Annotated in this window: 47 protein-coding genes and 1 tRNA gene (1 of these 48 only partly in view); 26 read left to right on the top strand and 22 right to left on the bottom strand. The window is 45.3% G+C overall.

Going from position 1 to position 48,255, the window contains the following annotated elements:
• On the top strand, window positions 1–751 hold a 751-nt coding region (locus AC1DLM_RS08570), incomplete at its 5' end, for an AI-2E family transporter (protein WP_477569730.1).
• A gap of 55 nt (window positions 752–806) precedes the next feature.
• Here the strand turns inward: AC1DLM_RS08570 and AC1DLM_RS08565 are convergent.
• Window positions 807–1,586 (bottom strand): helix-turn-helix domain-containing protein, encoded by a 780-nt coding sequence (locus tag AC1DLM_RS08565; RefSeq protein ID WP_477569729.1) that lies wholly within the window; start codon window positions 1,584–1,586, stop codon window positions 807–809.
• A 121-nt stretch (window positions 1,587–1,707) separates the two neighbouring features.
• Between AC1DLM_RS08565 and AC1DLM_RS08560 the strand changes: the two genes are divergently transcribed.
• Both AC1DLM_RS08560 and AC1DLM_RS08555 read left to right on the top strand, forming a co-directional pair.
• On the top strand, window positions 1,708–3,954 hold the full coding sequence (locus AC1DLM_RS08560; protein WP_477569728.1) for an FAD-dependent oxidoreductase: 2,247 nt from the start codon (window positions 1,708–1,710) through the stop codon (window positions 3,952–3,954).
• A gap of 260 nt (window positions 3,955–4,214) precedes the next feature.
• Window positions 4,215–4,382 carry a hypothetical protein gene (locus AC1DLM_RS08555; protein ID WP_162261632.1) on the top strand — a complete coding sequence of 56 codons (168 nt, stop codon included), beginning with the start codon at window positions 4,215–4,217 and terminating at the stop codon, window positions 4,380–4,382.
• Window positions 4,383–4,899: 517 nt separating this feature from the next.
• Here AC1DLM_RS08555 and AC1DLM_RS08550 read toward each other — a convergent pair.
• From AC1DLM_RS08550 to AC1DLM_RS08530, 5 genes are all read right to left on the bottom strand, one after another.
• The gene (locus AC1DLM_RS08550; protein ID WP_171633989.1) at window positions 4,900–5,112 is read right to left on the bottom strand and encodes a hypothetical protein; all 213 of its coding nucleotides are present in this window, start codon (window positions 5,110–5,112) and stop codon (window positions 4,900–4,902) included.
• Between the two features lie 99 nt (window positions 5,113–5,211).
• Window positions 5,212–6,087, bottom strand: a complete 876-nt coding sequence (locus AC1DLM_RS08545) for a M14 family metallopeptidase (RefSeq protein ID WP_477569727.1) — start codon at window positions 6,085–6,087, stop codon at window positions 5,212–5,214.
• 123 nt (window positions 6,088–6,210) lie between these two features.
• Window positions 6,211–7,020, bottom strand: a complete 810-nt coding sequence (gene racE, locus AC1DLM_RS08540; protein WP_477569726.1) for a glutamate racemase — start codon at window positions 7,018–7,020, stop codon at window positions 6,211–6,213.
• 113 nt (window positions 7,021–7,133) lie between these two features.
• Window positions 7,134–8,126, bottom strand: a complete 993-nt coding sequence (locus AC1DLM_RS08535) for a polysaccharide deacetylase family protein (protein WP_477569725.1) — start codon at window positions 8,124–8,126, stop codon at window positions 7,134–7,136.
• Window positions 8,127–8,215: 89 nt separating this feature from the next.
• Window positions 8,216–8,638 (bottom strand): disulfide oxidoreductase, encoded by a 423-nt coding sequence (locus AC1DLM_RS08530; RefSeq protein WP_477569736.1) that lies wholly within the window; start codon window positions 8,636–8,638, stop codon window positions 8,216–8,218.
• A gap of 205 nt (window positions 8,639–8,843) precedes the next feature.
• Between AC1DLM_RS08530 and AC1DLM_RS08525 the strand changes: the two genes are divergently transcribed.
• Window positions 8,844–9,506 (top strand): helix-turn-helix domain-containing protein, encoded by a 663-nt coding sequence (locus AC1DLM_RS08525; RefSeq protein ID WP_441988032.1) that lies wholly within the window; start codon window positions 8,844–8,846, stop codon window positions 9,504–9,506.
• 118 nt (window positions 9,507–9,624) lie between these two features.
• Window positions 9,625–10,749 carry a phosphodiester glycosidase family protein gene (locus AC1DLM_RS08520; protein ID WP_477569724.1) on the top strand — a complete coding sequence of 375 codons (1,125 nt, stop codon included), beginning with the start codon at window positions 9,625–9,627 and terminating at the stop codon, window positions 10,747–10,749.
• Between the two features lie 53 nt (window positions 10,750–10,802).
• Here AC1DLM_RS08520 and AC1DLM_RS08515 read toward each other — a convergent pair whose 3' ends face one another.
• Both AC1DLM_RS08515 and AC1DLM_RS08510 read right to left on the bottom strand, forming a co-directional pair.
• Entirely contained in the window at window positions 10,803–11,168 is a 366-nt protein-coding gene (locus AC1DLM_RS08515; protein WP_477569723.1) for a YtxH domain-containing protein, read from the bottom strand.
• Between the two features lie 14 nt (window positions 11,169–11,182).
• Window positions 11,183–11,629, bottom strand: a complete 447-nt coding sequence (locus tag AC1DLM_RS08510) for a DUF948 domain-containing protein (RefSeq protein ID WP_477569722.1) — start codon at window positions 11,627–11,629, stop codon at window positions 11,183–11,185.
• 180 nt (window positions 11,630–11,809) lie between these two features.
• Here AC1DLM_RS08510 and AC1DLM_RS08505 point away from each other — a divergent pair, with 180 nt between their 5' ends.
• The gene (locus AC1DLM_RS08505; protein WP_477569721.1) at window positions 11,810–12,445 is read left to right on the top strand and encodes a bifunctional 4-hydroxy-2-oxoglutarate aldolase/2-dehydro-3-deoxy-phosphogluconate aldolase; all 636 of its coding nucleotides are present in this window, start codon (window positions 11,810–11,812) and stop codon (window positions 12,443–12,445) included.
• 224 nt (window positions 12,446–12,669) lie between these two features.
• Window positions 12,670–14,301, top strand: a complete 1,632-nt coding sequence (locus tag AC1DLM_RS08500) for an S-layer homology domain-containing protein (RefSeq protein ID WP_477569720.1) — start codon at window positions 12,670–12,672, stop codon at window positions 14,299–14,301.
• Window positions 14,302–14,384: 83 nt separating this feature from the next.
• Here the strand turns inward: AC1DLM_RS08500 and AC1DLM_RS08495 are convergent, their stop codons facing one another.
• The 3 genes from AC1DLM_RS08495 to AC1DLM_RS08485 all read right to left on the bottom strand — a co-directional run bounded on the left by AC1DLM_RS08495 (window position 14,385) and on the right by AC1DLM_RS08485 (window position 17,115).
• The gene (locus AC1DLM_RS08495; protein WP_477569719.1) at window positions 14,385–15,638 is read right to left on the bottom strand and encodes a S1C family serine protease; all 1,254 of its coding nucleotides are present in this window, start codon (window positions 15,636–15,638) and stop codon (window positions 14,385–14,387) included.
• A gap of 329 nt (window positions 15,639–15,967) precedes the next feature.
• Entirely contained in the window at window positions 15,968–16,636 is a 669-nt protein-coding gene (locus AC1DLM_RS08490; RefSeq protein ID WP_477569718.1) for a helix-turn-helix transcriptional regulator, read from the bottom strand.
• 47 nt (window positions 16,637–16,683) lie between these two features.
• Complete coding sequence (locus AC1DLM_RS08485; protein ID WP_477569717.1) at window positions 16,684–17,115, bottom strand: DUF86 domain-containing protein; 432 nt, start codon at window positions 17,113–17,115, stop codon at window positions 16,684–16,686.
• Between the two features lie 266 nt (window positions 17,116–17,381).
• Here AC1DLM_RS08485 and AC1DLM_RS08480 point away from each other — a divergent pair, with 266 nt between their 5' ends.
• A complete protein-coding gene (locus AC1DLM_RS08480) occupies window positions 17,382–18,452 on the top strand; it encodes an acyltransferase (RefSeq protein WP_477569716.1) in 1,071 nt (356 codons plus the stop codon).
• 11 nt (window positions 18,453–18,463) lie between these two features.
• On the opposite strand, the gene AC1DLM_RS08475 is transcribed toward AC1DLM_RS08480, so the two are convergent.
• Window positions 18,464–19,129, bottom strand: a complete 666-nt coding sequence (locus AC1DLM_RS08475; RefSeq protein ID WP_477569715.1) for a tetratricopeptide repeat protein — start codon at window positions 19,127–19,129, stop codon at window positions 18,464–18,466.
• Window positions 19,130–19,286: 157 nt separating this feature from the next.
• Between AC1DLM_RS08475 and AC1DLM_RS08470 the strand changes: the two genes are divergently transcribed.
• Window positions 19,287–19,550: a hypothetical protein gene (locus AC1DLM_RS08470; RefSeq protein WP_477569714.1), complete on the top strand. Its 264-nt coding sequence runs from the start codon at window positions 19,287–19,289 to the stop codon at window positions 19,548–19,550.
• A 17-nt stretch (window positions 19,551–19,567) separates the two neighbouring features.
• Here the strand turns inward: AC1DLM_RS08470 and AC1DLM_RS08465 are convergent, their stop codons facing one another.
• From AC1DLM_RS08465 to AC1DLM_RS08455, 3 genes are all read right to left on the bottom strand, one after another.
• Window positions 19,568–21,385 (bottom strand): ABC transporter substrate-binding protein, encoded by a 1,818-nt coding sequence (locus AC1DLM_RS08465; RefSeq protein ID WP_477569713.1) that lies wholly within the window; start codon window positions 21,383–21,385, stop codon window positions 19,568–19,570.
• Between the two features lie 240 nt (window positions 21,386–21,625).
• Entirely contained in the window at window positions 21,626–22,144 is a 519-nt protein-coding gene (locus AC1DLM_RS08460; RefSeq protein ID WP_441988019.1) for a VanZ family protein, read from the bottom strand.
• Window positions 22,145–22,163: 19 nt separating this feature from the next.
• Complete coding sequence (locus tag AC1DLM_RS08455) at window positions 22,164–22,451, bottom strand: hypothetical protein (protein WP_477569712.1); 288 nt, start codon at window positions 22,449–22,451, stop codon at window positions 22,164–22,166.
• A 209-nt stretch (window positions 22,452–22,660) separates the two neighbouring features.
• On the opposite strand from AC1DLM_RS08455, the gene AC1DLM_RS08450 reads away from it, so the two are divergent.
• Window positions 22,661–22,733, top strand: a tRNA-Ala gene (locus AC1DLM_RS08450).
• A gap of 608 nt (window positions 22,734–23,341) precedes the next feature.
• On the opposite strand, the gene AC1DLM_RS08445 is transcribed toward AC1DLM_RS08450, so the two are convergent.
• Window positions 23,342–24,103, bottom strand: a complete 762-nt coding sequence (locus tag AC1DLM_RS08445) for a metallophosphoesterase (protein ID WP_477569711.1) — start codon at window positions 24,101–24,103, stop codon at window positions 23,342–23,344.
• A 182-nt stretch (window positions 24,104–24,285) separates the two neighbouring features.
• On the opposite strand from AC1DLM_RS08445, the gene AC1DLM_RS08440 reads away from it, so the two are divergent.
• Both AC1DLM_RS08440 and AC1DLM_RS08435 read left to right on the top strand, forming a co-directional pair.
• Window positions 24,286–24,771, top strand: a complete 486-nt coding sequence (locus tag AC1DLM_RS08440; RefSeq protein WP_477569710.1) for a CBO0543 family protein — start codon at window positions 24,286–24,288, stop codon at window positions 24,769–24,771.
• Between the two features lie 26 nt (window positions 24,772–24,797).
• The gene (locus tag AC1DLM_RS08435; protein ID WP_477569709.1) at window positions 24,798–25,952 is read left to right on the top strand and encodes a PQQ-dependent sugar dehydrogenase; all 1,155 of its coding nucleotides are present in this window, start codon (window positions 24,798–24,800) and stop codon (window positions 25,950–25,952) included.
• Between the two features lie 153 nt (window positions 25,953–26,105).
• Here the strand turns inward: AC1DLM_RS08435 and AC1DLM_RS08430 are convergent, their stop codons facing one another.
• Both AC1DLM_RS08430 and AC1DLM_RS08425 read right to left on the bottom strand, forming a co-directional pair.
• Window positions 26,106–27,005, bottom strand: coding sequence for an SDR family oxidoreductase (locus tag AC1DLM_RS08430; protein WP_441988009.1), 900 nt, complete (start codon window positions 27,003–27,005; stop codon window positions 26,106–26,108).
• Between the two features lie 307 nt (window positions 27,006–27,312).
• A complete protein-coding gene (locus AC1DLM_RS08425) occupies window positions 27,313–27,840 on the bottom strand; it encodes an early set domain-containing protein (protein ID WP_477569708.1) in 528 nt (175 codons plus the stop codon).
• Window positions 27,841–28,047: 207 nt separating this feature from the next.
• Here AC1DLM_RS08425 and AC1DLM_RS08420 point away from each other — a divergent pair, with 207 nt between their 5' ends.
• Window positions 28,048–28,206, top strand: a complete 159-nt coding sequence (locus AC1DLM_RS08420) for an asparagine synthase (RefSeq protein WP_441988007.1) — start codon at window positions 28,048–28,050, stop codon at window positions 28,204–28,206.
• Window positions 28,207–28,289: 83 nt separating this feature from the next.
• Here the strand turns inward: AC1DLM_RS08420 and AC1DLM_RS08415 are convergent, their stop codons facing one another.
• Window positions 28,290–28,871, bottom strand: a complete 582-nt coding sequence (locus tag AC1DLM_RS08415) for an NAD(P)H-dependent oxidoreductase (protein WP_477569707.1) — start codon at window positions 28,869–28,871, stop codon at window positions 28,290–28,292.
• Between the two features lie 112 nt (window positions 28,872–28,983).
• On the opposite strand from AC1DLM_RS08415, the gene AC1DLM_RS08410 reads away from it, so the two are divergent.
• From AC1DLM_RS08410 to AC1DLM_RS08370, 9 genes are all read left to right on the top strand, one after another.
• Window positions 28,984–30,018, top strand: coding sequence for an AraC family transcriptional regulator (locus AC1DLM_RS08410; RefSeq protein WP_477569706.1), 1,035 nt, complete (start codon window positions 28,984–28,986; stop codon window positions 30,016–30,018).
• Between the two features lie 192 nt (window positions 30,019–30,210).
• Window positions 30,211–30,807, top strand: coding sequence for a TetR/AcrR family transcriptional regulator (locus AC1DLM_RS08405; protein WP_477569705.1), 597 nt, complete (start codon window positions 30,211–30,213; stop codon window positions 30,805–30,807).
• A gap of 133 nt (window positions 30,808–30,940) precedes the next feature.
• Window positions 30,941–31,171: a DoxX family protein gene (locus AC1DLM_RS08400; RefSeq protein WP_477569704.1), complete on the top strand. Its 231-nt coding sequence runs from the start codon at window positions 30,941–30,943 to the stop codon at window positions 31,169–31,171.
• Between the two features lie 184 nt (window positions 31,172–31,355).
• The gene (locus AC1DLM_RS08395; RefSeq protein ID WP_477569703.1) at window positions 31,356–31,811 is read left to right on the top strand and encodes a VOC family protein; all 456 of its coding nucleotides are present in this window, start codon (window positions 31,356–31,358) and stop codon (window positions 31,809–31,811) included.
• A 768-nt stretch (window positions 31,812–32,579) separates the two neighbouring features.
• On the top strand, window positions 32,580–34,382 hold the full coding sequence (locus AC1DLM_RS08390; RefSeq protein WP_441988002.1) for a sensor histidine kinase: 1,803 nt from the start codon (window positions 32,580–32,582) through the stop codon (window positions 34,380–34,382).
• The gene (locus AC1DLM_RS08385; protein WP_477569702.1) at window positions 34,360–35,961 is read left to right on the top strand and encodes a response regulator; all 1,602 of its coding nucleotides are present in this window, start codon (window positions 34,360–34,362) and stop codon (window positions 35,959–35,961) included. The genes AC1DLM_RS08390 and AC1DLM_RS08385 overlap by 23 nt, the downstream gene beginning before the upstream one ends.
• An 89-nt stretch (window positions 35,962–36,050) precedes the next feature.
• Entirely contained in the window at window positions 36,051–37,409 is a 1,359-nt protein-coding gene (locus tag AC1DLM_RS08380) for an ABC transporter substrate-binding protein (RefSeq protein WP_441988000.1), read from the top strand.
• A gap of 157 nt (window positions 37,410–37,566) precedes the next feature.
• Complete coding sequence (locus tag AC1DLM_RS08375; RefSeq protein WP_477569701.1) at window positions 37,567–38,472, top strand: carbohydrate ABC transporter permease; 906 nt, start codon at window positions 37,567–37,569, stop codon at window positions 38,470–38,472.
• Window positions 38,473–38,491: 19 nt separating this feature from the next.
• The gene (locus AC1DLM_RS08370; RefSeq protein ID WP_477569700.1) at window positions 38,492–39,373 is read left to right on the top strand and encodes a carbohydrate ABC transporter permease; all 882 of its coding nucleotides are present in this window, start codon (window positions 38,492–38,494) and stop codon (window positions 39,371–39,373) included.
• Window positions 39,374–39,460: 87 nt separating this feature from the next.
• Here AC1DLM_RS08370 and AC1DLM_RS08365 read toward each other — a convergent pair whose 3' ends face one another.
• Both AC1DLM_RS08365 and AC1DLM_RS08360 read right to left on the bottom strand, forming a co-directional pair.
• Window positions 39,461–40,651 carry an oxalate decarboxylase family bicupin gene (locus AC1DLM_RS08365; RefSeq protein WP_477569699.1) on the bottom strand — a complete coding sequence of 397 codons (1,191 nt, stop codon included), beginning with the start codon at window positions 40,649–40,651 and terminating at the stop codon, window positions 39,461–39,463.
• A gap of 150 nt (window positions 40,652–40,801) precedes the next feature.
• Complete coding sequence (locus AC1DLM_RS08360) at window positions 40,802–43,054, bottom strand: FAD-dependent oxidoreductase (RefSeq protein ID WP_477569698.1); 2,253 nt, start codon at window positions 43,052–43,054, stop codon at window positions 40,802–40,804.
• Window positions 43,055–43,248: 194 nt separating this feature from the next.
• Here AC1DLM_RS08360 and AC1DLM_RS08355 point away from each other — a divergent pair, with 194 nt between their 5' ends.
• Together AC1DLM_RS08355 and AC1DLM_RS08350 are read left to right on the top strand one after the other, a co-directional pair.
• Window positions 43,249–44,079: a helix-turn-helix domain-containing protein gene (locus AC1DLM_RS08355; RefSeq protein ID WP_477569697.1), complete on the top strand. Its 831-nt coding sequence runs from the start codon at window positions 43,249–43,251 to the stop codon at window positions 44,077–44,079.
• 211 nt (window positions 44,080–44,290) lie between these two features.
• Entirely contained in the window at window positions 44,291–44,959 is a 669-nt protein-coding gene (locus AC1DLM_RS08350) for an NAD-dependent epimerase/dehydratase family protein (protein WP_441987994.1), read from the top strand.
• A 481-nt stretch (window positions 44,960–45,440) separates the two neighbouring features.
• Here the strand turns inward: AC1DLM_RS08350 and AC1DLM_RS08345 are convergent, their stop codons facing one another.
• Window positions 45,441–45,686 (bottom strand): PIG-L family deacetylase, encoded by a 246-nt coding sequence (locus AC1DLM_RS08345; RefSeq protein ID WP_441988148.1) that lies wholly within the window; start codon window positions 45,684–45,686, stop codon window positions 45,441–45,443.
• Between the two features lie 108 nt (window positions 45,687–45,794).
• Here AC1DLM_RS08345 and AC1DLM_RS08340 point away from each other — a divergent pair, with 108 nt between their 5' ends.
• Window positions 45,795–46,466, top strand: a complete 672-nt coding sequence (locus AC1DLM_RS08340; RefSeq protein ID WP_477569696.1) for a DUF559 domain-containing protein — start codon at window positions 45,795–45,797, stop codon at window positions 46,464–46,466.
• A gap of 935 nt (window positions 46,467–47,401) precedes the next feature.
• A protein-coding gene (htpG, locus tag AC1DLM_RS08335) for a molecular chaperone HtpG (RefSeq protein ID WP_236285892.1) crosses the window boundary here: on the top strand, window positions 47,402–48,255 show its 5' portion. The gene runs 1,027 nt beyond the window's last position; 854 of the gene's 1,881 nt are visible here — the first part of the coding sequence; its start codon is at window positions 47,402–47,404; its stop codon lies beyond the right edge, outside the window.

Here is a 48,255-nt window from a genome sequence, read left to right as displayed (position 1 = left end):
ATTCCAAGCCCTGCCCGACGATGTGACTGGCAAAGCCAAAGATTATGCTGGCCAATTTGCTGGCAAAGCGTCTACGTTCCTAGTTGCCTTTTTATCAGGATTGGTCGCTTCCCTGACCTCCTTCTCCACGTTCATGTTCAATTTCATCGTCGGCATCATTCTCGCATACTTCTTAAGCATCGAAATTGAATCTTGGAAACGTATTGCAAGTGAGCAAACACCGAACACATTCAAATCTGCCTTCTTTTTTCTAAAAGAAAATGTTGTGAAGGGGATCGTATCTTACGTAAAAGCACAAGCCAAGCTCATCACATTAACGTTCATCGTTGTTTTTATCGCCTTGCTCGTACTGAATGTGAATAATGCATTTTCTATCGCCCTATTGTCAGCGATTTTCGATGTCCTTCCATTGCTCGGTGTTTCCACTTTATTCATCCCGTGGATTATTTACTTGTTCATCGTTGGTAATACAACGCTGGCGATCTGGCTAAGTTCACTGCTCCTCGTCGTGATTCTCGTCAGACAAATTATGGAACCCAAAATCACAGGTGAATCCTTAGGGGTATCGGCATTTACAACTCTTGCGTTTATGATTATCTCCCTATCCCTCTTTGGGGTAGCCGGGGTGATTCTCTCGCCAGTGCTGATCATTCTGATCAAAGCCTTACATACGCAAGGATATTTGCAGCGTTGGATCCGCAAGCCTGAGAACGAATATACCGAAGGAAAACTGCCGTATACGGGCAATTGAAAGAAGAGCTAAGCGGGTTAAATCGCTTAGCTCTTTTGCTTTTGGCTGACACCCGCTATACGCGATGCATGCTGCGATAAATAGAGGGGGCCATGCCGATTTTACTCGTAAACACGCGGCTCAAATAAAAGCCATTCTCATACCCGCATTGGGACGCGATCACGTCCAAGGTGAATGACGTACTTTCTAATAGATGCCTCGCTCTTGTTAACCGTAAATCATTAATAAATTCCGTTGGTGTTTGGGCAAAGGCTTTCCGAAACCTACGGGTAAACTGAACAGGCGTCAGCGCCAGTTTTTGAGCCAAATTCAACATCGAAAGATTGCCGTAAGCATGTTCGGCAAGAAAACTCCGTGCTTGGTCCATTTGTTCATCCATGATGGTCTCAGCGGGACTCTCCTGGATCATCCTCTCCATTTGTACCATTCGCAAGAGATCATTCACAAGGTGCAGCTTATGCTGTGTGCTCTCTTCATCCCACCCTTGCAAAGTTCGCAAATAGCGATAACTGGATGTTAAACGTGGCAGGTCTAGTAACGACAGTTTTCCTTGCCACTTCGGATCATGCTCTATTTGGGCTTCCCCTATAAACTGTATAAAGTGAAAGCTCAGCGGCTCTACCGTTTTTCTACGAAAAACCGTACGAGGGGGGCAAAGCACAAAATCTCCAAATCTAGCCTCGCCTTGCTCCTCGCCAATTTCATAGAAAAAGCTCCCCTCCTCCACGGCAAATATCGTCCAACATGGATAGGTATCACGCTCGAACATGAATTCGTTTTTCTGATGCCAAAACACATGTGATAKAAGCTTCAAGGCAAGATCCCGATTTGTCATGTCACACGCTCCGTTGAATGAAATAAAGTATATGCTTATTGTAACTCACTGTATGTTAAAAGGGTATTATCTATTCTAAAATGCAAGGTATAGCTAGTTAATCATAGTGAGGTGCTCCTATATGAAACATGAAATCGTTACATCTGATATTACCGTCATTGGCGGAGGCTTGGCTGGTGTTTGCGCCGMAGTTGCTGCAGCACGTTTAGGTCAAACTGTTTCTTTAGTTCAAAATCGGCCTGTTCTTGGCGGAAATGCAAGCAGTGAAATACGTGTGTGGGTATGTGGTGCCACCTCTCATGGTGTCCATCGCAACGCCCGGGAAACCGGCATTATGGGCGAACTTTTCGTAGAGAATCAATATCGAAATATCGATGGTAACCCTTATATCTGGGATTTGATTGTGCTTGAGAAAGTGAAAGCTGAGCCCAATATTACGTTGTTCCTCAACACAGATGTCCACGAGGTTGATGCTTCAGGTGATGAAGATCATCGCACCATTCAAGCCGTCACAGGTTGGATGATGGGCTCGGAGCGAAGAATCCGATTCATAAGTCGTGTTTTCCTCGATTGTACGGGGGATGGTCTAGTTGGCTTCCTTGCTGGTGCTAAATTCCGTATTGGCCGTGAAGCTCAACATGAATTAAACGAGGAATGGGCGCCACTCGTGCCGGATGATATCACACTAGGAAGCACGCTGCTCTTTTACACTAAGGATGCTGGTCGCCCAGTGAAATATATCGCTCCGAGTTTTGCCAAAGATATCACACAAACTTCAATTCCTATGAAACGTGTCATTCGCAGTGGCGATAATGGATGCGCTTACTGGTGGATTGAATGGGGCGGCGAGCATGACACCGTCCATGATAATGAGCGAATTCGAGATGAACTCTCMTCCGTTATCTATGGGATTTGGGATTATATCAAAAACTCCGGCAAATTTGACAGCGACAATCTAACTTTGGAATGGATCGGGTCAATTCCAGGGAAACGGGAATATCGTCGCTTCGTAGGGGACTACGTCCTGAATCAAAATGACGTGATTGCCCAAGAGTTCTTCGAGGACCGCGTTGCCTTCGGCGGCTGGTCGATTGATTTGCATCCACCGCAAGGCATGTATTCGACGGAAAGCGGCTCTAAGCATATGCATATGGATGGTTCCTATCATATCCCGTTCCGTTCCCTCTATTCGACCAATGTGTCGAATATGCTCATGGCTGGACGCAATATCAGCGCGTCCCACGTTGCTTTCGGCACAACACGTGTCATGGCGACATGTGCGGTTATTGGCGAAGCTGCGGGTACAGGCGCCGCCCTGTGCGCAGCCAAAGGGATCTCGCCGCGCGAGCTGCACAGCGAGCACTTGAATGAGCTGCAGCAGACGCTGCTGCGGCAGGATGCGTCGATTCTCGGCGTGGTGAATAACGACGAGGGAGATCTTGTTCGCAGCGCGACGCTGAAGGCCTCCAGCGCGCTGACAGAGCTGGCTTTGGAGCAGTCGGCTGGTGTTTATCCTTTGGAGACGCCTGCAGCGCTTCTAGTGCCCGTAGATCCTTTTCTTAATGGCATAGAGCTATTAGTCGATGCGACTGCTGATACAGAGTTTACTGTCGAACTGTGGGACACAGGCAAGCCGCAGAATTACGTCCCTCATACGCTCATAGCGTCGGTTGTCGTGCCTGTAGCTGAGGGAATGAAGCAGTGGGTTACAGCTGCGCTGAACTGGGAGCCTGCACATGCTCAGAACGCATTCATCGTGCTCAAAAGCAACCCTGCTCTAGCTGTACATCTATCCGATCGCCCGCAATCTGGCGTACTGTCCTTTAAGAACAATACGGTAACGACAAGTACCGCTGACTTCGGGGAAATGCATCCTAATCAACCTGTGATCGACTGGAGTCCCTATAGCTTTAAACGGAAGCCATTCTGTTTCCGACTCCTCTCACCTACTTCCGCCTTCGCAGCTGAGAAAGCAGCTGATGGATATAAGCGGCCTTACGGCAGCCCGCATCTATGGTCTTCCGCTGGAGGAACTGGCAACGAGGAATGGCTTGAGGCGAGCTGGACCGAGGCTCAAAGTATTGGGAACGTGCACATTACATTCAATGATGACGTCAACGAGGATCTTATTAACTTGCATCACCATCGTACCGAATTCGAAATCATCCCTGAACTCGTTAAGGATTATCAAGTGCAAGCATGGGTTGGAGAGTCGTGGACAACAGTTGTTGAGGCGACCAACAATCATACTCGGCACCATGTTCATGTGTTAGACAGCGCCGTATCAACGAACCGTCTGCGTGTTGTTGTTGCTTCAACGAATGGATCAGCGCATGCAGAAATCGTGGAATTACGTTGTTATCGTTAAAATAGTGAATAGGAAAGAACCGATATCGCCATGTGCTTCATGGTTGAGATCGGTTCTTTTTTGCGCTGACTTGAAGAAAGAACATGGATGGTCTTCCCACTTTGATTGCTCGTATCGGTATAAATACACTCGGACAAGCCCCCTTAATTATTTGAAAAATAGGCCAGCTTTGCCCTTGTTTAACCTTACATGATGTGTTATATTAAAAGTGCATAGAATCAAGGTTTTCGCTTTTAAAAGCTGACATAGGAGTGATGAAAATGTTACAAATTCCGCATGGCGAAGAAATTATTCGTGTTGAAATGACAGTTAAGGAAGCGCTTGCACTAACTGGAACGAAATTTGCCCAAAGCAACAAACTTGAGACAGACGCAATGAAGAAGCTCAAACAATCTTTAGCAGATAAATTACTCACACCAAACCATTAATTCATACACATATGGAGCTCCACGAGATTACCTCGTGGAGCTTTTTATTTTTGTTCTGGAGGCATCTATGGGGATCTACAGTGCAAACTTCCGGTTCCTAAGTCGGCGCTTGTCGTCGGAAATGAATTAACTGGAAATTGTACAGCTATTATTTGGAAATTCGCCCGAAAATTCAATTTAGATGGAAAATAGGTAGTTAATTTCACCTCATTCGATCCTATCTGCAAAAACGCAGGTAATTAACTGTACATTATCCATCTAAACGTGATTTCAGCCTAAATTCGAATGAATTAGCTACTTAAAATCCATCTATTCGTGTCAATCGGCGGCATACTAGGGGGGCGAGGGGTTGTGGGGGTTGTGGGAGTTGTCGGAGTTATGGGAGTTGCCGGAGTTGAGGAGTTGCGGGAGTTGCGGGAGTTGCGTGTGTTGCGGGAGTGACGGGAGTTTGTCTTATTCAACTTGTTGTGAGTTGTAAATAGACAAAAAATCCACCCCTCCAAGGGGCGGATCCTGGTTAGTTGATTTTTCTACGTGTCAAAATACACGGAACACCTCTGCCGACAGCCCCAGGCTGTGACATCATATCCAGATAGCGCATGCCCCTTGCGCAAGGTGTTTTGCACACCGAACAAGTGGCAGACTCAACCATCCTCATCGTGTATTGAGCACGAGATGAAAGTTCCTTTTTCTTCTTAACAACTTTGCCTTTACCTTTAGGTGGTGCCATGTTCACGCCTCCCCAACAGCTTCCTTTCCTCAGTATATGAAGTCTGGGCAAAGTCGGTTCGTGGCGAAGGCAAGCAAGTTGAAGAAACTTGTCTTGAGATTATAATTCCAAGGCCGTCAATAAGATAGGAACGACTTCCTCATAAAGTAACGCAAACGTTTCAACTGGCAGAGGATTGACGCCGAACCCCACCTCAACTGTAAAGCCTGGTCGCCGAAACTGTTGAATGAACCAATCTTTATACCCTGCATCACTGCCTGTAAGCTTCACAGCCTCGTAATTACTGGCTAAGGCCAACCTCTCTGCAAGTGCTTCAGCTTCAGCTGGTTCATAATCACGGTAATTCCAATAAATTTCTCTCCCCTGTGTATGTAAGGAAACGACAAGCTCGAAGTCATGACACTCGGTGAACCCCGCTAATGCCGCGGCTTCCGGTTCAGATAGCGGAGCTTCACCGCCATAATCACGCTCGCCTGGTCCTTCCTGTTCTCTTCGCAGCTTCTCTTCTTCCCAATGGGCAGGGAATTGGTCATTGAGGTCTACGCCGCGGATATTCGCCTTCCAATTTATAAACGATAAGGAGCCTTTATTCCATGCCAACAATGTCTCACGATATGGATGTTCTTCGGGCAGTCCATGCAGTACCAGCTCAACCCCGTCTGGATTGACCATAGGCACGACCCATAAGGCATACTCTGACAAAATACGTCTAACATTACGCCCCTGCCATGCCGTCCCTCTTGCATAAGCACATGCCAGATCTTCAACAAATTGCATCAGCAAGGGGGCTGTTATCCATTCATTCGCATGCATAGCTGCATTGAAATGGATTTCCTTCGTACCGTGCCCTATACGCAGCGCATGAATGTCCCTCCCCATCGCACTTTGGCCAATACACGCCATTTGCAAAAATGGATATATTTTGCCTAAACGATTCAGCTCCTGTACCAATGTCTGATAGCCATATCCTAACACACAACCACCTGCCTTTTACTTCTTTCGTATGGCTAATCTTATGATTAGATTGCTTGACCCATGCGGTATCTCAGTTCCACGAGATGAAATAAAAATAGACCCGAAAGGGTCTATTTGCATCACTTAAATAATACTCGGCACTTGCCACACGACAGGCATGAAGGCAATATAATCCTTGAGCCAATTCTCAGCAATCTGCCGAAACACAGTTGGCGTACCACTGCAGAAAAACTGATGAATCGGTATTTCATTGGATTTCGTTTGCATGCCTCTCTGAGAAAGGATTGTACTTATGTCTCTGGCTGTCTCTTCGGCCGAAGAAATTAATGTCACTTCAGGCCCCATAACTTGTGAAATGGATTCCATCAGAAACGGGTAATGGGTACATCCCAGAATTAAGCAATCAATCGGCTTATCTTTCAAGGGACTCAGGGATTGCTCCACGATGGAATGCGTACGATCACTACTAAAAAGTCCTCTCTCAACAAATGGAGCTAGTAACGGACATGCCTCACTATATACATGAATATCTGGCGAAATCTGCCTCAGCGCGGTTTCATACGCTTGGCTGCGAATCGTTCCATCCGTGCCAATGACACCGATCCTACCGCTTCGAGTCATTTTGATTGCTGCTCTAGCTCCTGGTGAAATCACGCCTACGACAGGAATCGAGACGCGCGCGCGTATGTCTTCAATCGCGACAGCAGTCGCCGTATTACAGGCAATCACAATCATTTTGGGATTAAACTGAAGTAAGTAGTCTACAATTTGACGAGTAAAGTGACGAACTTCACTAGCAGGTCGGGGGMCGTAGGGGCTCCTGGCTGTATCTCCAAAATAGATGACCTTTTCATGCGGCAGCTGTTTCATAACTTCTTTTACAACAGTTAACCCTCCGACTCCGGAGTCCAGTACGGCTATCGCTTGCTGCACACATATCCGCTTCCTTTGCCGGTTGATGAATTGATATAAACCACATGGTTAGGATATGTGCGGCCAAGCTTAAAGGTACCAAGAGTACTACACAGATTTAGACCTAATCTTCTTTACTTTTTCGGCTGAAGCTCAGTTACAAGTCCGAATTCATACCCTCTCTTTTTGATTTCTTTACAAATACGATCCAGCGCCTGCATGTTCTCAACGGACCCTTGATGCATCAGAATCACATTGCCGTCATGCAAATTATTCATAATATCGTTGTACGGATCCTCAGCTCCATTCGCTCTAGGCTCCCAATCACGCATGGCTGTAGACCAGAACACAGACGTATAGCCCATTTCAGAAACAAGACTTAAATTATGAGCATTATAGTGCCCGTAAKGGAAACGGAAATAGTTCCCGACCTCTTTACCAGTGATTTGCTTATACACGACTTCAAAATCCTTAATTTCCTTGCGGATCTGATCATCCGTCAAATCATTAAAATCAGTATGTGTCATCGTATGGTTCGCAACATAATGACCGTCTGCCACAATTCTTTTCAAATAATCCGGGTTCTTCTTGATGTTGTTTCCTGTGATAAAAAAGTTCGCTTTCACATTGTTCTCTTTGAGTGATTTCAGCATGAGATCAACCTCAATGAGCGGTCCTCCTGCATCAATCGTTAAATAGACTTTTTTCCCGGTCCCAACCCAGACTGCTTTCTGGTCACTGGTAAAGGATTTGGTTTCATGCGGAAAATCAGGAACTTGCCCTGTTTTTTTCTTCATATAGTACCAAGAATACGGAGTCCGATCTGCGGGTAAAGGTTTCGTTTTAGCAGGTTCAGGTGTGGCTTTAGGTGTCGCACTAGGCGTCGGTGTAGCTGGTGATGCACTTGGTACTGTCGTTGTCTGAGGTATTGGTGTTGGTGCCGTTGTCGGCGATGGTTTAACCGTTTGCGTAGGAGATGGTGTTGGCGAAAATCTAGGGGAAATAACTGGACTGGCTTTGGCAGCCGCTTCCGTGCCGACAGGGGCAGTTAGGCTTATATCTGCACAACCGACCAACGAAACACTCAGTATGATCAGCAGTGCAGCTTTATGGGTATGTTTAATCATGAGATACACCTCGAGATAGGAATGGATTCTTCATCCATCTTATTCGACAGTGAATGACAATTTACCTGCCTAACGATTGATTTTGGGAGTTATTTTGTAGCGCGGTAAGTCAAGTATTGTAGAACAGTAAGTAGGATAAACGCTGTTCCAGCCAGCATCGGAATTGTAATAAATCCAAGCCAGTTTAAATAATCGGAATCACAAGCAATGGGACCGCAACCTGTACCCGTTTCTTTGAAAACACCCATTTGTAATAAAACATGATAGATGGAGATGCAAGCTCCCCAAATCGTTAACGGCAACACGTAGATGGTTATTTTGTAATCTCTACGAACGGCTGCAATGCCTAGAATGACGACCAATGGATACATAAGAATTCGCTGATACCAGCAAAGTTTACAGGGTGCAAAATGCAAAATTTCCGAGAAATATAAGCTTCCTAGCGTCGCAATTAAGGCAACTAGCCATGAGATATGCATGCCGTTGTCTCTCAGCCATTTTTTTAACATGATGAAATCGTCCCCTTTCTACTCCCCTATTATAAAAAAATAGAAGTAAGAAGTCACGGGATTGATTCTCGCGACCTACCAAATTCGCAATTTACTTACGAATCATATAAGATGTTCACATTCTACTCAGGTAATTAGTACCAATAAGTGCTATAAACGTTTCTATTTTGAGCCAATTCAATTACAATTAACATATGGAGGGATTCCTATGATGAAGCAATTTGAAGGATTCGGTAAATTTTTGGAGAGCTTACGTGGAAAGATGTCCTTACGTGAAGCAGCGAACAAGAGTGGCCTGTCCCATGCCTATATTAGAGATTTAGAATTAGAGCGTAACCGTTCGACGAATGAAAAGATTAAACCATCCCCTGTCACGTTAAAAAAACTGTCGGATGCCTATAAGTTTTCGTATACAGATCTCATGGAAAAAGCTGGATATCTCGAAAAAGTTAACCAAGATAGTCAATCGACACCGTTAACTCTGCCCCTAGAAGACATCCTTTTTATAGAAATTGGATCTACCGAAATGACGTATCATACTCGGATCGGTAATCGCACGATACCCATGCAATCACTCTTAGATTTCAGTCTTTTCTTAGACCAACTAGAAGATCAAGGGTTTAAGAAAATGGATACGGATCTATTCGTCAATTTGTCTCACGTTAAGAAATATGATGCACAAGCAGGTAAACTTTATTTCGATCCATTAGGTGTGAGCCTGAGCGTAACGATTGCTGCCCTGCGCCAGAAGAAATACCATGATCTTATTCTACGCAGTGTCGCCTATCATGCAGGGAACGATCTGGAATATCAATTTGATAAAAGTACGATAAATGACTCTCTACTCGCCTCACTTCAACGACAAAATTAAGTATTTTACAAAAAAAGGAGAAAATTTCAGGGAAATCTGAAACTTATTCTCCTTTCTTTTCGTCTTATTAGTTGACAGTGTGGACTTGATTAGCGTTAGAGAGGATAGATGCCTAAGCATGGCTGTTCAACAAACAACCGCCCAGACTACCTTGCAAGCCCGCGTAAAGCGCAAACGTTCTAAAGGAATACGCTTTTTGTCGTATACAGTCCTTACGATCACCATTCTAGCAATCTTAGGATTAAGTTGGTTTTTCCTGACTGCTTCGGGGTCGAGCTTGCGTTTCATGATGGCGGATACCATCATCACCACTCAGCATCGGGATTGGGCCAAATATTTAATTGGCACATCCGAGTTGCAGAAACGTGTAGCCGCGTATACGAAAAGCTTTGATGAAATGGGTACCGAGAAGGATTTAGGACTTGTCGAACTCGCACCTGTGCCGTCCTACACACCTACCGAAGTCGTAGCTCCAGTAAAAAAAGATTTAGTAACTATCGAGAATATTTCGGGTCCCAATTTCAAAGGTAAGCTTGTAACCATTTCAGACCCTACCAAGCTTCGCATAGCAGTGCCAGAGAAAGCAGGTAAAGGGGAAAAAGTGTCCTCCATGGTCAAACGTACCGGGGCGATCCTCGGTGTGAATGGCGGTGGATTTATTGATCCGAACTGGGAAGGCAATGGCTTTCAACCCGAAGGCGTTGTCATCTCTGGAGGCAAAATCTTCTACAATGACAAAGGTATGAACGGTACCGTACAGATCGTTGGGATCGATAAGCAAGGCCGAATGATTTCAGGAAAATATAAAGTATCTGAGCTGCTCGAAATGGGTGTTCAAGAAGCCGTTTCCTTCAGCCCTCGTTTTATCGTGAACGGTGTTGGCCAAGTCAAAAGTCAAGCAGATGGCTGGGGCATCGCACCGCGAACGTGCATGGCTCAAACGAAGGACGGAGCGATTCTATTCGCCATCATTGATGGCAGACAAACGCACAGTATTGGTGCAACGCTCTATGATGTGCAGGAAATTTTCTTAGCGCATGGTGCAATTACCGCGGCGAACCTGGATGGTGGCGCATCAACCGTGCTGGTCCACAATAATGCTATTATTAATAAACCTTCAAGTGAATACGGTGAACGCTATCTCCCTACCGCATGGTTGCTTTTCGATCATCCTGAGACCGCTGATATTAAGAATGTTTGGGAAGGACTCGATATTAGTAAAATTGATCCTTCCAAATGGTAAACAAAGAAGCAGAGTACTCCTCGAAGGAGCGCTCTGCTTCTTTGTTTATCATTCTATCGGCCTACGATGACCAAATCTTCTGCGGCTTCCGATGCTGCGATCTCGTCTTGAATATCATCCTCAGATTGCGAATCTTTCCAAGAGCGAACGGTCTCGACAACACTTGCTGCTGTATCCTTGGCTTTACCAACGAGATCCGTAGTTGTCGTACTCACTGTTTTGGCAGCTGCTTGCGTTTTTTGACTAACTGTAGTGGCCAGTTGCACGGTTTTGTCGCTTACCACAGTAGCTCCTTCTGCAATATCACTTCGTAGCTCACGACCTGATTTCGGTGCGAACAGCAGCGCTGCTGCAGCCCCAACTAAACCGCCTACGACTGCACCGATGAGAAGATCTTTACCTTTTTTTCCATTGGACATGTGATATCCACTCCTTAATGATCTGATTTCGCACTCCGCTGCGCCTGCCATCTCTGCCATAGCTCATACCCTGTCGTTGCCCATTCCATGATGTCGTGAATACGCTTCTGGTGCGTATGTACGACCTTTTCCGCACCTAGTAAGGAATCATTCATCATGTGTGAGGCTTTGCGCAGCGTGGAAGCGACTTCCCCGACTGCCTTCCCTGCCTTTTCAACCGATTGAATACTTGGCTCTAAAGCAAGGACTTGCAAATGTACCTCTTCCGTAAGCTGCCCTAATTGCTTCATTAGATTCTCCGCATGCTCTGTCGTATGGACAATTTGCTGCTTAACTTCAATAACCGTATCCCCTAACAAGCGAAGCGTTCGCGTAGCCGTAATAAACATGCGAACGGTAAAGACAATGAGCACTAAACAAGCAACTGCCAAGCTGACGATACTGATCTCACTCCATGTCATGTAGGTCACCTCCTATGAGCTGAGAGCTGTGAGGGCTGATGAGGCTTCTAGACGAATGCCTATGAATTACTACAGTATAGGTAGGTAGGGCTTGTTTTGACACAAGCGGATTGGAAAAATTTCAGGAACCTGTCATAATGAATAACAAAAATGTGGTATTTGAGTTGGGAGAATCGACAAATGAACCGAGAACAAGGCTTACAAGAAATTGAACGCACACGTATCGTGGCAATCGTCCGGGGCGTTCAAGAGGCACACATACTATCTGTTGCTGAAGCACTTCATCAAGGTKGGATCACCGTTATGGAAGTAACGCTAAACACACCTGGTGCGCTCACTATGATCTCTAACCTTCAAAAGCAATGGGGAGATCACATGTTCATTGGAGCAGGCACTGTGCTGGATCTGGAGGACGCCAAACAAGCTGTTGCTGCCGGGGCTGCTTTTCTGGTCACTCCGAATTTGGATGAGGAGGTCATCCGCTGGTCGAAGCAAGAGGGCATCCCGATCTTCCCTGGTGCGATGACGCCGACCGAAGTTGTGAAAGCATGGAAAGCCGGTGCGACCGCCGTTAAAATATTCCCAAGTGCAAGCTTAGGCTTGCCCTACATTAAGGAATTGATGGGGCCATTGGATCACATCCCAATGATGGCTGTCGGTGGCGTAACCGAAGGCAATATCAAGCAATTTTTGAGCATCGGCTGCTATGGACTAGGCATTGGTGGCTCCCTCATCAACCTGAAGGAAATCGAAGCCGGCAATTTCGGCTGGATCACGGAAAAGGCGGTTCAATTGCTCGCGGCGTCGCGTGCATGAGAAGGAGAAAACGGAGTTCGCGAGTGATCGCGGCTCCGTTTTTTTTGCAGCTGCGTGGACTAATTAGCTCTGATAGGCGACATTATTGGGACAAATTTCCAAGTGACGGACTCAAATAGAACCTAAACTCTCGAAGTCTATCAACATAGGAGGTGAATCCATCGTTTATGAGAGACGATCAGTTCGGTGAAAATCAAATAGAGAGAAAAAGGAGTGCATTCCGTGTGAAATCAATAACTGGAAAAGTTTCTCGAGTTTTAGCTCTATTCATGTTCGTTTCTATTCTAGTACCTGTGATTGCGTATGGTGCAACGCTAGGCATCAAGTCGTACACATACGACAAGACGACAGGGAATGTTACAGCAACCGTTTATAGTGACGTTTATGACAATGTATCTGGAGCTGTCTATCTAAATATGTATGCTCCTAATAGTAGTCTGATAAAGAAGACCTACATGTCTGATTACACCAATATAACGACCGTAGGTGGAGTTACTTACTACAATTTCACGTTCAATACAGGTATAACAGCTAACGTATATGACGCCGTTTATTTAGAAGGTGAATATAATTCTACGGTTTCTAGCCGTGTATATGCGACAGATGCCAATCCTGATGTACCGGGATGCATGATTAACTGTGGCGGCGGTTATGGTGGGGGTGGAGGTTGGATACCACCAGTAACTGGGACTAGCATTAGTGTACCTAGTAACGGTGAAGTTAACGAGGATAGTCTGAAGACTGCGCTAGCTTCAAGTGCGAACGTTGAACTCAAACTATTCGGAGACATCGCCCTTATTCCAGCAGCTGCTTTAGTTGATGCTGTTGGCAAATCGGGCTCTATGATTACTGTAATGTCAGATAACGGAACTTATATGCTTCCTCTTTCGATCCTAGATTTGAATGCTTTGGCCAAATCGCTTGGTATTGCAGTGAAGGATTTGAAGATCAAAGTAGGTATTACAAAGCTTACCGGTGATTCCGCTACTGCGGTAACTACTGCAGCCGCTGCAATCGGTGCTAAAGCTATCACAGATGCCGTAGATTTTAATGTCATTGCTGTAGGTCCAGATGGCAAAACAACGTCTATTGATTTTGGCAAAACGTATGTCTCTCGCTCCCTTAACATTTCAAATGCTGTAGATTCCAAGATGGTTACTGGCGTTCTCTTCAACGAGACAACGAATAAGATAAGCTTTGTTCCTGCAATCTTCGATGTTAAAGATGGCAAAACAGTTGCCATACTGAAGCGTAACGACAATAGCATCTACACAGTAGTCGAAATGAATAAAAACTTTACAGATATTGAATCCCACTGGTCTAAGGATGATGTAAGTCTCCTTGCCAATAAACTCGTGATTGATGGGATGACRGATACAACATTCGCTCCTGACCTCAATATTACTCGTGCTGAATTTGCAGCTCTGGCTATTCGTTCCTTAGGTTTAAACCTGGAAACTTCAACATCGACATTCAGCGATATCCAAGCTTCCGATTGGTACGCTACGACCGTTGCAACTGCAGCTAAAGCAGGCATCATTGATGGATATGAAGACGGGTCATTTAAGCCAGATGCTCAGATCACTCGTGAAGAGCTTACCGCTATGATTGTACGTACAATGAACTATGCAGGACTGAAATCAGCGATTTCTGACTCGCAGCAACTCGCGTTGTTAAACAAATTCAGCGATTCTGACCACATCATTTGGGCACAGAAAGAAATGGCTACGGCTATCGACGTTGGGATTATCAATGGCTTGACGGAGACAACACTCGGCCCTAGCAACCAAGCGACTCGCGCAGAGGCCGCTGCTATGCTGAAACGATTCCTAAGTAAAGCTGGTTTCATTAATTAATCTTTACGTACGCCCATGTATGAGAAAACGGAGCTCGCGAGTAATCGCGGCTCCTTTTTTATTAAGGCATTTTCGTGGGCTGTTTAACTTTGATAGGCGGCAACTGCATTTTTATCTCCAACTTCGACGGATACGTCCTTCGTTTGACCATCGCGCGAAATTTTCACCTTCAAAGCATCCCCAACAGCAGCGGCTTGGACCGCTTTCGTTAGTTCCTCCGTATTCGCAATTCCTTTACCGTTCACTTCCGTAATGACATCAAACTGGCGAATTCCTGCTTTGAACGCTGGCGAACCTTGCTGTACTTCAGCAACGACCACTCCATTGGTGCTATTAATTTGCAAATCCTGCAGCATGTCATCCGTAATATTTTGCAACGCTACGCCAATGTAGGGTGCTGGATCTTTCGGAATAGTTTCATTGTTTTTCAATTTATCTACGACTGAGCTGATGGTGCTTGCCGGGATCGCAAAGCCCATTCCCTGCGCTTCGGCATTAACAGCCGTATTAATCCCAATGACTTCACCATTCAAATTCAACAGCGGCCCACCAGAGTTACCAGGGTTAATGGCCGTATCCGTTTGTAACAAATGCTTGTAATTACGTGTCCCCTGCTCATCATCAATGCTGATTTCACGTTCTTTAGCGCTTAATACGCCTGTTGTAACGGAATAATCGAAGTCATATGGATTCCCAATCGCAACAACCCACTCTCCTACTTCAGCTGCATTTGAATCCCCGATTTTCAGTGCTGGAAAAGCTTTGTCTCCTTGAATTTTGAGTACAGCCAAATCTAAATCATAGCTGCTGCCAAGTAGCGTTGCCTTAAATGGGGTATCATAACCTTGTACGTAAACATCGATTTCGTCTGCTCCGTCAATGACATGCTCATTCGTTAAGATATAGCCGCTATCTTCAAAAATGAAACCAGAACCGATCCCATTCTCAATCGTATCTCCACTTTGCGTTCCTTGCTGCTGCGAATTTCTTCGCGAGCCTGATGTGCTTGTTTGCTTGACTTTCGTTTCAATTTTGACGATGGCTGGACTCGACGCTTTCGTAATTTGGGAAATACTATTGGTTCCCAAATTGTTCAACGAAGCCGTTTGAACACCAGCTGCAGCTGAGTTCGCTGCTGAAGCCGCGGTGGCGCTGGACTGCACAGTTTGCGTATCATAGCCAAAGAGGTTCAATTTGTCCGAAGTAAACATCAATCCACCAACGACAACCGCACCCGCCATAAAAGCTGCAAAAATTGGCTTTACTCTCGAGTTGCTTGGTTTACGCTCCACTTTTATTTCATTCAAGTTCACGTTATTGTTCATATCTTCATTCATACGATTACCGCCTCTCGATTGCTATCATTTTGTTGTCTTGCTGATAGATCAAGTATAGAACGCTAACCTGAAGTGATACTTAAACAGGGCTGATAGCTGTATGAATGCTAGCTGAAAGTATGCTGAAGAGTGTTGCACAGCTCCAGGTGACTATGGTGAGGGCTGTAAGTCGATTTTTTCGACTTACGGTGCTCCAATTGACTATGGAGAGGCGTACAAGTCGATTTCTGACGTTACAGCATGGAATCGAGCTGTAGAGGTGGCACTAGCGCCCAGCTCGCACAAAAAAGAAGTTAAGCAGACCTGTCTGCTTAACTTCTTTTTCGAAGCTATTTATTTTGACGTATGATATACACACATTTATTAGCACCTTTGGCGAGACACTCTGTACGTTCTACTTCGGCATCGAGCAAATTACGGAACAGCGCTAACTCACACTGGCATGCCTGCTGAAAGGTGTTGGCCACCTTTGCAATGGGGCAGTTATGCTCGTTAAAGATATAAGCATCATCACCTTGCGCGGACCAGTCAACCATGTAGCCATTCTCATTCTGAATGTGCGCTAATTCAGCCACACGATCTTCTAAGCTCTTGGCTTGCATCCTTGACTGATAGCGAGCTTCGAGCTTCCCCTGTCTACCTTCAAAGAGCCGTTCGATTTTATCTTGACCTTCGTCTTCTAATAACTCGTCTAATAAATCCAAAGTTAACTGCGAATATTTCTTGGGAAATAATTCGTCAGCCTGAGGCGCTAAGGTATACACACTTGTAGGACGTCCCATAGCTTGCCTTACGAGCTTAGCCTCGAGCAAATCATCCTTCTCCATCGAATGAATATGTCGTCTAACGGCCATCTCTGTGATCCCAAGTTGTTTAGCCATATCTTGTACACTTAACGGTCCCTGCGTTTTGAGCATAGAAAGAATCACTTTACGCGTCGATGTTTCTAGTATTTGATTCACGCTCTCACCTGCCCTCGGAACTCGTTTAGGTCTCATTTTACAGCATCACAGGCAATAAGTAAATTATGAAACACTTATGTATGTTATGCCAATTCACTTTTGATAAATGCGCGAACGGATGCCGCGAATTCCTCAAAAGCCGCTGGGAGTTTCGGTATTAATGGATGCAAGTCTTGGCGAGGCCATTCTACAAAGTCCTGTACTAGCGGCTTGCGCAGCTTCACTAATTGCAGCAACGTCTCCGTCAAAGACTCTGAATAAGCCCCTTCTCCATGTACGATTTCTACGATGTCTTCATAGCTGCTTGCATCTCTTAATATAAAAGCATCAATGAGCAAGCTCCCAATATCCGTCACCGTTTCGATCGCCAAATGAAGTACTCGTTCTTGCGAAAGCTGCCAAGTCAGATTCTGCTTACCTTGTGTCCATTGCGCCTCTAATTGCTGACTCGTCTCAGCGAGTACCGACAGAAACTGAATGCGCCCATCAATTTGTTCATGATTAATAAAATACATGGTCTATCTCCGTCCTCTTTTTMGCCATTTCGTCCATACCAACATCGCAAAAAAAGTGATAATAACCAAAAATATGAGTAAAACCGCCTGCATCAAATATTCATAACTCACGTACATTCACCCTCTTGATTGATCTCTTTACATGCTATCAACAGTTTATCTCGGGTAGGTGAGAGCGTCAAGCTACTCGGGCTTTCATTCCTATAACCATTGTCCTCCTATGGGGATCATGTTACAGTGAAACGAGAGAAAAAAGGAGAATTTGCATGATGTTATCTAAGCCCAAGCTGTCAGAAATCGACATCGTACGCGCGCTTGCCATCTTTGCTGTCGTACTTATTCATGGTACCTCTAGCGCCACTCAACTTCCTGTTGGGACAGGCTCCCAGGCTTTCTTTTTCATCCTGAACAAAGCTAGTTTGTTTACGGTTCCTTTGTTTATCTGGATTAGCGGTCTCGTCTTGTTTTATTCGTATTATGACCGTTGGGAGCCCAAGATGGCACGTGTTTTTTGGACAAAAAGACTGCACAAGATATTAATTCCTTATATCATTTGGTCCATATTCTATTATTTGTATAACCAAATCATGTTTCATGGCACGATAGATGTTGATGCGTTTCATCTATTTAAATTGCTCCTCTCGGGCAATGCGAGCTATCATCTCTATTACATCGTCATTATCGTTCAGTTCTATGCGCTGTTCCCMTTGATGATTGCTGCGATCAAACGTTACGCGTGGCTGCGTCGCGGCCTGATTCCTCTAGGTATCGGCATTCAAGCGGCATCCTATACCTTTCATCATTGGGTAATCCCGCTGCCTGAGTATGCGACGTTATGCTTAAGCTATACGGCTTCTTTCTGCTTCGGTGCCTTCATGGGCATCTATTATCCAACGTTAGTGACTTGGGCGATTCGTTACAAAAGGTGGATAGGGATCGCCGTCTATGTAGCTGGTGGCGCTTATGTCGGCATGCTCCTGCTTCAGCAATATGGTCTCGCTATGATCGAAAATACGTGGTTCGAGCTAGCTCTGCTCGCTTATTGCCTGACCATCCCACTCGTCTGTGTGCCGTGGGCGCGCAACCAGATAGGGCGCGGCTCACGCTTCAGCGCCTTCTTATCTGCCTTAGGCGCAGCCTCCTTCGGCATCTATCTCGTGCATCCCGCGATTCTCACCCTGTGGGATCGCGTTACGCCAGAGCCAGAGCCAGCGCCTGGGCGCCTTTGGCTCTATGATGTGCACACCGCAGCAGCCGTACTTATCGGGCTGCTGGGTGCTTTACTGCTCACGCGCGGCTACGCTCGCGCAGTACAAAAAGGTTCCGCTCGCAGATGAGCGGAACCTTTCTATTTCATGCGCGCTAGCCAGGCMCAGCGCCGCTGCTGTCTGCGGCTGTAGCGAGGCAAGCCGCGGTAAATGTCCAGCGCCTCGCGATACGCGCGCTTGGCGTCTTCCTGGCGGCCGAGCTGCTGGTACAGCTGGCCGAGTCGGTAGTAAGCCTCGACCGAGGAAGAGTGCAGGTCGCGGAATTGTTCAATAAACTGCGCCGCACGCTCCGGAGCAAGGGGAGCTAGCGCCTCGCCGAGGCGCAGGTGGGCCTCGCCATATTTTACACGAGGATTGAGTTCGATCGCTTTCAGCATAAAGGTTTCACCCTCAGCTATTCGGCCAAGTTTCAGAAGACACAGTCCAATTTCATAATGAACGTCGGCAGATTCCTGCATGATTGGTAGTGTTTGTTCCAAATAAGGCAGCGCTTCTTGATATTTTTTGCGTTCAATCAGAATGCGCGCCAAGTCCAGCTTCGCTGACGTATTGTGCGGGTTCGCATGAAGATCAATTCGTAGACGTGATGCTCTTCGATTCAACTGAAACGGTCTCCAAATATTCGGCAGGATACCAACGTATCTTCTGTCCAACACATACAGAATGACAAGTAAAATAAGTAACGCTAGAAACGGATTACCAACGATCCGCCAGAGCAATCCAAATAATAGTATTTTGATAAGCATGGTGTACTCCCCCTTTTCAACTTCCTTATACTACCATATTATGCTGATTATGTTTACCCCTTCCGTAAGAAAAAAAGGTCGTAAAGGGAAGGAGTTTCTACCATTCGAGATTTTTCGCCAGCAGTGCTATACTAGAAAGAAAAAAGGGAGCTTTGACATGAAAGATTCGCATAAGGCTATATGGCTGAAGAGAAAGAAACTAGGCCGCTCTAGATATTTAATTATGTTCGGGATTGTACCTTGGGGTATCGGCGCTGCAATCCTCACGACCTTACTTGAATATATTAGCTTTCAATCCATTAATTCCGCTTGGATTCCTATTCGATTAATCGTATTCGCATTCATAGGCTTTTTCGTTGCAAATGGACGCTGGGTTGCGATGGAACACCGCTTTGAGCCACCTGCTCCTAGACGACCGTAAGGTCGTTTTTTTGTTTATCAAACACTTGGTGTAAACCAAATTTCACGGAAATCAATCCAGCCTAAATCGTTGATTGTTACCCCTTTAATCGAGTCATGATACGTCGTTTGTTGGGAGCGATGAAGGACGAAAAGAAACGATTTCTCCTCCTGAAGCTCGGCAATCAATTGATGTAAGCCACAAATACGCTCATCTAGGCTCGGATTACTCAGAATCCCCTCCATATTCGAATCCACCCACGCCAGCCGTTCTTCATTCAAATGTGCGCGCACATAGCTATTGCTTTGTTTCAATGTTTGGATGATATGAAGGTCATAATTGCTTTCCATGCAAATGTGATAAAAAATAAGATCAGCTTCGTCAATGGTGTCCATCTTTGTCATGTCGGACTCACTCCGAATCGTGATCTCGATGGGAATCCCAATCTGCGCACACTGCCGGCAAATCCACATGGCATCCTCATTGTTATTCCGATAGACATACATATGTAACGTTTCGCCGTTGTAGCCCATTTCATTTAGCAAACGCTTGGCTTCTTCAAAATCCGTCCTAGACCTCACTAGCGGCTCCATTGTCGGAATAAAACTGCTTGCGGGTGCTTCTCGAAAACCACCCAGCTCGCCAATCATTCGCTCACGATCTATAACCAAATCAACCGCTTTTCTAAAATTAGGATGGTACTGCGGCCCTTTTTTATTGCGATTAAACGTTAATAAGCTGCATCCCATAATGGTTTGTTCAATTTGATGCCATTCTGAATCTTTATCAATCGCGCCTACCGGCTTACTCGAATTCGATTGGCCACGATACACTTGGATCTTATCATAGCTTGGTGTTGATTCCTGCAGATCCGAAGGCAGCAGCCAGAATTCGATGAGATCCATATGCGGCCTCACACCGAAATAACTATCAAACGCTCGCAGCTTGCAAATGTAATCATCGTTTCTCTCCAGCCTGAACGGCCCCGTCCCAATGGGCATTCGCCCAAAAATTGATTCATTATCCCGGCATATTTCCTCGGGAACAATCGCCATCGAGGTATGAGCCAGCTGTTGAAGAAACAGCACATTCGGCTGGCTTAATTCAATAGCAATCGAACTTCGATTCAGTACTGTAATCGTCTCAATGCTTTCGGTCATCCAACCTTGCGTGGCAGCCTGACCAAGCTTCTTTAATCGCGACAAAGAGTAACTTACATCATACGCTGTCATCTCTCTGCCATGATGGAACAGCACGCCTTTTCGCAAATAAAACGTATAATACAAGCCATTCTCACTAATTTCCCAATAATGAGCCAAGTGCGGCTCGATCACCCTTGTCTGTGGATTATAACGTATGAGGGTATCGAAAATTTGACTCACTAGATGAAAATCAAACGCAAAAAAGGTGTGAGCAGGATCCAGCGTCACCAACCATTTGTAAACAGGCACGCGTAATGTATCCTTAAACCGCTCCTCATGCTCAACCGTACGATAGCCAAAAAAGCTGAACAACCACTCGATAAAGGAGTCCTGAAGTGCCTCTCCCTTGCCTAGTTGATGAATCAGCTCAATCGTGCCTAAATAATCGCCTCGATTGGCAAGCGCCATCGCTTGATTCGAGATCATGTCTTCCGATGAGACCAAAAAAGTAAGCTCTGAGATGTTCCCTCTCCCCCGGCCAGGTTTCCAGGAAATCCAATTCTGATCACTCATCTTTTTCAATAAAATCTTTACATTCCGTGTCGAGCAATATAATCTGTCCGCTAATTCTTCTAATGTAATGGGCTGCGGTTTATGCTCAACACCATGCTCAAAACCCGCACGTAGCTCCAGAAAATGAGTAAGTAGCTGCATCTTCAACGTCCTTTCTAAAAGGGGAAATCATTGAAGTGAATTATACTCTTTTTGTTCCCCTTATTCTAGCGTAAACTAAACGTATCAGGAAAAGAAAGGAAAGTGAACCTCAAATGCAACCAACAGACCTCTATGTTTCAGAGAAATTAATGGAGTGGCAACAGCAAGATTTGGAAAGCCAGTCCCGCGAGCATTGGAAATGGCAATCCGTTAAAAAAAGAARAGTCTACGTCCTTCTAACTAGCTTATTCTTCTGGAATTAATTCGATTACGTATGGAAACCACCACGACAATCAGAATGAGCGCACACAGAATACCAACTCCGTCGACGACTACATCGATGCCGTGCCCCGTTCGGTCCTTCACGAACGATTGRTGCCACTCATCTGTCATTGCGTACAGCAATGAGATTAGGAAGGAGCTGATCAAAGCTATGTTCATTCTGACAGGTTTTGCAAGTAAAGCTATTGACCAAAGCAGGGCAAGCACAGCGTATTCGCTAACGTGCCCTGCTTTTCTTATGAAGAATTCAATCAAATTAATGGGATCTTGCCATGAAATCACTTGATGATCATAGGTAAACTTCACTTTGGGGATATGTTCTTTCAACTTTTCAGTGGAAAATTTCGATTCCAAGTATGGCTTCAAGCTCTGCTGCTGGTATGGCTCGGCAGATTTCATATAGATGAAAGCCATCCATAGAATGGCTGCCACTAGGAACACGTAGAATACCGTCTTCGATCGTGTTAACTTCGGCATAACGGCCCCTTTCTCTCTCTCACGGATTCATTTTTTTGCGAATACTGAATAGGGCAAAAAATTCAATAACCATTAAATTCACTGCGGATACACCATAAAACGCCATCCCAAACATCATCTGAAACTGATCTGTCGTGACAGACTTCCACCACAAAGCTGCAAGACCCGTCAGCACAATATTTAACGCCGTCGTGATCCAAAAGGAGAACCCTAAACGGTTCGTTTTTCGCATCAAAAGAACACCAATCACAAACGGCACTACGAAAGCGATACCCAAGTAAATCMAATACAATACTGCGTTTGACACTCTACGTCACTCCCAAACGTTCAACTAGTTTATATTACTAGGTTAGCATGAAATTACGGACGAAAACAACGTTCGACCCCCGTTTGCAACAGAATCGACATACAGCATCTAAGATGCACATAAGCTAGAAAAATCCTGAATGACAGGTATTGCCTGCCGCGATATATTCATGTATAATACAAAAAGTCGACGTTTGTAAGCGACATCACGGGGCCTTAGCTCAGCTGGGAGAGCGCATCGCTGGCAGCGATGAGGTCAGGGGTTCGATCCCCCTAGGCTCCATACAATAAAAACCACGATCCTTAGGGATCGTGGTTTTTTGTATGGACCATGGGGGTGAGAACCCCTCAGGGTTCGCCCGCGCGGACGGAGCCGAAGGTGGAGGAGCACGGCGTCTGAATCCACCGCTAAAAGTCCTCGTCGAGTTCACTTCGTCAGCTATTTAAGTAAAGATTCGGACATCCCCCTAGGCTCCATACGAACGAAATAAAAAGAACATATCATCAGACATGTTCTTTTTTTCGTTCTTGAAGCCGTATGGGGGTGAGAACCCCTCAGGGTTCGCCCGCGCGGACGGAGCCGAAGGTGGAGGAGCACGGCGTCTGAATCCACCGCTAAAAGTCTTCGTCGAGTTCACTTCGTCAGCTATTTAAGTAAAGATTCGGACATCCCCCTAGGCTCCATACGAACGAAATAAAAAGAACATATCATCAGACATGTTCTTTTTTTCGTTCTTGAAGCCGTATGGGGATGAGAACCCCTGAGGGGTTCGCCCGCGCGGACGGAGCCGAAGGTGGAGGAGCACGGCGTCTGAATCCACCGCTAAAAGTCCTCATCGAGTTCGCTTCGTCAGCCATTTAAATCAGGATTCGGACATCCCTTCTCCCAACCTACAAATAATGCATCGTTACCTCACTTCGAACTAAAAATCTTGCATTAATACCCGTCTGCCCGATTCCCTTAGAAATGTAGTAAACCCCATATTGATTCTTATGTAGACCCTTATATATCCCCATGCGAGGCAATTTACCCGCGTCTTTTATTCTAAATAAAAATGGCAGATTAAATTGTTTGCCATGCAGATGTCCAGCCATTAAATAGTCGTATGACTTATTTAAATCTAGAACGATATTCGGATCGTGCGTAATAATGACTTTCGTTTTAGTTTGATCAACTTTTTGAAAGGATTTTTCTATATTGCTCTTGCCTGAATCAAAATCATCAATGCCAATTAGTTCGATTTGATCTAGATGCACTGTTTCATTTCTTAATACATGTAAGCCATACTTCCTTAATAGTTTGATTACATCCATGACATTTTTTTGCTGATAATCATGATTGCCGAGTACGCAATAAATCGGTATTTGACCAACAGTCATAGCTCTTAGATACTTTTCTAATTTGAAGAGACTTTTACGTTGTTTGGTAAAATCACCCGTAATACAAATAAGGTTTGGTTTTTCTTTATTGATAATCGTAGTTAGTCTTGTAGGACTAATTCTTAATCGTTCTACATGCAAGTCACTAATCTGTAGGATTTTTAAATTTAAATCCAGTGGATAGCTAATCCGTTCAATTTTTAGCCATTGTGTAGGTAAGATGAAAAGAATATAGACCAATAGAATTAGAATCACTATGTATACAAAGATCATTTCACCATTCTCCTCACATACAAGATTCATTTTGATGAAGTAATATGTATTCAAGATAATCTGGAATATCCCTTTTATTATTTCACGAGCATAATCGGCTACTGGTTTCCGGGCATCCGTGATTAACAAGTCCTAGTTATGACTATAATTTAATTTAGTATATAATTAGGAGAGATTGAACTATGGATACGATTATTCTCTATTCCGTGTGGATCGTGACAGCAATTTTCTTAGTTATTTTCATAAGAAGAAAGAATTTATTAAGAGCGCAATTAAGTTTCATGTTCATGCAAGTCCCAACTTGGTTATTCGGTACATTAGTTGTTAAGGGAAGATTAATAGAATACCCTGTTGGTTTTCTTAGCGTTGTCTATAAAGCAAGTTTTACCTTTGAATACTTTGTTTTCCCAGCTATAAGTGCCATTTTCAACGTGCACTTCCCTCGTAATAAATCATGGCTGATTAAAACGATGTATACACTTAGTTTCCCATCCATCATGACAGTAGTCGAGGTTTTACTAGAAAAGAACACCGATTTAATAAAATACTTAAATTGGACATGGTATCTGAGTTTCATCACGATAACGATCACGTTATTATTATCCTATTGGTATTACCTATGGTTTTTTAAGAAAATGAAGAAAATGCACKCCGAAGAAGATCATTAACGTCGTCTTCATGAAGGAGATCGATTATGAATAAGCGTTATAACCTTGCATGTATGAGCTTAATCCTACTACTTGTACTACCTGCATGCTTCTGGTCCACAGATTCCGAACCTTCCTCCACGACATCGAGCAGCATTTCCCTGACTCCTATTTTCGAGCCAAATAACTTTGACCATCCCGTTGGACTTGAGCATCGTGTTAACTCACCGCAACTTCTGTATATCGTAGAACAGCCTGGTAGAATCATCAGCGTGAACAAGGATAAGCCAAAGGAAAAGCCCGCTCTTATGCTAGATATTACGGGTCGCGTCAATGATAGTGGAAACGAACAAGGCTTGCTAGGACTAGCCTTCCATCCGAAGGATCCAACGTTGGCCTATGTGAACTACACGACGGAGACCCATACAATCATCGCTCGCTATAACACGCTTCCTAACAATCCCTCTTTACTGGATCCAACTAGCGAGCAAGTGCTCTTTACTTTTAAGCAGCCCTACCCGAATCACAATGGCGGGCAACTCGCTTTCGGCCCAGATGGTTATTTGTACATAGCGACGGGAGACGGTGGCAGCAGTGGAGATCCTCAGAATAATAGTCAAAACCTTCAGTCCCTGCTAGGCAAAATACTTCGTATCGACGTCGACAAGCCAGCCAATGGGCTTCTTTATGCAATTCCAGCTGACAATCCTTTTATTGGCAAAGGGGCAAAGGAAATCTATGCCTACGGACTGCGGAATCCATGGCGATTCAGTTTCGATACCGTAACAGGAAAGCTTTGGGCAGCCGATGTTGGCCAGAATCGATTCGAAGAAATTAATCTCATTGAAAAAGGTAAAAACTATGGGTGGCATATTCAAGAAGGATTTGAATGCTACGAACCAAAAGAAGGTTGCAATAAGACTGGCTTAGAGCAACCGCTGTTTACCTATGGTCGTGATCAAGGCGTATCCATTACCGGAGGTTATGTGTATAGGGGCACGAAACTCCCCGAGCTTATCGGCTGGTACGTGTACGCAGATTATGGTACGGGGAACATTTGGGCATTATCTCAACAAAGTGACGGAACAATCAAGAACCGAATTTTACTAGCATCCGGTTTGAATATTGCTTCCTTCGGTACGGACGCGGCAGGCGAGCTTTACCTGTCCACACAAGATGGAAAGATCATGAAAATCGTTTAATTATAGCCGATCAAAATTTAAATCTTGAAGTCTCCCAAAGCTTATCGAGAAGAAGGATAGGCACAATGCCCATCCTCCATCCAAATGCTCAACTCAGAAACCCCCATGAGATCATGAGGGTTTTAGTCAACCCTTCGTGTGCATTTTAGGTTGTTAGGTCTCTGTCATAATACCTCCATTTACATGGAGAACTTGACCTGTAACGAAAGAGGAGTCATCCGAAGCTAAATAAATGTAGGTAGGAGCCAATTCGAACGGTTGACCAGCTCGCTTCATTGGCGTTTCTAGTCCAAAGGTTTTCACATATTCAGCTGAATAGCTAGATACGATTAATGGTGTCCAGATGGGACCTGGTGCCACTGCGTTTACCCGAATTCCACGCTCTACTAGTTGAAGGGACAAAGAGCGCGTAAAGGATACCACAGCTCCTTTCGTTGATGAATAATCAACCAGTAATGGTGCTCCAGCATAGGCAGTAACAGAGGCTGTACTAATGATCGCGCTTCCGGGGTGCAGGTAAGGAAGTGCTGCTTTTGTCAAATTAAAGTGAGGGAAAATATTGGTACGATACGTATCTTCCAACTGTTCGTTCGTGATGTCCATAATGCTTTTCTGAGGGAATTGGACACCTTGATTTAATACTAATACGTTGATTTTCCCATAACACTCCAAGGTTTTTTGGACTATTTCCATAGAGAAGTCCGGATGGCGAAGATCGCCTTCGATCAACAAACAACGACCACCGTATTGCTCTACCATCTGCTTGGTCGCGACTGCGTCTTCACGTTCGTACAGATAGACAATAGCTACGTCTGCACCCTCTTTGGCAAATCCAATCGCTACCGCACGTCCAATACCACTGTCCCCACCTGTAATAATGGCAACTTTGCCTGACAATTTCTCACTCCCCTTGTATGCGGGGTTATCCGATATGGGAATAGGGTTCATTATATATTCCAGCCCAGGCTGTTGGTCTTGATGCTGGGGTGGGAACGTAATGGGTACCTGCTTGCATTTCGTTTCTTGGCTGTAGTAAGGGTAGATCGGAATCATTGGTGGACCTCCATTTTCGTATGTTGATCCATGATATTCACCTAGTCGATGAATGGTCCCTTACTCTCTGCATCGCCATTCCATGTTCTTCGCGCATATCGTCTACGCCAATACTCGTATCCTTTTCAACGTCATTACTACTTCTATTAAAGCTCTCTAGCTCCGCACAATTGACGTACTTGAACCAAAATTCATAACGATATGTGTTTCAGATTCAAGATGGCTGAACATATGCGTTCCTAGAATACCGCAGTGCCCTTGGAGCCTCGGTAGTCCTCTGAGCATAAAGAAAAACCCCTCGAAATAGCTATTTTCTAAAAATAACACTCTCGTAACCTTCCAGCCACAGCTCAGAAGAGTCCTCCGCTAACCGGTAGTTGCCCGTCCCTGTTTGATAGATCACATTTTTCCAATCATGGATATCATCCTCATCTACCAGGCTATCGTCTTTCTTAATCCAATCTGGGCTTGGGAGCGCCGTATAATTTTCATACATATAACCCGGCTGTTCCTCTGATATGTCACTTGTTCTAAGCAGAACATCGCCATGTTCCGTCACTGTGATCGCTGAATTATTTTGCCCATCTTCCGATACACTCGGATTCTGGGGATCAAGTATCCAATCATCCCCGTTCACAACGAATTTATAGAGATGCCTCCCCTTCGGAATCGGAAGTTCAAGCTCCCAGACATTCTCCCCCTCCGTTTTATACATAAAGTTCCTATCGCCATTCCAATTGTTAAAAGTCCCTGCAACCGCAACACTTTCTATCTGGTTATCCGTCGTAAACATGAACCGTACACCTTGTGAACCTTTTGTTGGAAAATGAGACATGGATGTGTATCTCCTTTTTGTGTGAAGGTTGTGATCACTTATTCCTCCTCACATGGTAGCTGTTATGGAATAACCTGCCAATGTCTGTTTCTACTCAGTTATGATGCGATTATGTTCCATTAATTCGTCCATCCTGCATATATTAATGACTTTGATACAAACTAAGATGTCTTGCCTAACCCAAACAAACTTGGAGGAGTGATGTTCATGCGCGAGGGATTGATTCCTACTGTTCTTGGAACTGTCGTTTCTGCATCTGGTGCTACTATGCTAAAAAGCAAGTATAAGCTTCTTGGTGTTGGTGTGCTTGGCTTCGGCGTTGCTCATGTGATTCTTGGAGCAATTGATTTGGTGGAACATCGTTAGGTTGGTAAGACTAAGAGGGAGGTCCTTAGGGACCTCCCTCTTTGCTTACTCCGCTTAGAACTCGATTGTTTACGTGCGTTTAATTAGGCTAACTTCGTTCCAAGCTGCTTTACTTTCTCCAACCACTTGACTCGTTTCTCTAGCGAAGATGACTTAACTGGTCCTATCTCGGTAAGACGTACAGGCGTAATCCCGCAGAATTGTAATATATTATTTTTCATAATTCGATAACCCGCATGCTTATAGATCCATCGACTGTACCAAGCTGGGGTATCCGTTGTCACAATGAGATGCGCTGATTTACCTACGAGCAGCTTATCCCAGAGTACAGACTTCTCCCGATATTTGAAAGCGAAGCCAGATAAGAAAATACGATCAACAAATCCTTTCAGCAACGCTGGCATCGCCCCCCACCAGGTTGGATAAACGAAGACTAGATGATCAGCCCAGTGGATGAGATCCTGCGCTTGCAGTAAATCCTCTTCGAGCTCTGTACGCTTACGATAACCAAACTGCAGATTCGGATCAAACGTTAAGGAATGAAGATCAATCCTCTGAATGTCAACCTTATTGTGTGAGACCCCTTCGATATACGCATTCGTTAACGCTGCACAATAGCTTTGCGGGTCCGGATGTCCATTAATGACTAGAATATTCGATTTCAAGATGATTTCCTCCTTATTTGCGACTATAATCAGCATAGAATGAATGCGATTTGATTGGAATGATGAAACACGCAAACCAATTGCTGATTCACGCAAAGGAGGGATTTTCAACTTGAAAAGCCAAGGTGTTGCCATTTCTATGGTGTACCCCATTCTGAAAACGGTGGTACAAAAAGGCTTTGATTCGGAGCAATTTTGTAAGTATGCTTCCTTTGACGGCAGTCTTCTCCAGGATGTAGAGGCACGCATCTCAGGCGAGGAATTGGAGCGATTAACGATAGCCGCGGCCCATTATACGCAGGATAATCATTTCGGCTTACATCAAGGACAGATCATGGAATTCGCCGATATGGGCATCCTTGGCTATGTCATGATGCATTCCCAAACCGTTGGCGATGCGTTAGCAGCTTACCAACGATATAATGTGCTGCTATGCAGCGGATTCAATTTGGATTGGGACGTGGATGGCGAAGATGTACGGATATCCATGTTTCTACAGCATCCCGGACAGGGGCAGATGTCCCGTCATTGTATAGAAGATATGGCCAGCTCCTTATTCCGATTGATAGGGAGACTCAGTAACCGTGTAATCCCACTTCTGGAGGTCGCATTTCGGCACGAAGCAACGGTAGAATTAACTCCTTATCAACCCGTATTTGGACGAATCCCCCGCTTCGCTGCGAATAGCAATTACTTGCGTTTCAGCAAGGATGTGTTGCATTACCCTGTCCTCTATTCCGATGCTAAGTTACTGAGCATATTTGAGAATATCGCACAAGAAACTAGACAGGAGCTGACGCAAGCTAGTCGACTCACTGAGCAAGTTATCCAGTGGATACGCACGTGTATGCCGTCCTATTTCCCATCCTTGCAGCAAACGGCAGATTTCCTCCAAATGAGCTCACGTACACTTCAACATAAATTGAAAGAAGAGAATACGACATATAACGATCTCTCTATTCAAGTACGTAAAGAATTAGCCATGGGCTACCTTCGCAAATGGGAGTTTTCCGTTGGGGACATCGCTTATGTGCTCCATTTTTCCGAACCTAGTGCCTTTCAAAATGCTTTTAAAAAATGGACTGGCTTAACGCCTGGACAATATCGAGCTACGATCCAAAGTGGACAAATGCGCGTGAATGGCTGAGGATATTGCTCAGTCAAATGGTGGGGAACGACGCATGATGTTCATACAATCGTAATTTACAAACAAATGATGGGGAACGACGCTGCTGGGGTTGACTCTTGTGGCGTATTTCTTTTTATCCATTTACAAACCGACGGTCTGTTTATATAATGAGGTTATGGATTTATTTCCAAAAGACGGAGGATTGTGCCTATGAAGAATGAGGAACGTAGAGAAATCACCACACGAAAGCTCCTCGAAGCGACGAAAGCGCTGTTGAAGGAAAAAGGCTGCCACGCTATCACGATGAAAGACATCATGGATCAATCATCGCTTTCCAAAGGAGCAATCTTTCATTATGTGAAGAGTAAGGACGAAATTTATGCGATGGTGCTGCACGAGCGACTTGAAGAAACGAATACGAAATTCATGAAGGAGACGGAACACGCTKCCAAATCCTTTGAGGGACCAATGCAAAGCATCACTCATAATCTCATCGCGCTAGAAGATTCTCATGATATCACGAATAAAATACTCAAATACTTACTTGGCAAGGAAGATGATCCTACCGTTGCGGATGTGTTGCAGCATTTTTATGAGCGATCCGTTTCATTTGCCAAAAATTGGATCACAATTGGTCAACTCCACGGTGTCATTATGGATAACGTTAACCCGGACCAAACAGCTGAAATGTTCGTCCTGCTCTCCCTTGGATTACGTGTCCGTTCATCTTTTGCCTCGACAACCACGCAGATCTCCACTGAGGTGTCTACATTTATGTCCACCATTTTGAAAAACCAATCCAAATAAGTTCTCTAGGAGGTATTCGCATGGCACCTTTCATTGCCTTGATGTCATCTTTTCTACTTTTTGCGGAATAGGTTCTCTCGGATGGTCTTATTTCGATGATTGGCACACCGCACTGCAAGGAGCAGTCGCTGTCATGTTTCTGCTTACAGCCTCCGCACATTGGGGTAAAAGACGTCTAGATCTGATTCGGATGGTCCCTCCTGCTTTCCCAAGACCCGCCTCGATCGTCACCATTACGGGCTACTTAGAAATCGCAGGTTCTATCGGGATACTGATTCCCGTTGTGTCACTGGCTGCCTCGATTGGTCTATTGTTCTTGCTGCTTGCTATGTTTCCCGCTAATGTACTCGCTGCTCGCAAGTAGTTGACCATTGGCGGCAAACCAGTGCCTCGATTTACAGTTCGGATCGTACTGCAACTCGTTTTTATCGCGGCTGTCGTGTTGGCATCACCTTGGTTTGGGAATTAGCTGGGATGATATATCAGTTAAGATGCGCATGAATTAAACAATATTTGTGATACAATACCTAATAAAAGGAGCTGCTGACATGCAAAAAATCTCTCCATTCTTATGGTTCGACGGCAATGCCGAAGAGGCAATGAACTTCTACACGTCCATTTTCAGCGATTCCAAAATTGAAAGTATCAATCGCTCTGGGCCTGAGGGAAGAGTTATATCAGGAACATTTGTGCTTGGTGGAGTGCGGTATATGGCGTTAAATGGCGGGCCTCATTATAAATTAACTCCTGCTTTTTCGCTATATGTCAACTGCGAGTCACAGGATGAGATCGACACCTTGTGGGAGAAATTGTCTGAAGGCGGCCAGCCTCAACGTTGCGGTTGGGTACAGGATAAATTCGGCCTGTCCTGGCAGATCATCCCGAGCACCCTAGGGGAACTACTCAATGCCGAAGATCGCGTGAAAGCGGCTCGTGTGATGAACGCGATGCTCGGCATGCAAAAGATTGATATCGCCGCGCTTAAGCAAGCTTACGAGGGATAAGTACGAAAAAGAGCAGCAACGGGGGCGAATTCGGCCCCGTTCGCTTGCTCTCCGCACTGTAACGATGAAAAACATCGTTACAGCGGCGCATGGCATGTCGGAATGCCCCAAAGATGCGAAAGAACACTTATTTTCAGCGAAAACGACTACTCATCGCCAAATGCGTGCGAAAAGGCAACCTTTTGCACCGAAACGCCACATAAATGAGCCCACGGGCAGAAATAGTTGCACATTTGCAACCATTTCTGCTCGTGGGCTCTTTCCCTTACAAAAGGTTGCACTTTCGCAATTTTGCATATTTACAGCTACTTTAGTCGCATCACGCACAAGGTGAAATGGAGAAATGTCATCCTTTATTATCGCACTTGTCACCAAAAGAGGGTCCCCCACCAGTACCATGGCTTCTAGGGGGCCCACTTTTTCTCATAACACGGACTATTTTCGGTGAGCTTCAAATCGGATCACGGCTTTATGTACACACGCACTTTCCAAGATCTTGACGGCCATCAATGGGAATTATTCTGGATGGATCCGAAAGCTGTGAATCAATTTGCATACAAGAGGTAGTGAGAGAATCTTACGCCTCTTTTTATACGTATTCCCTTATCCGCCTATTGCCCCTTCAATCGCCCAACATTGACCAAGCATATTCTTTGTTTTATACGGCATATTCTTGGAAATACTAACCTTACTTCTACTCTCTCTCTAGCAGGATAAGGGTCGTCGTTGTATGATAGAAGAGATTCCTAATCCTAGAAGATGAGGCTAATGGTGACATCCATGATGAAACTTCGCAGTCCAATCAAGACTTTGCGTGGCAAGATTCTGATCTCCTTATTTTTCCTGATCATACTTCCAGTTGTGATCATCCTATACCGATTCTATAAGTCTTCTGAAGATATTGTGCAAATTCAGCTCAACCAATCCAATCAAGCCGCCGTATCCCAAAAAGCCACAGCCATGAATGAGATGGCCGTTCGCATGATCACCGCGTCTAGTCTGATTATTAATGATCCAGAGACGGAGAAATTTCTGAAAGAGCCTGCGGATTGGTCCAATAACTACCTTTCCTTCATTAAGCTCACAAGCCTGCAAAAAAAAATGTCTAACGTCAAAGATCTCCTTCTCGACAGTACGACACAGCTTGGATTATACGACAACAGAGGGTTTACACATACGACCTGGTCTGCCGTTACGCCAACGAATGTTCAATCCTTCTATAAGGAAAGCTGGTACGAACCTACGCTGAAACGCAATGGTTTTCCTTATTGGACGGTTCCCTACTCACTTCCTTCATCCAATAATAAACAAGATCTGATCGTCATGACGAGACAAATTAATGGCGAATATACGAGTAACTATGGTGTGTTTTTTATCAGCGTACCGATCCCAGTTTTCTTCTACCCGAAAGCCGAGATCCAGAAGCAACAAGCTGCAGGCATAACCTCTGTCCTCGTCGATGAAGACCAGAATCTCTTAATCGGTGATCGTGCAGCTGCAGATTTGTTGGCGAATCATGCCCTTCAGAACGTTCGTACCAATGTAAATGGCATTCAAGAAGTGAAAATCAATGACCATATTTATTTTATGAATGACGCTTTCGTACCACAGCTAGGTTGGCGGCTAGTCCAATTCATGAATCAGAAGGATTTCGTCACCCAGCTTAGTCGGGAAAAAGACAAATCCATCACCTGGGTTGTCGCCTGGTTCCTTCTATTTGCCATCGCCTTCATCATACTCATGCTTCGTGTAACGAGTCCTTTCAAACAATTGGCCAAATCCATGACCAAGGTTGGTAAAGGGGAATTTAATACACTGGTTACGATAAAAGGGGAAGACGAGATTGCCCTGCTTGGCAATAACTTCAATCGCATGGTGCTGCATCTGCAAGATCTCATATCCGACTTATATGATGAGCAGCGGCGCAAGCAGAAAGCACAGTTCCAAGCACTTCAAGCGCAAATTAATCCGCATTTTCTACTCAATACACTCAATTCAATCAAATGGATGGCACTGCTTTCTGGTGCTGATCATATCAGTGAAATGATTACCAAACTGGGTAAACTGCTGAATTTCACCATGCGGAATGAACAAGAATTCGTCACGTTGCAAGAAGAACTGGACTATTTACAAGTGTACTTATCTCTCCAGGAAATTCGATATCATGATCAGATCACATTTACTTATCACATTCCGGAAGCGCTGCTTGACTGCGAAGTGCTAAAATTCACGCTGCAGCCTGCCGTAGAGAACAGTATTATTCATGGCAATCGGTTCCCGCTTCTTATTGAGCTTCAAGCTGAAGAAGTTAATGGGAATCTGCATATTGTGATGCAGGATAACGGTGTAGGCATGAGTATGGAGATGATTGGGCAAGTCGAATCTTCTCTGAATCAGCCACACGCAAAGTTCAGCGGCATCGGTATACGCAATGTAAATGAACGAATTAAGCTCCACTTTGGCATGCAGTACGGCATGCACATCTCAAGCGTAGAGGGCGAAGGCGTCCGACTATTATTGGTACTGCCTTTGAAAAGGAGGAATACAGATGCTGAGAATTCTGATCGTTGATGATGAGATCCYTGTGCGCATTGGCTTAAAAACGATCATTCCGAGAGATAACGAAGAGTTCCAGGTCATAGGAGAAGCTGCTAATGGGTTGGAAGCTTTGAAAATATTAGAATCGCAGGCTTGCGACGTCGTACTTACGGATATTCGGATGCCGGAGATGGACGGGCTTGAACTATTGAGACAGATTCGTGAACGCTGGCCGGCGATCAAATGTCTCATTTTATCCAATCATAACGACTTCAACTATGTCCAACAGGCATTACGCCTAGGTGCCATCGAATATGTCACGAAATTAGAAATCAATCCCTCCGAGCTAATGGAGAAGCTCCGCGCAATCCAGGATCAATTACAACTGGAGAAACAAGGCCAGAATGCAAGAACGCAGCTTGAGCAGAAGGTGAATCAATATAGCAACGAGGTCAAAGAAAAACGGTTGCGCGAGCTCCTCCAAGGCCATGTTTCCCGCGGGGAAATCGAACAAGTATGGCGAGAATTCCAACTGGAACTATTCAATACCCCCTTATCAGCGGCGGTGATCCAGATCGATTCTTACGATGAATTAACGCAAAATAACCGTTTCCAAAGCGATCGTCTTTTGACATACACGGTAAAAAATGTCCTCAATGAGATTCTTAAGAAGTATGGCAATGGCGAGCTAGTTGAGATGGCAGTTGGAAAGTTCTGCGTCCTTACTGGTCAAATCAACGCGAACATGTTGGTCGAAATGCAGAATGCTGTACAAGTTTTTTTGAAAATATCGCTAGCCATCGGTGTGTCCCCCTCCAACGAGGATACATTTGCTCTGCATCAAGCCTATGAAAAAGCAGACCATGCCTTAAGCTACCGGTTCTACTACGGGGGCTCATGCATCGTTTACTATGATCATTTACATGGTTCACCTCCCACGCTATCTGAGCCATGGCAGGAAGAAGAATGGATGAAACGTATCGAAGAAGGTGACGAAATCGGCTTACGTGAGAAGATTACCGCCTGGACAGAGGAGCTTTGCCGCAATAAGAATATTCCTCCTGCCCTATTGCGAGAGCAGTGGCTTGGTCTGCTTCATATTTTCGCACGCTGCCTGAAGGCCGAAGGCGGCGATATTTACTCCGTTACCCTTCATGAGCAGCAATATCCGTACCACGTCATTCGCAATGCTGAAACTTTGCAGGCGATATCCGACTGGTTCATCGGATGGCTGCCCGTCTTTCTGGCGTACAAGCGTGAGCATGGGAAAGAGAAACTCCGACCGGAGATTCAAATGGTGATCCGTCAAATTATGGAGAAGTACAATTTACCCCTCAAAGTAGCTGATTTAGCCAGTACCGTTGGTTATACAGAGAATTATTTGAGTATTTTGTTCAAAAAAGAAACCGGCAAAACGATCACCGATTATATGACTAATGTTCGGATGAAAAATGCCCGCGAACTGCTCAAGAATCCGGATTACAAAATTTTCGAAATTTCTGAGCTCATCGGGTATGCCGATCCGAATCATTTCAGCCGCAGCTTCAAGCAAATGGAAGGCATGTATCCGACCGAATTCCGAAAGCTCGTCTTCGGTCATCGAACATCATAGAATAATGCTTACTTCGTAAAGAATACTCCGTGTCTTTTTGGGAAAATATGCATTACGATTTAACTACCAAAAGAAAAGGGGATGAACAAATGAAAAAAGTATTTGGCATGGGGGCATCAATCGCCCTTGCAGTAAGCGTTCTCGTAACCGGTTGCTCCAAAACACCCGAAGCTTCACCTTCCGCTGCTGCAACAGTGGCTGCCACAGCTGCTCCTACACCTGAAGCACAGAAACCAGTTACCCTTAAATTCTGGGGAGGCGTTCCGCCAGAAAGCGGACCACAAGATGCCGTCGACGCTTGGAATAAAGCGAATCCGAACATTAAAGTAGAATATACACGGTATGTCAATGACGACCCGGGCAACCTGAAGCTCGAAACAGCCCTGCTCTCCAATACGGATGCGCCAGATATTTATATGAACTACGGTGATGCCTATATGACGAAACGCCAAGCTGCTGGCATGGCAGAGCCATTGGATGATCTGATTGCCAAAGCAGGCTTCGATGTGGAGGGCATTATCGGGGCAGCGAACATTAAGAAATTCGCAGACGGCAAATATTATTATCTGCCTGCTAACAAGAACGTAGGCGCTGTCCTTTTCAATATGAAAGCCTTGGATGCAGCAGGCGAGAAACTGCCTACGGCATGGACATGGGACGATTTCAGTGCAATGGCCACCAAGCTTAACAAAGGTGCTATGAAGGGTACAATGCTAGATCCAGCTTTGAATTGGTTTGGTGATACGGTTCTACAAACAGCCAAACCGCAAGACTGGGTAATCGCTGCAGATGGCACTTCCAATTTCAATAGCCCAGCTATGAAGAAAGGCTTGGAAATGCAGAAGAGCTTGGAAGACAAAGGTGTTATGATGAAATATTCCGAAGCTGTTGCCGGTAAGATTACGGTGCAAAATGAGCTTCTGACAGGTAAAACAGCAATGTCTGCTACCGCTATTTACATCATCCGCTATATCAAGGACATTAAGAGCTTCCCGCATGATTTCAAAGTCGCATTCGCTCCTTATCCGCAATTCACAGCAGGCAGCAACATTAATCCAGGCGGCGGTATGGGTGATTATATGTCCATTAATAAAAACAGTAAAAACAAAGAAGCTGCCTTTAAATTTATCTCTTGGTACTTACAAGAAGGCAACATGGCCATGGTGCCAGGCGGCCGTATTCCAACGAATAAAAAAGCAGATGCTGGTAAAATCGCTTCTATCCTCATCGGTGATGCGAAGGATCTGATAGACGAAGCCTCCTTGAAAGCACTGCTAGCTGGCAATTACACATTCCCAACGTCCTACAACGTACCTGTTCCAACTGAACTAAGAGCCATCTTTAAAGATGAGATGGAGAAATATCTGCTTGGTGCTCAACCGCTTGACAAGGCTTTGGACACAATGAAAACGCGTGCGGATACGACGATCAAAGGCGCTAAAAAATAAGGCAAATTCATTCTCAGTCATTTGGAAACCTCTAGCAGATTCTTGCTGGAGGTTTTTTCAATGAAACTACAGAAAAGATCACGTTCACGCTATGGGAATTCTTTCATTCGCTTGGTAAAGTTACGTTAACACATGAATTCGAAAGGGTGGCTTACGAATGAAACGACATTTCTGGCAGAACGCCAAATTCAGGGAAAACCTTGCAGGCTACCTGTTCATTTTGCCCAACTTCTCAGGGTACCTTATCTTTATATTGCTGCCGATCCTATTCAGTTTGTACCTCGTATTCGTAGATTGGGAATATCTCAAAGGGTTTTCGGGGATCGAATGGGTGGGCTTAGATAATTTCAAAGCGCTGGGCAGTGATCCGAAATTCGTGAAAGCGCTCAAAAATAATATGGTCTTTACACTAGTCAGCGTTCCTGGCTCTATCATTATAGGACTGCTGTTTGCTGTCGTACTGAACAAGTATGTGTTTTTCAAGCAGACACTGCGAACACTGATCTTCCTGCCCTATGTCAGCTCACTCGTCGCTGTATCTGTCATTTGGAGCATTATGTATCGTGCGTCCGATGGTCCGATCAACCAGTTGCTCAAGTCCGTTGGCATTGATCATCCACCAGGTTGGTTGTCGAGCCCGAATTCTGCTCTTTTCGCGATAATCATTATGCAGGTGTGGGTAACGATCGGATACGCGATGGTCATTTACTTGGCCGGATTGCAAGGGATTTCCAAGGATTTGTACGAGGCATCCGATATTGATGGTGCTTCGAAAATTCGTCAGTTTTTCCAAATTACTATTCCTATGCTCACGCCAACCACCTTTCTCGTTGCCATTACTCTCATTATCGGCTCCTTCCAGATCTTCGGACCCGTCAACATTATGACACAGGGTGGTCCTATAGATTCGACGATGGTACTTTCCTATCACATTTACTTACTCGCATTCCGATTCTACAAAATGGGCTATGCCGCTACCGTGTCTTGGGTACTATTCGCCATCATCTTCGTCGTCACGATCATTCAATGGCAGAGCCAGAAACGTTGGCAGCAGCACTTCTAATTGTAAAGGAGCAACCCCTATGGAAACGATCGTCCCTCTTGAAACTACACGAAAAACAACTATTGCCACTATCAGAAAGGGCAGCTTCTGGTTGAAGATCCTCCTTACCATCATCTTGGGAGCGATCTCCATCGTTATGATTCTGCCTTTTCTCTGGATGATATCTACCTCTTTCAAAATTAATGGCGAAGTATTCAAATATCCGATCGATTGGATTCCGAATACATGGCATTTTGAGAATTATAAGAAAGTCTGGGCCGGCACAGATCCATTCTATTTATTCTATTGGAACTCAATCAAAATTACGGGAATCACTGTTGCTGGCAACCTACTTACGAGTGCCATGGCTGGCTACGCTTTTGCCAAAATACGCTTCAAAGGCCGTAACTTTCTGTTTCTGCTTTATTTATCGACGATGATGATTCCGGGCCAGGTGTTGCTTGTCCCTCGCTTCATCTTGTTCGATCAGCTGCAGCTGATCAATACACACGCTTCCATTATTTTACCAGGTTTATTTACCGTATTCGGCACCTTCTTGATGCGTCAGTTCTTCATCAGCCTTCCGAACGAACTGCTGGAAGCAGGTCGTGTTGATGGATCGGGCTACTGGCGAACCTTCTGGCAAATTTGTTTGCCTTTGATCAAGCCTGCGCTAGTCACACTCTTGATTCTCTCTTTTACTTGGCATTGGAACGAATACGAAACCCCGCTGATTATGCTTCGAGAGAAAGACTTGTACACGATTCCATTAGGCTTAACGAGTTATGTTGAAGAGTTCGGTACGAATTATGTCCTCACCATGGCAGCTTCCGTTTCTGGGCTTGTTCCTCTGCTCATCGTCGTGGTTGTTTGTCAAAAATGGTTCGTAGAGGGAATTGCAAGCTCGGGATTGAAAGGCTAGTCTCACAAAAAAGGAATGAATTAAGCATTCGTTAAAATGAGAAAAGGCTATCTCTTGTAGATATTCTACTTGAAATAGCCTTATTTTTTATTTCGGGTAATATGAGAATCCCGGATATTTGACGACAGGCCACTTTTCTTTGCGCAGCGCATTCAACACCTCTGGACCGACGTYCAAATTCGTACTAACCAGATCGCGTGGCGTAAGCGCCATCCATTGATTTAACGACACATCCTCAAACCGATCACTCTTGAACATCTCCAAAAACCATAACGATTGTGTACCCGTGTTCTGTATATAATGTCCCAATGCAAATGGCACATAACCAACATCACCAGCGCGATAATCGAATGTACGAGCATTGCCATTCCCAGCGAAAACGGTCATGCGTCCCTGTCCTGTCAGATAGTACTGCCATTCATCGTTATTCGGATGCCAATGCAACTCTCTCATTCCGCCAGGTTCAATCTCAACTAGCGCTGCTGCAATATTTTTGGATATCGGAAAATTAGTAGAATCTACGATCCTGACGCTGCCGCCTGGTGTTTTGATCGGGGGTTGCGCGAGCAGTCGATGCTTAAAACTAAGCGGAATCGTCCCATAAGGGGAATCTACTTTCTGGCTTTCGATTGGACCAGGAACCTTGTCTTGATAGATATAAACTTGCTCTTGGGGAATGTTGTTAAAAGCACTCATGGGAACGCCAAAATTGGCGGAAAGCACATCTTTCGGCGTTCGTGAAAACCAATCGGAGATGGAGATTGTGTTAAGATCCGAGAAATTACCATCATCAAATACCAAGAGGAATTCACAATGCTCTAATCCCTGAATGGAGTGAGGGAGTCCTGGAGGGAAATACCAAAGATCCCCTGGACCCACATCGGCAATAAAATTCCGCCCCTCTTGGTCAATCGACGTGATCCGAGCTGATCCTAAAATCATATAGGACCATTCGGCTTGTTGGTGCCAATGCAATTCGCGAACACCACCAGGCGTCAAACTCATGTTGACACCCGCCATCGTGGTTGCAATTGGTAATTCCCTAACCGTAACTTCTCGTGACCAGCCTCCAAAATTTAATTTCATCGACGTATCGGAAAATGAAAATTTCAAATTCGGCAGCAAGCCAGAGTCTGTTACTGGCGGAACTAACATATTGGGGTTTTCCATATCCCTCATAACATCTCGAGGACCGCTATCGATCCCGCCAGCTCCGTCTGGTCGGATCGGCTGAGGTACATTGCCATATATACGCTGATTCCTATTCGGAGTATCCATCTGGTCGTCTCCTTTCCAATAAGCTGAACATACCTTGTATCTCATCCTAATTGATATATGAGACTGCCTCAATGTTCATTACTATCGAACCAAATGGAATAAGATAATGACACGATAAGCTGAAATACCGCTCCCCAGAGGACCTAATTCCTACCCATACACCCGTACTTCAACCACTTCCGCGCAAGGACAACCATTCGTCGCTTCCACGACAAGTCGCAAACGGTCCGTGGCAATGGCGGCCTCCAATTGTAACCTTCTTGTACGTTTCCGATTGTTTGTTACACGTTGCAGGACTTTCCATTCCCCATCCGCCCATGCTTCTAAACGGTAGTCCTTCACTAACTCGGGTCTAACTTCCTCACTCGTCCTGAATGCGTGAAGATTAATTAAATCCTCGTGCACATTGTCATTAAAGGTTACTTGTAGATACCTCAGAATTTGTTCTTCGTCCCAATGAAACTCCAGCCACTCTTCCTTGGCTGCCGTCATCGGCTCCGACATCCATAGATGCGGGGCGCCATACGGCCGCAGATAGCCATTCGTCACCTTTTTCGCTGAGAATGCATTCGTCTCCGACGTGAGTCGGAAGCAGATTGGCTTGCGATCCACGCCATTTTTCATGCTCCACTGAACAACCGGCTGATCCGGTTGATGATTCTCTAGCTTCGGATCCACAATCGGCTTCGTTCCTCGTACAAAAGCAATCGCTCCCGTATGCTGTTGATTGGAATGATAGACCACGACGTGTTCATTCGCTTTGATAATAACGAAAGCGTTCTGCGTCTCGTCAGGCTGCCAACTCAGAGGAAAGCTGATCCATTGCTGTTCCCCAGCTTGCGCAGCAGTCTCCGTCTGCATGATCATCATCGATGGCACATAGTTCTCCGCTCTCCCTGTATCCCACAGCTCTACTTGAATCGTCGTTGCTTGGCTTACATCAACCAGCAGCTCAAAGCCATTTAGCTGCGGTTCAACAGGGAATAGCACCGCCACATCGTCGATCAGTCGCCTAGGCTCCACGGCACGCGACACACTCAACCGTGTTAACGTAGTGGACGCCTCCAACCTTGCCAGCCGCCCAAGATCCTGCTCATCCTCGTTGCGTATACCAATCAACGCGGCATCCTGCTTTAACAGCACTTGCTGAAGCTCCTTATGATGTTTCTGATACAGTTCACGCGGTGTCACTTGTTTCTGAACGCATAGCGCCGCCCCCGTTCCTGCGGCCTCCCCAATCACAGCGCAAGTCGCCATGACGCGTGTCGTACCGAAAGCCACATGGGATGCGCTTATATTACGCCCAGCCATTAGCATGTTGGATACATTGACTGAGTATAAGCTGCGAAACGGAATATGGTAGACGCCATCCGCATGCAAATGCTTCGAACCGCTCTCCGTTGCATACATCCCCTGCGGCGGGTGCAGATCAATGGACCAACCGCCGAAGGCGACGGTGTCCTCAAACCTCGTTTGAGCTAGAATGTCATTCTGGTTCAGCATGTAATCCCCGATGAAACGACGATATTCTCTTTTGCCTGGTAAAGCCCCTACCCATTCTAACGTCATATTCGCTGAATCAAATTGACCTGAATTTTTGATATAATCCCAAATCCCATAAATAACTGACCATAATTCATCGCGAATACGCTCATTCTCATGTACGGTATCTAGCTCGCCGCCCCACTCAATCCACCAATAATGACAGCCCGAATCGCCGCTGCGAATGACACGTTTGATCGGGATCGAGGTCGTTGTGATGTCTTTGGCGAAACTCGGCGGATGGTATTTAACAGGGTGCCCCACGTCTTTGGTATAAAATAAAATCGTACTCCCGAGTGTAATGTCATCTGCGATCTCAGGCGCCCACGCCTCCTGAAACTCTTCTCGCGCCTCCCGGCCGATACGAAATTGGGCCCCCGCCAAGAATCCAATTAGGCCATCCCCCGTACAATCTAGAAACACGTCGCTCTCGAATCGAATGCGCCGCTCCGAACCCATCATCCACCCTGTAACAGAGTGAATGATTCGATTGTTCTCATCCCCATCTGCTTCCACCTCATGTACATCGGTGTTAAGGAAAAGCTGTATATTCGCTTCAGCGCGTACGGCTTCCAGCACGATGAGATCCCATAGATACGGATTCCCGTCAGGATTCTGGAACTGATTCTCTACAAACAACTCGCCCATAATGCCCGTTTCACGTGCGTACCGATTAATGCCATRCGCTGTTGCTCCGCAAACCMACACACGGACTTCACTTGACGAATTGCCCCCGAGTATGGGTCGATTTTGAATCAGTGCCACAGTCTGACCTAATCTTGCAGCAGCTATGGCTGCACACACGCCTGAAAGTCCGCCACCGATGACCGTAATATCTTTTTTTACCGATTCTTCTCTCATTGGATAACCTCCATGAAATCTGTGATTACCCTTATTTTATAGGATTATCGGCGCTATAAACCATGCACGCTTTTAGCATAAACTTATACAAAATTTCAGTAACATGCCTTTCTTCTGCCAAGCTAATCCACTAAGATGAAAGGAGGTAATTCATACCCATAATGATTCGGAATGAGAGAGGATAGGTAAGCGCGATGCAACTTCAAGATGCCGCTCAGACACTGCCAAAGTTGCTCAGTCATATGTATTGGAGGGAGAAATCGGCCTTTCAGCTTCAGGAGGATTTGAATGAATTTTGGGTGCTGTTTGCTGTAGAGAATGGGAGCTTCTCCTACCAGATTCAAGAGCACGAAGGGATCGCTGCATTCGGAGATCTGGTGCTATGTCCACCGGGGGTTATTTTTCGAAGAGAAGTCATTCAGCCCTTATCTTTTCACGTCATGCTGCTGCAATGGTGCGATCCGTTAGGTCATTCGTTAGCAATGGAAACGCATATCCCCTCAGGGAAAATTTCCATCCAAGATCTCAATCGACTGTCATCTAACTATGCCTACTTGAAAAAATGGTTCCAACACGAAGGAAACATTGCCTCCTCCCTGCGTCAACATGTGCTCACAGACCTATGGATGCTGGTTGTGGAAGAGGCTTATTCAGCAAGCCCAGAGGCATTATCTCCTTGGACAGCAGGGATTACGAACAATAAGGATGCCCTCATTTCTGGAGCAACTCAACGTCTGCATGAACTAGCGTCATCCACCTGCATCATGAAAGACATCGCCATGGAACTTGGATTGACACAGGTGCAGTTTACCCGCAGATTCAAAAAATCGACCGGCATGCTGCCGATCGATTACTTAACCACGTTACGTCTGCAGAAGGTACAGCAGCTCTTACTGGATAGTGATATGACCTTGGGGCAGATCGCTGGGCAATGCGGCTTTGAGAACGAATTTTATTTGAGCCGTGTATTCAAAAAACGCATGCATATAACACCCTCTTCCTACCGCAAGCTTCATCGCCTATGAACATGCGAGCCACCTCCTTGACGTTTGCGGGTATTTTTCACATATCAGGAAAAGCTTATATCGAGTCCTATTTATTAGTCCAACACTGCTTAACTTTATTACCACTGTCAAAAAGCACCCCATCCAAATCAGCATCATGGTGATAAACGCTATACTATGTCTCTAGCTGTTCTTCTCTCTTAATTTATTTGCGAAAGGTGGCTCTCTTTCTATGAACGTTCTCATTTTTGGCGCAACGGGGATGGTCGGACAAAGTGTATTGCGTGAATGTTTGCTGGATCCTCAGGTTAACAACGTCGTTTCGATCGGTCGAAGCTCTACGCATCAGAAGCAATCGAAATTCCGTGAGCATGTTCTCAAGGATATTACTAATCTATCTGCATTAACGAATGAGCTTTCAAATATTGATGCTTGCTTCTTCTGCCTCGGCGTTTCATCTGTAGGTATGAGCGAGGAAAAGTATCAGGCAATCACCTACGATCTGACCATGAGTATTGCTAACGGGCTCGTCCAAATCCAACCTAACATGACCTTCGTCTACGTGACTGGTGCCAGCACCGATAGCACAGAGCAAGGCAGCAGCATGTGGGCACGTGTCAAAGGTAAAACGGAAAATGCGCTCCTCAAGCTGCCTTTTAAGTCAGCCTTCATGTTCCGTCCTGGCGCAATTCTGCCGAAGAATGGCGTCAAATCCAAAACTAAGCTATACCAGACCTTCATTGTCATCTTGCGTCCCATTTTCCCTCTGCTACAGAAATGGTTCCCGAATGCCGTCATTGACTCCGAGCAAATTGGCCGTGCCATGATCGCCGTCGCGCGAGACGGATATCCGAAAGCCATTCTGGAGAGCAGCGATATTCGTGAGGCGTCGGGGAAATAGGGGGAGGCATAAACGCCCACTAGATAGACTGACTTTTGATTTAGATGGATTTTCTGTCGTTAATTTCGTCGAAATCAGCTGTTCATGAGCAATAGCTGTATTTTCTGCAGGTAATCTTAACCATTCTATGCCAAAAGTGCCATAGCAGCCGAATTACCTTCATTTTTTACAGGTAATCGGGAAAAGACAGAAAATCGTCAGATTTAACTGTAGATTTTACGGTTACTCGGTTGAGAACGCTGTTGCGAGCAGTCGGAGACGGCCCTAGTTGATTCTAGCATGCAAAAGAGCCTCCCCATTCGGGAGGTTCTGTTCATTTCGGCCACTTCTCTATTGGCCAATCTTTGCACACCTGCTGTCGCGGTGAATGACTCAATCCTATGCTTTGGCAGCTACTTACTTCCCTCGCTACCGACCACAAATGGATGCTCACTCGCCCCATCTCCCGACTCAATCGTCCATACACCATCGTGGTGGAATTTCAGATGCACCTTCTCCGCATCCAAGCGAGGATACAGCCCGACGACGCCCATGAGCATCGCCGCGGCAGGCGGCGAATCGCTGCGATCGCTTCTGGTTCTACCTCTCCAGTTGAGCCACTTCCATCTGAAATAGTAATGTAAACGATTTGACAACCGCGTTGTGCAAGTTCGAATAACGTTCCAGCTGCCCCAACTTCGTTATCATCTGGGTGGGGGGAGAAATGTCGAAAATGTTCTCTCGTGATATCAGGGGATTTCCTTTATACTTAGTTGCAAGAGACGAAGAACGTCCCTGTCCATTTTTCATGAGTGGATAGGGGCGTTTTTCTCATTTTAAAGGAGGAGAGTGACGTATGAATTACGAKGACATGCATGCTGTATGGATTCAAAACCATCTGGACCGCAGAACCGGAGAACGCAGAGGCCGCTTGGAGCGTGGGCATCGGGAAGCAGAAAAACTATTTTGTCAGGGAGTCTGGTGGGAGCTCCGAGGACATTTCGATGAGTTGCACCCAGAATTCGAAGTATTAGATTGGCGTGGACGTTCGTATTTCTGCGACTTCGCTTGGCTGACGAAATTTGTGAAATTAATCATCGAGATCAAAGGATACGGCCCGCACGTGCGAGATATGGACAGGCAGAAGTACTGCAATGAGCTGAACAGGGAAACCTTTTTGGCTGCGATGGGGTATCAGGTCATTTCATTTTCATACGATGATGTCGCGAATCGCCCTGACCTATGTATCACACTGCTGCGCATGTTGATTAGTCGATTTCAGGCTATCACATCACCTGTCAGTCTAGACAATGTGATGGAACGGGAGATTGTTAGGCTAGCTTATACGCTGGCTCAACCTATTCGGCCCATTGATGTTCGAACACATCTGGACATCAACTACCGCTCAACCGTTCGAGTGCTCCAATCACTCTGCGACAAAGGCTGGTTTATCCCGCACGCCGRAGCTGAAGGCAAACATGTGCTTCGTTATGAGTTAGTAAAAAGGGATCATATACGAATGATGTGATGCTATGGCGGGATGGATGGGTGCGGGGGGTGATCATTAAAGCAAATCCTCCCTACTCTCAAAAATGCAAATATACAACCTTTTCTACTAATTTATGGTCGTATTTGGCAAATGCGTGCAAATAGGCAACCTTTTTAACGAATTTCAAGAGAAACTCCTCAAATCGCTCCAAATTGATGCCTTTTTGCATCAATTTCCAATTTCGGATGGGAAACCTATTCCAAAAGTGCTCTTTTGCATTTTTGACAGTGCTAGATGACTTGAGGACTTCTGGGTCAACAGAAAATTAACAACATTAGTCCATCGGGCACTACATTTGTTKCCTCCATTCCCTTTCTACTCATTACTGTTCATTACTCTCATTACTCTTACTACTCTCAATACTCCACATTACTCTACTTTACTACACTTTTCTCTCCTTACTTCTCATTTGTTACTCACTACACTCACTCTCAACACTACATTTCACTTCACTTTTCACACATTCTTCTCTTATCCTCACTACTCTCCTCTTACACTCATTACTTCACATTACTCTCATTACACACACCTCTCCTCATTACACTCCCTACTTCTCACCACTATCCTAACTCAATTGCTCCCCCCTACTCGCTATACTCCTAATTAGTCATACTGGACGATGGCGGGGGTAACCTGAGAATAAGTTAAGTGGGACATGGAGTAGCTAGAGTAGCTAGAGTAGCTAGAGTTGCTAGAGTTGCTAGAGTTGTTAGAGTTGTGAAAGTAGTTAGCCCCTCCATGCATCGCGCCACTTATTCGCCATCACAACGAATAACTACCCGCAACTTCACATATTTTCTCTCCAAGCCAATTGACATTAAATTTCAGGGATGTTATAAAGTTAGTGTATAGCACTCACAGCGTGCGAGTGCTAATTATATAAACCCTGCTACATATCGAAAGGAGATCTATCCGTGGAAAAGAAACAGTTTCAAGCCGAATCCAAGCGTCTTTTGGAAATGATGATCAATTCGATTTACACACAACGTGAAATCTTTCTAAGAGAGCTTATCTCCAACTCCAGCGATGCGATTGACAAAATTTACTACAAGGCACTTACCGACGACTCGCTCGTTTTTGACAAAGATAGCTACTTCATCAAAATTACAGCCGATAAAGACAATCGCATCTTAACGATTCGCGATACGGGTATCGGGATGACGAAAGAAGATCTTGAGAACAACTTGGGGATTATCGCGAAGAGCGGCTCTCTTGCTTTCAAGAAAGAGAACGAAGCCAAAGACGGCCACAACATCATCGGTCAGTTCGGGGTAGGCTTCTACTCCGCGTTCATGGTCGCTGACCACATTGCCGTAACAAGTAAAGCGCTTGGCAGCGACACAGCTTACAAGTGGGAATCCGATGGCGCAGACGGGTACACGATTGCACCAGCTGAGAAAGATTCAATTGGTACGGAGATTGTTCTTTCCATAAAAGCGAATACCGAAGATGATAACTACGACGAATACTTGGACGAGTATCGCCTGAAAGCGATCATCAAGAAATATTCGGATTTCATCCGCTATCCTATTAAAATGGACATCACGGGCAAGCGTCTCAAAGAAGGCAGCGAGAGCGAATTCGAGGACTATCAAGAAGAGCAGCACGTGAATAGTATGGTGCCGATCTGGCGCAAAAACAAAAGCGAGCTTACTCCTGAGGATTATGAGAAGTTCTACCACGAGAAACACTACGGCTTCGACAAGCCGCTTAAGCATATTCATGTGAGTGCAGATGGGGCGGTAGTCTACCAAGCGATCCTATTTAT

This window comes from Paenibacillus sp. 01T442, from assembly GCF_056398345.1.
Note: the sequence above shows the minus strand (reverse complement) of the source record. Positions and strands in the feature narration are given on the sequence as shown.

What these genes read in the sequence shown, in the direction of transcription:
- AC1DLM_RS08490 (WP_477569718.1), bottom strand. Translation starts at nt 16,636, where the DNA reads ATGAGACCTAAACGAGTTCCGAGGGCAGGTGAGAGCGTGAATCAAATA.
- AC1DLM_RS08435 (WP_477569709.1), top strand. Translation starts at nt 24,798, where the DNA reads ATGAATAAGCGTTATAACCTTGCATGTATGAGCTTAATCCTACTACTT.
- AC1DLM_RS08355 (WP_477569697.1), top strand. Translation starts at nt 43,249, where the DNA reads ATGCAACTTCAAGATGCCGCTCAGACACTGCCAAAGTTGCTCAGTCAT.
- AC1DLM_RS08425 (WP_477569708.1), bottom strand. Translation starts at nt 27,840, where the DNA reads ATGTCTCATTTTCCAACAAAAGGTTCACAAGGTGTACGGTTCATGTTT.
- AC1DLM_RS08390 (WP_441988002.1), top strand. Translation starts at nt 32,580, where the DNA reads ATGGTGACATCCATGATGAAACTTCGCAGTCCAATCAAGACTTTGCGT.
- AC1DLM_RS08445 (WP_477569711.1), bottom strand. Translation starts at nt 24,103, where the DNA reads ATGATCTTTGTATACATAGTGATTCTAATTCTATTGGTCTATATTCTT.
- AC1DLM_RS08370 (WP_477569700.1), top strand. Translation starts at nt 38,492, where the DNA reads ATGGAAACGATCGTCCCTCTTGAAACTACACGAAAAACAACTATTGCC.
- AC1DLM_RS08465 (WP_477569713.1), bottom strand. Translation starts at nt 21,385, where the DNA reads ATGCAGCTACTTACTCATTTTCTGGAGCTACGTGCGGGTTTTGAGCAT.
- AC1DLM_RS08375 (WP_477569701.1), top strand. Translation starts at nt 37,567, where the DNA reads ATGAAACGACATTTCTGGCAGAACGCCAAATTCAGGGAAAACCTTGCA.
- AC1DLM_RS08430 (WP_441988009.1), bottom strand. Translation starts at nt 27,005, where the DNA reads ATGATTCCGATCTACCCTTACTACAGCCAAGAAACGAAATGCAAGCAG.
- AC1DLM_RS08525 (WP_441988032.1), top strand. Translation starts at nt 8,844, where the DNA reads ATGATGAAGCAATTTGAAGGATTCGGTAAATTTTTGGAGAGCTTACGT.
- AC1DLM_RS08495 (WP_477569719.1), bottom strand. Translation starts at nt 15,638, where the DNA reads ATGAATGAAGATATGAACAATAACGTGAACTTGAATGAAATAAAAGTG.
- AC1DLM_RS08380 (WP_441988000.1), top strand. Translation starts at nt 36,051, where the DNA reads ATGAAAAAAGTATTTGGCATGGGGGCATCAATCGCCCTTGCAGTAAGC.
- AC1DLM_RS08520 (WP_477569724.1), top strand. Translation starts at nt 9,625, where the DNA reads ATGGCTGTTCAACAAACAACCGCCCAGACTACCTTGCAAGCCCGCGTA.
- AC1DLM_RS08400 (WP_477569704.1), top strand. Translation starts at nt 30,941, where the DNA reads ATGTTTCTGCTTACAGCCTCCGCACATTGGGGTAAAAGACGTCTAGAT.
- AC1DLM_RS08515 (WP_477569723.1), bottom strand. Translation starts at nt 11,168, where the DNA reads ATGTCCAATGGAAAAAAAGGTAAAGATCTTCTCATCGGTGCAGTCGTA.
- AC1DLM_RS08420 (WP_441988007.1), top strand. Translation starts at nt 28,048, where the DNA reads ATGCGCGAGGGATTGATTCCTACTGTTCTTGGAACTGTCGTTTCTGCA.
- AC1DLM_RS08510 (WP_477569722.1), bottom strand. Translation starts at nt 11,629, where the DNA reads ATGACATGGAGTGAGATCAGTATCGTCAGCTTGGCAGTTGCTTGTTTA.
- AC1DLM_RS08395 (WP_477569703.1), top strand. Translation starts at nt 31,356, where the DNA reads ATGCAAAAAATCTCTCCATTCTTATGGTTCGACGGCAATGCCGAAGAG.
- AC1DLM_RS08555 (WP_162261632.1), top strand. Translation starts at nt 4,215, where the DNA reads ATGTTACAAATTCCGCATGGCGAAGAAATTATTCGTGTTGAAATGACA.
- AC1DLM_RS08470 (WP_477569714.1), top strand. Translation starts at nt 19,287, where the DNA reads ATGAAAGATTCGCATAAGGCTATATGGCTGAAGAGAAAGAAACTAGGC.
- AC1DLM_RS08350 (WP_441987994.1), top strand. Translation starts at nt 44,291, where the DNA reads ATGAACGTTCTCATTTTTGGCGCAACGGGGATGGTCGGACAAAGTGTA.
- AC1DLM_RS08550 (WP_171633989.1), bottom strand. Translation starts at nt 5,112, where the DNA reads ATGGCACCACCTAAAGGTAAAGGCAAAGTTGTTAAGAAGAAAAAGGAA.
- AC1DLM_RS08485 (WP_477569717.1), bottom strand. Translation starts at nt 17,115, where the DNA reads ATGTATTTTATTAATCATGAACAAATTGATGGGCGCATTCAGTTTCTG.